The organism is Micromonospora sp. CPCC 205739, assembly GCF_036906795.1.
Taxonomy (GTDB): domain Bacteria; phylum Actinomycetota; class Actinomycetes; order Mycobacteriales; family Micromonosporaceae; genus Micromonospora.
This window is the reverse complement of sequence record NZ_JBAKHS010000003.1, coordinates 400322-455496: the sequence shown is the minus strand read 5'-3', so window position 1 is coordinate 455496 and position 55175 is coordinate 400322. Positions and strand designations below refer to the sequence as shown.

The 55175-nt window shown below is 69.1% G+C and carries 43 protein-coding genes (1 of these 43 cut by a window edge); 26 read left to right on the top strand and 17 right to left on the bottom strand.

Going from position 1 to position 55175, the window contains the following annotated elements; genetic code table 11:
• The first annotated feature begins 94 nt into the window (after window positions 1-94).
• The gene (locus V6U88_RS08165; protein WP_334451235.1) at window positions 95-1249 is read left to right on the top strand and encodes a phosphotransferase; all 1155 of its coding nucleotides are present in this window, start codon (window positions 95-97) and stop codon (window positions 1247-1249) included.
• A gap of 3 nt (window positions 1250-1252) precedes the next feature.
• On the opposite strand, the gene V6U88_RS08160 is transcribed toward V6U88_RS08165, so the two are convergent.
• The gene (locus tag V6U88_RS08160) at window positions 1253-1621 is read right to left on the bottom strand and encodes a VOC family protein (protein ID WP_334451234.1); all 369 of its coding nucleotides are present in this window, start codon (window positions 1619-1621) and stop codon (window positions 1253-1255) included.
• A gap of 383 nt (window positions 1622-2004) precedes the next feature.
• Here V6U88_RS08160 and V6U88_RS08155 point away from each other — a divergent pair, with 383 nt between their 5' ends.
• Window positions 2005-2880, top strand: a complete 876-nt coding sequence (locus V6U88_RS08155) for an SCO6745 family protein (RefSeq protein ID WP_334451233.1) — start codon at window positions 2005-2007, stop codon at window positions 2878-2880.
• Window positions 2881-3076: 196 nt separating this feature from the next.
• Window positions 3077-4417: a nicotinate phosphoribosyltransferase gene (locus V6U88_RS08150; protein WP_334451231.1), complete on the top strand. Its 1341-nt coding sequence runs from the start codon at window positions 3077-3079 to the stop codon at window positions 4415-4417.
• Window positions 4418-4502: 85 nt separating this feature from the next.
• Here V6U88_RS08150 and V6U88_RS08145 read toward each other — a convergent pair whose 3' ends face one another.
• Complete coding sequence (locus V6U88_RS08145) at window positions 4503-5462, bottom strand: endonuclease/exonuclease/phosphatase family protein (RefSeq protein ID WP_334451229.1); 960 nt, start codon at window positions 5460-5462, stop codon at window positions 4503-4505.
• A 466-nt stretch (window positions 5463-5928) separates the two neighbouring features.
• Between V6U88_RS08145 and V6U88_RS08140 the strand changes: the two genes are divergently transcribed.
• Entirely contained in the window at window positions 5929-6216 is a 288-nt protein-coding gene (locus V6U88_RS08140) for a helix-turn-helix domain-containing protein (RefSeq protein ID WP_334451227.1), read from the top strand.
• A 316-nt stretch (window positions 6217-6532) separates the two neighbouring features.
• On the opposite strand, the gene V6U88_RS08135 is transcribed toward V6U88_RS08140, so the two are convergent.
• Entirely contained in the window at window positions 6533-7195 is a 663-nt protein-coding gene (locus tag V6U88_RS08135) for an AfsR/SARP family transcriptional regulator (protein WP_334451225.1), read from the bottom strand.
• Window positions 7196-8104: 909 nt separating this feature from the next.
• Between V6U88_RS08135 and V6U88_RS08130 the strand changes: the two genes are divergently transcribed.
• Genes V6U88_RS08130 through V6U88_RS08110 form a run of 5 tightly spaced genes read left to right on the top strand, consistent with a single transcriptional unit; the run spans window position 8105 to window position 20207 of the window.
• Window positions 8105-12727, top strand: coding sequence for a DEAD/DEAH box helicase family protein (locus V6U88_RS08130; protein ID WP_334451224.1), 4623 nt, complete (start codon window positions 8105-8107; stop codon window positions 12725-12727).
• An 8-nt stretch (window positions 12728-12735) separates the two neighbouring features.
• Window positions 12736-14559 (top strand): UvrD-helicase domain-containing protein, encoded by a 1824-nt coding sequence (locus V6U88_RS08125; protein ID WP_334451222.1) that lies wholly within the window; start codon window positions 12736-12738, stop codon window positions 14557-14559.
• Window positions 14552-17737 carry a helicase-related protein gene (locus V6U88_RS08120; RefSeq protein ID WP_334451220.1) on the top strand — a complete coding sequence of 1062 codons (3186 nt, stop codon included), beginning with the start codon at window positions 14552-14554 and terminating at the stop codon, window positions 17735-17737. Before V6U88_RS08125 ends, V6U88_RS08120 begins: the two co-directional genes overlap by 8 nt.
• The gene (locus tag V6U88_RS08115) at window positions 17734-19530 is read left to right on the top strand and encodes a DUF1998 domain-containing protein (protein WP_334451219.1); all 1797 of its coding nucleotides are present in this window, start codon (window positions 17734-17736) and stop codon (window positions 19528-19530) included. Before V6U88_RS08120 ends, V6U88_RS08115 begins: the two co-directional genes overlap by 4 nt.
• Window positions 19531-19556: 26 nt before the next feature.
• On the top strand, window positions 19557-20207 hold the full coding sequence (locus tag V6U88_RS08110; RefSeq protein WP_334451218.1) for a hypothetical protein: 651 nt from the start codon (window positions 19557-19559) through the stop codon (window positions 20205-20207).
• 215 nt (window positions 20208-20422) lie between these two features.
• Here the strand turns inward: V6U88_RS08110 and V6U88_RS08105 are convergent, their stop codons facing one another.
• Window positions 20423-21517: a DNA cytosine methyltransferase gene (locus V6U88_RS08105; protein WP_334451217.1), complete on the bottom strand. Its 1095-nt coding sequence runs from the start codon at window positions 21515-21517 to the stop codon at window positions 20423-20425.
• 514 nt (window positions 21518-22031) lie between these two features.
• On the opposite strand from V6U88_RS08105, the gene V6U88_RS08100 reads away from it, so the two are divergent.
• On the top strand, window positions 22032-24155 hold the full coding sequence (locus V6U88_RS08100) for a UvrD-helicase domain-containing protein (protein WP_334451216.1): 2124 nt from the start codon (window positions 22032-22034) through the stop codon (window positions 24153-24155).
• 114 nt (window positions 24156-24269) lie between these two features.
• Here V6U88_RS08100 and V6U88_RS08095 read toward each other — a convergent pair whose 3' ends face one another.
• Window positions 24270-24701, bottom strand: coding sequence for a very short patch repair endonuclease (locus tag V6U88_RS08095; RefSeq protein ID WP_334451215.1), 432 nt, complete (start codon window positions 24699-24701; stop codon window positions 24270-24272).
• 147 nt (window positions 24702-24848) lie between these two features.
• Between V6U88_RS08095 and V6U88_RS08090 the strand changes: the two genes are divergently transcribed.
• The 5 genes from V6U88_RS08090 (at window position 24849) to V6U88_RS08070 (ending at window position 31869) form a co-directional block, all read left to right on the top strand.
• Window positions 24849-27410 (top strand): Z1 domain-containing protein, encoded by a 2562-nt coding sequence (locus tag V6U88_RS08090; RefSeq protein WP_334451214.1) that lies wholly within the window; start codon window positions 24849-24851, stop codon window positions 27408-27410.
• Window positions 27407-28393: a PD-(D/E)XK motif protein gene (locus V6U88_RS08085; protein WP_334451213.1), complete on the top strand. Its 987-nt coding sequence runs from the start codon at window positions 27407-27409 to the stop codon at window positions 28391-28393. The genes V6U88_RS08090 and V6U88_RS08085 overlap by 4 nt, the downstream gene beginning before the upstream one ends.
• Window positions 28390-30264, top strand: coding sequence for a hypothetical protein (locus V6U88_RS08080; protein WP_334451211.1), 1875 nt, complete (start codon window positions 28390-28392; stop codon window positions 30262-30264). Before V6U88_RS08085 ends, V6U88_RS08080 begins: the two co-directional genes overlap by 4 nt.
• A gap of 82 nt (window positions 30265-30346) precedes the next feature.
• Window positions 30347-31141, top strand: a complete 795-nt coding sequence (locus tag V6U88_RS08075) for a hypothetical protein (protein WP_334451210.1) — start codon at window positions 30347-30349, stop codon at window positions 31139-31141.
• The gene (locus tag V6U88_RS08070; RefSeq protein WP_334451208.1) at window positions 31138-31869 is read left to right on the top strand and encodes a hypothetical protein; all 732 of its coding nucleotides are present in this window, start codon (window positions 31138-31140) and stop codon (window positions 31867-31869) included. Before V6U88_RS08075 ends, V6U88_RS08070 begins: the two co-directional genes overlap by 4 nt.
• 11 nt (window positions 31870-31880) lie before the next feature.
• Here V6U88_RS08070 and V6U88_RS08065 read toward each other — a convergent pair whose 3' ends face one another.
• From V6U88_RS08065 to V6U88_RS08055, 3 genes are all read right to left on the bottom strand, one after another.
• On the bottom strand, window positions 31881-32648 hold the full coding sequence (locus V6U88_RS08065; RefSeq protein ID WP_334451274.1) for a hypothetical protein: 768 nt from the start codon (window positions 32646-32648) through the stop codon (window positions 31881-31883).
• Between the two features lie 197 nt (window positions 32649-32845).
• Window positions 32846-33361 (bottom strand): flavoprotein, encoded by a 516-nt coding sequence (locus V6U88_RS08060; RefSeq protein ID WP_334451207.1) that lies wholly within the window; start codon window positions 33359-33361, stop codon window positions 32846-32848.
• A gap of 11 nt (window positions 33362-33372) precedes the next feature.
• On the bottom strand, window positions 33373-34617 hold the full coding sequence (locus V6U88_RS08055; RefSeq protein WP_334451205.1) for a helix-turn-helix transcriptional regulator: 1245 nt from the start codon (window positions 34615-34617) through the stop codon (window positions 33373-33375).
• A gap of 246 nt (window positions 34618-34863) precedes the next feature.
• Here V6U88_RS08055 and V6U88_RS08050 point away from each other — a divergent pair, with 246 nt between their 5' ends.
• From V6U88_RS08050 to V6U88_RS08035, 4 genes are read left to right on the top strand one after another with little or no spacing between them, the layout of a single operon-like run.
• Window positions 34864-35076 carry a hypothetical protein gene (locus V6U88_RS08050; protein WP_334451204.1) on the top strand — a complete coding sequence of 71 codons (213 nt, stop codon included), beginning with the start codon at window positions 34864-34866 and terminating at the stop codon, window positions 35074-35076.
• Window positions 35073-36320: an FAD-binding oxidoreductase gene (locus V6U88_RS08045; RefSeq protein ID WP_334451203.1), complete on the top strand. Its 1248-nt coding sequence runs from the start codon at window positions 35073-35075 to the stop codon at window positions 36318-36320. The genes V6U88_RS08050 and V6U88_RS08045 overlap by 4 nt, the downstream gene beginning before the upstream one ends.
• Window positions 36317-36571 (top strand): hypothetical protein, encoded by a 255-nt coding sequence (locus tag V6U88_RS08040; RefSeq protein ID WP_334451202.1) that lies wholly within the window; start codon window positions 36317-36319, stop codon window positions 36569-36571. The genes V6U88_RS08045 and V6U88_RS08040 overlap by 4 nt, the downstream gene beginning before the upstream one ends.
• Before the next feature lie 50 nt (window positions 36572-36621).
• A complete protein-coding gene (locus V6U88_RS08035) occupies window positions 36622-37974 on the top strand; it encodes an AAA domain-containing protein (RefSeq protein WP_334451201.1) in 1353 nt (450 codons plus the stop codon).
• 129 nt (window positions 37975-38103) lie between these two features.
• On the opposite strand, the gene V6U88_RS08030 is transcribed toward V6U88_RS08035, so the two are convergent.
• The gene (locus V6U88_RS08030) at window positions 38104-42927 is read right to left on the bottom strand and encodes a P-loop NTPase (RefSeq protein ID WP_334451200.1); all 4824 of its coding nucleotides are present in this window, start codon (window positions 42925-42927) and stop codon (window positions 38104-38106) included.
• A 539-nt stretch (window positions 42928-43466) separates the two neighbouring features.
• Here V6U88_RS08030 and V6U88_RS08025 point away from each other — a divergent pair.
• Together V6U88_RS08025 and V6U88_RS08020 are read left to right on the top strand one after the other, a co-directional pair.
• The gene (locus V6U88_RS08025) at window positions 43467-43856 is read left to right on the top strand and encodes a GIY-YIG nuclease family protein (RefSeq protein WP_334451198.1); all 390 of its coding nucleotides are present in this window, start codon (window positions 43467-43469) and stop codon (window positions 43854-43856) included.
• A gap of 67 nt (window positions 43857-43923) precedes the next feature.
• The gene (locus V6U88_RS08020; protein WP_334451197.1) at window positions 43924-44358 is read left to right on the top strand and encodes an HNH endonuclease; all 435 of its coding nucleotides are present in this window, start codon (window positions 43924-43926) and stop codon (window positions 44356-44358) included.
• Between the two features lie 74 nt (window positions 44359-44432).
• Here V6U88_RS08020 and V6U88_RS08015 read toward each other — a convergent pair whose 3' ends face one another.
• Window positions 44433-44753: a GYD domain-containing protein gene (locus V6U88_RS08015; protein WP_334451196.1), complete on the bottom strand. Its 321-nt coding sequence runs from the start codon at window positions 44751-44753 to the stop codon at window positions 44433-44435.
• A 185-nt stretch (window positions 44754-44938) separates the two neighbouring features.
• Here V6U88_RS08015 and V6U88_RS08010 point away from each other — a divergent pair, with 185 nt between their 5' ends.
• A complete protein-coding gene (locus tag V6U88_RS08010) occupies window positions 44939-45439 on the top strand; it encodes a GNAT family N-acetyltransferase (RefSeq protein ID WP_334451195.1) in 501 nt (166 codons plus the stop codon).
• A gap of 9 nt (window positions 45440-45448) precedes the next feature.
• On the opposite strand, the gene V6U88_RS08005 is transcribed toward V6U88_RS08010, so the two are convergent.
• On the bottom strand, window positions 45449-46435 hold the full coding sequence (locus V6U88_RS08005; RefSeq protein ID WP_334451194.1) for an aldo/keto reductase: 987 nt from the start codon (window positions 46433-46435) through the stop codon (window positions 45449-45451).
• An 80-nt stretch (window positions 46436-46515) separates the two neighbouring features.
• Entirely contained in the window at window positions 46516-48051 is a 1536-nt protein-coding gene (locus V6U88_RS08000; protein WP_334451193.1) for an NAD(P)/FAD-dependent oxidoreductase, read from the bottom strand.
• A 222-nt stretch (window positions 48052-48273) separates the two neighbouring features.
• Between V6U88_RS08000 and V6U88_RS07995 the strand changes: the two genes are divergently transcribed.
• Window positions 48274-49527 (top strand): hypothetical protein, encoded by a 1254-nt coding sequence (locus tag V6U88_RS07995; RefSeq protein WP_334451192.1) that lies wholly within the window; start codon window positions 48274-48276, stop codon window positions 49525-49527.
• A gap of 49 nt (window positions 49528-49576) precedes the next feature.
• Here V6U88_RS07995 and V6U88_RS07990 read toward each other — a convergent pair whose 3' ends face one another.
• Window positions 49577-50428, bottom strand: a complete 852-nt coding sequence (locus V6U88_RS07990) for an aldo/keto reductase (protein ID WP_334451191.1) — start codon at window positions 50426-50428, stop codon at window positions 49577-49579.
• A 157-nt stretch (window positions 50429-50585) separates the two neighbouring features.
• Complete coding sequence (locus tag V6U88_RS07985; RefSeq protein WP_334451190.1) at window positions 50586-51545, bottom strand: LysR family transcriptional regulator; 960 nt, start codon at window positions 51543-51545, stop codon at window positions 50586-50588.
• Window positions 51546-51606: 61 nt separating this feature from the next.
• On the opposite strand from V6U88_RS07985, the gene V6U88_RS07980 reads away from it, so the two are divergent.
• Both V6U88_RS07980 and V6U88_RS07975 read left to right on the top strand, forming a co-directional pair.
• On the top strand, window positions 51607-52494 hold the full coding sequence (locus V6U88_RS07980) for a serine hydrolase (RefSeq protein ID WP_334451189.1): 888 nt from the start codon (window positions 51607-51609) through the stop codon (window positions 52492-52494).
• Between the two features lie 154 nt (window positions 52495-52648).
• Entirely contained in the window at window positions 52649-53617 is a 969-nt protein-coding gene (locus tag V6U88_RS07975) for an MBL fold metallo-hydrolase (RefSeq protein ID WP_334451188.1), read from the top strand.
• Window positions 53618-53676: 59 nt separating this feature from the next.
• On the opposite strand, the gene V6U88_RS07970 is transcribed toward V6U88_RS07975, so the two are convergent.
• The 3 genes from V6U88_RS07970 to V6U88_RS07960 all read right to left on the bottom strand — a co-directional run bounded on the left by V6U88_RS07970 (window position 53677) and on the right by V6U88_RS07960 (window position 54936).
• Window positions 53677-53904 carry a TM2 domain-containing protein gene (locus tag V6U88_RS07970; RefSeq protein ID WP_334451187.1) on the bottom strand — a complete coding sequence of 76 codons (228 nt, stop codon included), beginning with the start codon at window positions 53902-53904 and terminating at the stop codon, window positions 53677-53679.
• 131 nt (window positions 53905-54035) lie between these two features.
• Window positions 54036-54575 (bottom strand): DUF1697 domain-containing protein, encoded by a 540-nt coding sequence (locus V6U88_RS07965; RefSeq protein WP_334451186.1) that lies wholly within the window; start codon window positions 54573-54575, stop codon window positions 54036-54038.
• A 178-nt stretch (window positions 54576-54753) separates the two neighbouring features.
• A complete protein-coding gene (locus V6U88_RS07960) occupies window positions 54754-54936 on the bottom strand; it encodes a Rho termination factor N-terminal domain-containing protein (protein ID WP_334451185.1) in 183 nt (60 codons plus the stop codon).
• A 168-nt stretch (window positions 54937-55104) separates the two neighbouring features.
• On the opposite strand from V6U88_RS07960, the gene V6U88_RS07955 reads away from it, so the two are divergent.
• Window positions 55105-55175: the beginning of a hypothetical protein gene (locus V6U88_RS07955; RefSeq protein WP_334451183.1), read on the top strand. It continues 997 nt past the right edge of the window; only the first 71 of its 1068 coding nucleotides appear in the window; its start codon is at window positions 55105-55107; the stop codon falls past the right edge of the window.

The window sequence follows — 55175 nt, the reverse complement described above, 5'->3', positions numbered from 1 at the left end:
GAAGCAGGAATCCGCCCGGACGCCGCGTGTTCCACGCGCAGCGTGGAGGGAATCTCCGCCCTTTAGGGCGGAGAGATCGTCAACGTCGGCGACCGTGACCCGCACCGTGACCCTCGTCCTGGTCGACCCCGCCGGTCGGCCGCTCGGGGCGCTGCCCCCGTACGACGTGCCGACCCCCTGGTGGCAGGAGGTCGACGCGGTCGTCCAGGGCGCGCCCGTCGAGGTAGCGGTGCTGCGGCTGCTGGACGGTGTCGGCGAGCGGCCAGGGGTCGGCGGCGCGGTGACGTACCTGGCCGAGGTGCCCGTCGCGCCCGCCGTGCCGCTGCGTCCGGTGGACGTCGACCTGGCGCCGCACCCGCTGCGCGCCCCCTACGCCGAGCCTGGTGGGCCGGCCGCCACCGTCGCCTGGGCCACGGCCGCCCTCGACGACCTCGGCCGGCCGGTGAAGGAGGTGGCGCAGAGGCGTACCTGGAACCTGTCGGCGATCTGGCGACTCGACGGCCCGCACGGCCCGGTCTGGCTCAAGCAGGTACCCGGCTTCTTCCGGCACGAGGCGGCGGTGCTGCGCCGGCTCGGCGCGCTCACGCCCGGCCTGGTACCGACCCTGCTCGCCGCGGACGACGACGGGCGGATGCTGCTCGACCACGTGCCGGGGGAGGACCGCTACGGGGCCGAGGCCGCCGAACGCGACGCCATCGCCGCCGACCAGCACACCCTTCAGGTACGCGCGCTGCCGCTGGCCGACGATCTGGTGGCGGCCGGGGTGCCTGACCTGCGCGGCGCCGCCCTGGCCCGGTGGATCCGCGCCGCGCTCGCCCCGCACGACGCCGACGCCGTGCTGGACGGGCTGGAGGCGCGACTGGAGCAGGCCCGCGAATGCGGCGTACCGGACACGCTGGTGCACGGTGACCTGCACCCGGGCAACGTCCGGAGCGACGGAAAGCGGCGGGTGATCATCGACTGGGGTGACTCGTTCGTCGGGCACCCGGCCTTCGACATCCTGGAGTTGGCGGTCGGGCTCCCTCTCCAGGAGTCGGACGCGCTGGCGGCCGCGTGGTGCGCCCGGTGGCGGGCCGACGTACCCGACTGCGAGCCGGAACGGGCCGTGGCGCTGCTACGGCCGGTCGCGGCGTTGCGGTCGGCGGCCGTGTACGCGGCGTTCCTGGCCGGGATCGAGCCAAGCGAGCGGGTGTACCACGAGGCAGATGTGCCGCGCTGGCTGGCCCGGGCCGCCACCGAGACCGCCTGACCGCTACTCCGGGGCGTGGCAGACGGCCTCGACGTTGTTGCCGTCCGGGTCGCGGACGAACGCGCCGAAGTAGGTCGGGTGGTACTCGGGCCAGAGCCGCGGCGCGTGCAGCACCTCTGCGCCGGCGGCGACCGCGGCGTCGTGGAATGCCTGCACGGCGGCCCGGTCGGGGGCGGTGAACGCGATGTGCGCCTCCCGCGGCTCACCGCCGGTGCCCACCGGGCCGAGCCAGAAGTCGGGGCGGTCGGTGCCGTAGGCGGTGACCGCACCTAACTCCATCACCCGGCGGCCGCCGAGCGGGGCCAGGACGGCGTCGTAGAAGGTGGCGCTGGCCCCTGTGTCGCGGACCTGGATCGACAGGTGGTCGAGCATGGGTGCGGCCTCCTCGGGCGTCGCGTCCGGATCAGGTTAGAAGCCGCCTACGACAATCTGCTCGCCACGACGCGGCCGCGCGATCGTCGTTCAGCGGTCCATCGGGGACGAAGGTGCGACGCACGGTGACCTGACCAGCCGCAACGTCGCTGCCGAGCAGTTGGTCGAAGCCGCGGTGTGGTCCGCGCGTATGGGAGGCCCCGACTCGTCCAGAGGCCGGTGGCCGGCGGTGCGCTACGGTCGGGGCCCCTCTCAGCGCCGATCGGGTGCCCGGCAGCCGACGGCGCGACCGCAGCCGTGTCCGGCACCGTGCCGAGGCATACGGTCCGCGTCGACGACCACGCTGGCGTGCCCGTGACACGGCAGTGACGGAAGGAGTTGCAGTGGCCCGATCCCCCCTCGACCCCGCGGTCGCCCGCGCCGCGTGGCGCCGCGCCGAGCCGATCCACGCGATGATCTATTTCGCCCCCGAGGCGCGGCAACGGTACGGCGAGCTCGGCCTGGACGGCCTGTCGGGCTACTTCGCATCACGGTCGGCCGCGTTCGGTGCGGTACCGGCCGAACCGGTCATCGCGACGTTCTTCAACTTCAAGCCCGCGCTGGTACGCGCGGCGCTGCCCGCCGCCTGGGAACGCGCCGCCCCGGCGGCCGTGCTTCGCGCCCGCCTGGACGCCGCGGACGCGGCCCTGAGCCGGGCCTTCTCAGCAGTGGAGGACGCAGCGGTGACCGTCGCCGAGGCGGCCGAGCTGGCTCGCCGGGCCGCCGAGTCGGCGTGCGAGCAGCTGCCCGGGCGTCCGCTGTTCGCCGCCCACGCGGCGCTGCCGTGGCCGGACGAACCGCACCTCGTGCTCTGGCACGCGCAGACGCTGCTGCGCGAGTTCCGCGGCGACGGGCACGTCAGCGCCCTGCTGCTGGCCGGCGTGAACGGTCTCGACGCGCTCGTGCTGCACGCCGCGACCGGCGACGTACCGGTGGGGTTCCTGCGCCGCAGTCGTGGCTGGACCAGCGACGAATGGGCTGGGGCGGTGGACGGGCTGCGGTCTCGCGGCCTGGTGGCCGGCGGCGACGACCTGGCCCTCACCGATGCCGGCCGGGAGTTGCGGCAGTCGGTGGAGGATCGGACCGACGCGCTCGCAGAGCCGGCCTACCGGGTGCTCGGTGAGGAGGGGTGTGCCCGGCTCGGGGAACTGGCGCGGCCGCTCAGCCGCGCCGTCGTCGACGCCGGGCTGCTGGACCTGAAGGCTACGCCCACCGGGTGATGACCGCGGCCGTCGGTGCGGTGGAGCGAGTACGACCGCGGTGGCTACCTCGCCGCGCCTGAGGTGCCGGACCTGTACGTCGGCGAGGTGCCAAGGTGTCACCGCCGGTAGGTGTACCAGCGACCCGAAGGGGTACCCGCGCCCAACACATTCCGCCACACAGGGTGGGTGCGGTGCCCGTGCCGATGGAGGAACCATGACCGGGTTGCGTACCGACCTGTACGAGCTGCGGATGGCGGCCAGCTACCTGCGCCGGGACATGGTGGAGCGCGCAACGTTCAGCCTGTTCGTCCGCCGCCTACCGCCGCAGCGTGGCTTCCTGGTGGCCGCCGGGCTGGCCGAGGCGCTGGCGTTCCTGGAAAGCTTCGCCTTCGACGAGGGCGAACTCGGCTATCTGCGCGACACCGTCGGGCTCGACGAAGCGACGCTGGCAGCGCTCGCGGGGCTACGGTTCACCGGTGACGTCTGGGCCGTACCCGAGGGCCGCGTGGTGTTCGCCGACGAACCGCTGCTGGAGGTCACCGCGCCGATCGCCGAGGCGCAGCTGGTGGAGACCGGCGTGCTGAACCTGATCACCTTCCACACCACGGTGGCCAGCAAAGCCGCCCGATGCCGCCTCGCCGCCGGCGACGCACAGTTGGTCGACTTCGCGTTCCGCCGCACGCACGGCATCGAGGCCGGGGCGGCCGTGGCCCGGGCGTCCGCGATCGCCGGCTTCGCCGCGACCAGCGACGTCGAGGCCGCTCGACGCTACGGACTGCCGCCGTCCGGGACGATGGCCCACTCGTACGTCGAGGCGTTCCCCGACGAGCGTGCCGCGTTCCGCGCGTTCGCAACCGACTTCCCCACGAACCCGGTGTTCCTCGTCGACACCTACGACACGCCCGCCGGAGTACGGGCCGCCGTCGAGGTCATCGCGGAGTTGGGACTGACCGGCCCGATGGGCGTGCGGCTCGACTCCGGGGACCTCGCCGCGCTGGCCGTGCAGACCCGCGCGATCCTCGACGACGCCGGGCTGACCCAGGCCCAGATCGTGGCCAGCGGCAGCCTCGACGAGGACGCCATCGCGGCGCTCGTCGCCGCGGGCGCACCGATCGACGCGTACGGCGTCGGCACCCGTATGGGCGTCTCCTTCGACGCGCCGTCCCTGGACAGCGCCTACAAGCTGGTGGCCGTCGGCGACCGGCCGGTGCTCAAGCTGTCGCCCGGCAAGGCCACCCTGCCCGGTCCCAAGCAGGTCTTTCGTGATCCCACCGGTGCCGGCGGCGACGTGGTGGGGCTGCGCGACGAACCCCCGCCGGGCGACCGCGAGCCGCTGCTCGTGCCGGTCATGCGTGGCGGCCGTCGCCTGGCCGCCGCCGACCCGGCCGGTGAGGTACGCGCTGCGCGCGCCCGGTTCGACGCGGACCTCGCCTGGCTACCGGAGCCGGCGCGCCGGCTGGCGGGCCCGGTGCCGGTCACCGCCACCGTCAGCCCGGCCCTCGCCGCGCTGCACGAGCGGGTGGCCGCGCAGGTGGCGCGGGGCGGGACCTACTGACAGCCGGGCCGCTCACGCTGTGGCGCTCTGCGCCAGGGTCAACTCCGGGCTGGCGCGTCGGCGCCAGCCCGGAGCAACGATCGCCTTACCGCAGGGCCAGGACAGCCAGGTAGCCGAGGTGGTCCGACGCCCACCGGCCGTCGGCGGTCTGCCGCTCGTTGCCGAAGATGAGGCTCGACACGGGCACGAGCGTCCCCCGGAACAGGACCATGTCGATGCGGTGCTCGACGGCGTCGGCGGGTTGGTTCAGGTCGTCGCCCAGACCCGCGGTGTAGCCGGGTTCATCCGGGTGCAGGATCTCCCACGTGTCCCGCATCCCGCCGGCCACCAGCGCCGCATAGGCGAGCCGGTTCTCGGCGACGGGCAGGTCGGGGCCCGTGTTGAGGTCACCGGCGAGGATGACGTCACCCGGCGCGGAGGCCAGCGGCCCGGCCAGCAGTTCGCGCGCCTGCAGCACCCGGACACCGGGGTGGAAGGCCTCCAGGTGGGTGTTCACGAACCGGAACGGGCGTTGTCCGTGCACCACGTCCACCGCGGTCCAACCACGGGTGCTGGTCACGGTCCCGTTCGTGGCCGCGAGGGTGAAGGTGAGGTTGTTGGCGAAGGTGCCGGACGAGGAGTCGGTCACCTTCACCCGGCCGCCGTGGCGTACCAGGATCACGTCGCGCATCGTGAGCCGTACGTCCAGAAAGTGCGGCGCACCCGCCGGCGCCTCCAGATCGGCCTCGGCCTGCACGACCGCGACGTCATACGCGTGACCGGAACGGCTCAGCTCGCCCATGAGCAGCGCCAGGTAGTCGTACCGGATCTCGGTGGCCGGTGCGGGGTCACCGAACGTGCCGGTGCGCCACAGGGCGACCTCCTGCAGGCCGACCAGATCCGGCTTGTTCTCGGTGATCTCCCGAGCGAGCAGCTTCGCCCGGGCGGGAAAGTTGACCAGGCCGACGTGGCTGAACAGCGCGGAGTTCGCGGCCAGGAACGCTCCCGTCGTCGGCGCGCCGATGGACGGCGTCAGATCGCCGCCCAGATACAGGTTGCGGGTCATCACGGTGACTTTGGACTGTCCCTCGGCGTGCACGGGTGCGCCGAAAATGCCGAGGCTGACCAGTGCGATGGCGGCTGCGAGGGTCACTCTCGCCGCTCGCCAGCGGGAGGTGGTGGGTGTCGGAAGCATCCTCTTCGATCCTCTCTCCCGGCGACTACGCCGGCGTCGGACGTGAGATCGATCCGGTGGTGCGGATGGGGACGCGTAAGGCGGCGTCGCGGCCTGTCGGCGGGGCGCGGCCCGAGGCGGTGGGTGCACGGTATCGCCGGGCGGCGGTCGGGGATAGGCGCGGATATCGGCGGTTCGGTCGCACCCGCCAACCGGTATGGGCACACCCCTTCGCGATGGGAGGCTCGGCTCGTCAGTCGGGCAGGCAGGTCCCGTCTGGCCCACCGGCGACCTGCCGCTCGCCTCGGCAGATGCGGCGTTGGCGCAGATCCGGGGTCGAGCCTCGAGCCCTGGCGATTTGGCCCGACTGGGTGCCGCTGGCTGGACCGGCGACGAGTGGGCCGAGGCGGTGGACGGGCTGCGGTCTCGCGGCCTGCTGGCCGACGGCGACGACCTGGCCCTCACCGATGCCGGCCGGGAGTTGCGCCAGTCGGTGGAGGATCGGACGGACGCTCTCGCGGAGCCGGCCTACCGGATGCTCGGCGAGGACGGGTGTGTACGGCTCGCGGAACTGGCGCAGCCGCTCAGCTGCGCCGTCGTCGACGCCGGGCTGCTGAACCTGAGGGCCACGCCGACCGCAGGCTGACCGGGCCCGCCGGCGAGGGTCCGCTGGCGGAAAGCCAGTTCCAGACCGAGGTACGCGCCAGCGGCCGCCTTCGGTCATTCAACCGCCCGCGCCAGGATCCCGAGCACCGGCGGTGACCTGTTGTGCTCTCGCCGGGAGCGCCATCGGATTAAACGCCTCGGCAGGCGCTCGGTTTACACCCTCCTTCCACGGTGCTTCCACGCCCGACCGGGACAGTCGACGTCATCGATTCAGGCCGTCGCCCCGGCCAGGGGTGACCGGTCACGACGGGAGGCCCGTGCCGCCCAGCGTGGCCAGACGAGCGGGAAAGGACTGATCACCCTGCCTCGTCCACCCGCTGCTCGGCATAGAGCGCCACGGCGAGCATCCGCCGGATGGCCTCGTCGTAGGGGTCGTCGACCAGCGCGCCGGAGAGTTGGGCGATCGCCTCGGCGTGGCGGTCGAGCGCGGTGAGAGCCTGCGCGTAGTCGCGCCGCGCCGCACGACGCATCGCGTCGAGTTGGGCGACCCTTTGCAGCACGAACGGGCGCTCGGCCACGTCGGCGAAGGCCGGACCGCGCCACAACGCCAGCGCGCGCTCAAGCAGGGCCGCGCCCCGCTCGGCGAGGTCAATCTCGCCCGCCGAAACCAGGCGACGGCCCTCCGCACACCGACTCTCGAAGCGGTACGCGTCGACCGCGTCCGGCGGCACGTCGAGCCGGTACGCGGCGCTGCCATTGCCCGCCCCGACCGTCACCAGAACGTCGTCCGCTCGGGTCTTCAGCGCACGGCGGAGATGGGAGACGTGGCTGCGCAGGGTGGTGCGGGCGCTGGCCGGAGGCGCATCGCCCCAGATCAGGTCGACAATCCGGGCCGCCGATACGGCCGAGCCGACCTCGATGAGCAGGATCGACAGGAGCTCGATGAGCTTCGGGCCGAGCCGTACGGGTTGGTCGCTCACGGTCGCCCGGACGGGGCCGAGCACGTCGATGCGCAACACCCAGGCTCACGCTCCCCATCCGCCGAGTGGTCCTGACTACCGTAGTGGTTCGATCGGTGACGGTCTGTACGTCGGGTGTGGCCGTCTCGGATATCGGTCCGCACGCGGCCCAACCTGCGCCTGCTGCCGAGCACGTCGCCGTACCCGAGGTTCCGCCGACTGCCGGCCCGTCCGAGTAGGACATGGCTCTCTACGACCTATGCCCTGACCTGAGGAGAATTCGTCGCCTTGGCAAGTAGTTGCCTTGGAAAATATCGACTTCGTAGGTTATTGACAGCGCAAAGAGGTCAGGGGAGACCGGCTGAACAGGTGAATACTCGGGGTCCCGCTGGTAGGACCCCTGCCGGTAAGGTCCCCGGCACACCTTGTGGGGAGGTGAGGGGCGATGCTTGCTGGGCTGGAGGTACCACCGGCGGTCGAAGTGGAACGGTTCATCACACCCGTGCAGGCCGACCTGCTTGAACCACCAACGAGGCGTCGTCGTCGAATCGTCGCCCGGGGCAGGCAAGCCGATCCCGGTGCTGCGCGTCGCCGTCGAGCTGCCCCCTGCTGGCTAGCCGCTGATCTTCAGTACGCAGGCCAACGAGCGGGTCGACTACCTTGTCGACCGCCTTGCGCAGACGGTGCCGGAGCTGCATCCGCTTTCGGGCAATGCGCCTTCACTGCCGCTCACATCGAGTCGGGACTGCTCGGCGTGCTCACGTCACGCCACCGGCAAGCCCGCAGACATCCCGGAACCGGTTCCCGCTCCTCCCTCCACGGAGCCGATCTACCTCTCGACGTCCCAGCCAAGCTCCCGATGGCTGGGAAGCGAGCCACGCGGTCCTGACCCCCCTGTCCATTCACAGAATCCTATGTAGGCGGAACATGAGCCCCTCACACTTCGATGCGGACGTATCAGACAAATCGGTGCGACAGGTTGTCGAGGAGCAGTCTCGACGCGTCCTGGAGACGTACCGCATCGATCCGGGCCTGATTCAGGAGCACGCCAACGGTGAGCGGCGCATCAATCAGGGCGGCTACGGCGAGCGCCAGGTCTACGAGCTGGTCCAGAACGGCGCCGACGAGATGCGTGGCCTGCAGAACGGCGAAATCCACGTCATTCTCACCAACCGGTTCCTCTACTGTGCCAACACCGGCAACCCGATGACCCCAGAGGGCGCGGACACGATCCTGCGGATGAGCGTCTCTCGCAAGCGAGGTGGTCAGATCGGCCGCTTCGGCGTAGGTGTCAAATCCGTCCTCAGCGTCAGCGACGCGCCCCAGTTCTTCAGCACCACCGGTTCCTTCGAATTCGACCGGGAGTGGGCGGAGCAGGCCATCCGCGCGGTCGTACCCAGCGCGATCGACATTCCCGTACTCAGGATGGGCCGCCCCGTCGACACCGAGCAGGCGGCGGCGGAGGACCCGCTGCTCGCCGAGCTGCTCGATTGGGCGGTCACCGTAGTGCGGCTGCCCCTCTTGCCCGGCAGCGTGGCGAGACTGAGCCAGGACCTCAGGAACTTTCCCTCGCAGTTCCAGTTGTTCTCGTCCCACGTCGCTTCGCTGACGCTTGAGGACCGGACCGGCCAGCGACCGGTGGTCCGCCAGCTGTTCGTCAAGTTCGCGGGCACGTTGCACATCCTGCAGGCTCTCAGCGCCGACGGCAGGGAGACGACGACGGAGTGGAATGTCTTCCGTCGCACGTTCTCCCCATCGGCGGCGGCCTTGGCCAGCGCCGGAGAGCTGCACGACCGACCCGAGATCGACATCGCTTGGGCGGTGCCGACCCGAGGTTTCGGCGATCGCGGCACGTTCTGGGCCTACTTTCCCACCAACTACGCCACCACGTTGCGTGGCTTACTCAACGCGCCGTGGAAGACCAGCGAGGACCGGCAGAACCTCTTCGATCACAACGGCTTCAATGACGAACTGATCGAGCAGGCTGCCCGACTCGTCGTGGAGTCCCTACCGAAGCTCGTCGATCCGACGGACCCGGGCTCGTACCTGATGCTGCTTCCCGGCCGCGGCCGAGAAGCGCCACAGTGGGCGGACGAGCGGTTGACCAAGGCGGTGTGGAAGGCCGCCGCGTCGCTGCCCTCGCTGCCCGACCAGAACGGGAAGCTCCGTCGGCCCGCCGAGCTGCACATGCCGCCGGAGAACATGACGGACGCGTGGCTGCAGCTGTGGGCGGACCACCCCGGCAGGCCGGTCGACTGGACGCATAAATCGATCGAGAACAGGGAGCGACGGGCGAAGGCCCGCCTCATCTTCGACGGTGCCGATCGTCGCGAGGTGACCGCTCGGGAGTGGCTGGAGGCACTGGTGTCGGACGGCACCGCTGAGGCGTCCGCCCGTGCCGTCCAGATCGCCGCTGCCATGGTCCGTTCCCAGCACGAGCAGGCGGACAGCGCCCGTGAGGCACAAATCCTGCTCACCGAGTCGTACGGCATGGTGTCCAGCCGCGGCACCGACGTCTTCCAGCGCAGCGGGCAGGAGGAGCTGAGTGACGACCTGATCTACGTCGACCCACGGGTGACGGACGTGATCGGCGTGCGCAGCGCGCTGGACACGTTGGGTGTTCACGAGGCCACTCCCGTCGGGCGGCTCACCGCCGTCCTGGAGAAGGGCTTCGCCGGGTACACCGAGCAGGAATGGGAGGCCTTCTGGAAGCTGTGTCGCCGGGTGACACCACGGGAGGCGGCCGAGGCTATCGCGCAGTCGATTCCGGAGTGGCGGTATGAACTGCGCCTCCGCACGGTCGGGGGAAGCTATCGCCGACCGATCGGGTGCCTGCTTCCCGGTAGAGTCGTGCCGGCTGACGGCAGTCGTGACCAGCACGTCGTCGTGGACCTACGAGTGCACTCCGCCGACCGACCGGTGCTCGAGGCGCTTGGTATGTCGGACGTGCCGGTGGCGGACGTCGACCCGCGCGGCGAGGAGTGGTTCGAGAAGTACCGCGCCGGTGCCCTCGATGCGCTGTGCGCGAAGCTTCCGGCGGGGGTCGCCCATCCCAGGCTGAGCAGCCTCGTCGTCGACGGCACCAACCCGCCCGGACCGCTCGGCATCCTTGCTGCCCTCAGCGACGAAGCCAAGCATCTGTTCATCAAGAACCTCCCGGCCGGTCGGCTGGTACGCGACTGGAACGCCCGCGCCGGCCGGCATGCGCAGCAGGTCGCCTCCCCCCTGGTGTGGATGGTCCGCTGGTGCGGAATGTTGCAGACCAGCAGGGGACTCGTCCCGATGAAGCTCGCGGTCGGTCCCTCGTTGAACGAGTACCGAGAGGCGCTTCCCGTAGCGCTGATCGACCGTGGCGTCGCCGACGTGCTCGGGTTGCCCGCGACTGTCGACCAGATACCCGACCGAATCTGGCGACACTTGGTGCAGGCTGTCGACACCACCCAGGAGGACGCCGTACCCGGCATGGTCTACGCGCTGGTGTTGCGATCGGGGGCCGACTGGCCCGGTGGTGACACCCGCTGCCGGATCGGAACCACCTGGGGCGCCCGGCCCGACGAGGAAATCTGCGTCACGTCGAGTCGGGAAGAATACGACTCGCTGGTGTTGGAGACCGTCCCCGCGCTGTTGGCCCCGACTGCGGCCGACGCCGACGCGATGGTGGAGCACTGGGGCATGCGGCGGTACGCCACGACGATCAGCACCGAGCTGCGCAAGGTCGAGGAGACCGAACCTGTCGCGGTCGTTGCGGAGTACCCCCACCTCCGAATCCTGCGGGGCTCGAAAGCTAACGGGTGGTCCTTCGTCCAGTGCAGCGAGCTGGAGGTGGTGAAGCGCACCCCGAACGGCATGCGGACCAGCCCGTTGGAGGCCGCGGCACGCGACGGCGTCGTCTACGTTCACCATGCCACGGACAAGCGTTCGGTTCTTCACGCCATTTCGCGAGAACTCGACCTGCACCTGTCCCCGCACGAGATCGAGAGCGTCCTCACCCGCAGCGAAGAGGCCAAGAACCAGGAGGTGCTCAAGCAAGTCCGCGCCGTCAAGAACACCGCGGACAAGATCCTCCTGCTGATCGGCTCGGAGCGGCTGCGTCGCGGGCTGCCGGAGGGGCTGCTCGGCTGGGAGGAGGCACGAACGGGTGCCCCCGTCGGCGATCGGCGCATCGCCGAGTTGGCGCTGCATGCGCACGGTGAAGGGATCCTGCGGCACCACCGGGAGGATCTCGGAAAGACCCACGAGTCGCTTGCGGTCGGCTTCACCGGCGACCGGAAGTCCGTGAGCGTCGTCGCCGATTTGGGCCTGCCGAGCCCACTGGCGGGCGTGCGGGAGGAGCAGCCGTTGGAGACCGAGCACGTCGCCGGTCCCACGCCCCATTTCCCGCTCCACGACTACCAGGAAAAGCTGGCCGGCCGGATGCATCGACTGCTGATGCAGGACACACCGGGGCGGGCGATGCTCAGCCTCCCCACCGGTGCAGGCAAGACCCGCATCGCCGTCGAAGCGGTCATCCGATACCTCAAGGAATATGGAGCAGAGGGACCCGGAGGACCGATCCTGTGGATCGCCCAGTCCGAAGAGCTGTGTGAACAGGCGGTACAGAGCTGGCGTTACGTCTGGGAGAAGGCCGGCGTGGGCAAGACCCGGCTGACCATCAGCAGATTCTGGAGCACTCGCGACGCCAGTCCGGTCACGGATAATCCCCACCTCGTCATCGCCACCGATGACAAGTTGACCTACAACCTTGACAAGCCGGCGTACGCCTGGCTGCGCGAGCCGGCACTGGTCATCGTCGATGAGGCGCACGCGTCCATCACGAAGAGCTACACCCGGTTGTTGGAGCAACTCGGGCTGACCCAGTACCGCACTGCCCGTTCGCTCATCGGGCTGACCGCGACGCCGTTCCGGGGAAAGAACGTTGCGGAGACGACCCGCCTGGTCAGCAGGTACGGCAACAGGCGGCTGGACAAGGACGTGTTCGGCGAGGACGCGTACCGGACGCTGCAGAACATGGGCGTACTCGCTCGCGTCGACCACCGCGTCCTGGAAGGGGGCGAGCTGACGCTCACCGACGCCGAGGTGTCTCGGATGTCCCAGCTGGGCAGCGGCACGCTGCCACCGGAGGCGGAACGACGGCTGGCCGATGACCACGTGCGAAACGAGGCCCTGCTCAAGGCGCTGCTCGACCTGGATCCGGACTGGCCCATCCTGGTTTTCGCGACCTCGGTCAACCACGCGCGGTTTCTCGCCGCTGTCCTCGACGACCAGGGCGTGCGGGCCGCCGCCGTCGACTCGCAGACACCACCGGCACGTCGGCGGCGCATCGTCGAACAGTTCGGCCGGGGGCGGATCCGGATTCTCACCAACTACGGGGTGCTGCACCAGGGCTTCGACGCGCCCGCCACACGCGCCGTGGTGGTCGCTCGACCGACGTACAGCCCCAACGTCTACCAGCAGATGATCGGGCGTGGTCTGCGCGGCCCCGCCAACGGTGGGACCGACCGGTGCCTGATCCTCAACGTACGAGACAACATCGTCAATTACGGGGAGGAGCTCGCCTTTACCGAGTTCGAGAGGATGTGGACCGAGCCATGAGTGCACAGGTGGCCGTCGACGACCGGCCGACCGCGGAACAGACCCTCGCCGCGACCCGTCCCGCCGACTCGTGCACCCTCATCATCGCGCCGGCCGGCACGGGGAAGACGTACACGTTGGTACGTCGCCTCGACCACTTGCTCGAAGACGAGTTGTCCGCCGACGAGGTCTTGATGCTCTCGTTCTCGCGGGCGGCGGTGCGCGAACTGGCGGCGAGGACCGCGGCCTCCACCGGGCGCAGCAGGTTCGTGGCCGCCCGTACGTTCGACGCGTGGGCGCTGGATCTGCTGAACCAGACCTACGCGGACCAGGATTGGCACCAGTTGTCCTTCGACCAACGGATCCGCGAGGCGACCGCCGCTATCCGCGACGGGCATGCCGACGCGTACATCGGCTCGCTCCGGCACGTGCTCCTCGACGAGGTGCAGGACCTTGTCGGCGACCGCCGAGAGTTGGTGGAGGCGCTGCTGACGTCGCTGGATTGCGGCTTCACCTTGGTCGGCGACCCAGCTCAGGCCATCTATGGATTCCAGCTTCGCGGCCGCGGCGGTGAGCGCGACATCTTCTCGTGGGTACGCGAAAGTTCGGGGGACCGCCTGGTCGAACTGGCGCTGACCCGGGATTTCAGGGCACGTACGCCACGCCCGCCTGGACTCCTCGCATGCGGCGAGGCGCTTCGCGCGCCGATCGCGGCGTCCAAGACCGACATCGCGCGGCGGATACGGGACGAGTTCCTCGACGTGCCGACCGCAGGGCATCTGGACGACATCGTCGGTGGCTTCACGCACCTGGACGGCACCTGCGCGATCCTGTGCCGGGACAACGGCCAGGCCTTGGAGGTGTCGGCCGTCCTCCATCGGGCCGGCGTAGACCATCGGCTGCAGCGCCGCGCTGGTGACGACGTCAGTCCTCGGTGGCTGGCGAGCCTGTTCCGCCGGCACGACGGCCTCAAGGTCGACCTCACGGCGTTCATGGAGCACACCGGCCTGACCGGGGAGCCACTGGATGCAGCGTGGAAGGCTCTGGTGTCGGCGACGGGGACCGGTTCTGACCGGATCGATCTCGGCCGGCTCCGTTCAGCGCTCGCAGCCGGGCGTCTTGCGCGGCTCGCCATCGCATCGACGTCGGAGCCGGTAACGGTCTCCTCGATGCATCGAGCCAAGGGCCTCGAATACGACCGCGTGTTCGTACTCGACGGCAGGCGCCGGGACGACGACGACCCGATGGAGGAGGCGCGCCTGCTGTACATGGCGATGACCCGGTGCCGGGACGACCTGTTCCGTCTTGAGCCGCCGGCTCAGTCTGGCGGGGTGTACGTCAAGCGCCCGAAGTACTCAGACCGCTGGGGTCGCTATCACTTCCGGAACCGGGGGCGTCGGTACGGGATGGCGCTGGAGAGTGGCGACGTCAGCAAGGACTTCCCCGCCGGGACGGTCGTCTTCACCGCAGACCCGATCGAGTTGCAGGGCTATCTGGCGGCGAAGGTGCGGTCGGGCGATCCTGTGACGCTCACCCGCAGCGCGGAACTCCCCGAGGATGACCTGGCCGTGCCGCAATACACCGTCGACCACAACGGCCGCCCCATCGGGGTCGTCTCCCGGCTGTTCCGAGAAGCCCTCGCCCGGTACATGTACGGCCAAAAGACGATCGACGTGGGCTTGAGCTGGCCCAAGTCGATCACCGACTGCTGGATCGACGACGTCGAGACGGTCGCCGGCAGCACCGCCGCGGGGCGGCGTGCCGGTCTGGGAGAGCACGGAGTCTGGCTGGCACCCCGGCTGAGCGGGCTGAGCCGGTTCCAATATGCGAAGGCGGAGTCCGACGATGAGTGAATTCGACGCCCACTTCCGGTTCAGGGACGGCCTGACCGAGCGGCTCGTCCTCGATGTCTTCGGCCCGGCGGGCGGAGCCGACGAGATCCTGACCGACGAGCCGGTGAACACCTACCTGACCGGAGTGCTGTTTCCTCAGCGCGAGGCTGCCGAGGACGCTGCCGAGGACGCCGCCGAGTCCGACCTTGACCTCGCGGGTGCACGGCTGGACACGGATGAACAGCCGGACGTCGGCGTGTCGATGGCCAATGTACAGAGCCCTTCCACCATGGGCCTGACCTTCGGTGTTGACCAGCGTTGCCGCAGCCTCACCATCTCGGTGGAAGCGGCGGTCTACGAACCGGTCGACCAGGCGGGTAATACGGTCGAAGCCGAGGTGGAGACCGCCCGCTCCACCGACGAATCACCGATCAGGTGGCGACGCCGTACGGTCGACGCCACGCCCGTCACCATCGACGTGACGCAGACCGGCCGACACGAGAAGCTTCTCGTCCCCGGGCTGGAGCTCCGTGCGCTGGTCCGAAATCCGGACTTGGCTCGCGGTACCGTCACTATCACGGTGACGTTGGTCAACGTTCACACTGTCAATGCGCCGTCTCTACGAGACGCCTGGTGTTTCTTCCAGTGCGGTCTCACCGTCAGAGCCGACGCCGGCAAGCCGGCCATCGTCGAACAGCTCGCCCCGGCCGTCGGCGACGACGACGAGACGCTGGTCTCGGCGATGCTTTATCGCCACGCACCGACGTTCGCCACCGGTCACGGTTGCGCTGCCGAGTGGAGCGTACCCACGACTCAAGGAGCGTCTGACGGTCGGCGAGCCGTCGCCGAAGTATGGTCCTCCTTCACCCCGACCTTCGATGTGCTGCTCTCCGAGTCCAATACCGAGATCGACGTCTCCGGCCTGAGGATGAGCGACCTCGCCGACGGCGACAGCGACGAGGTGGTGGAGACGCTCCGCAGGCTGACCGATGGCTACCGGAGGTGGGTCGACGATCGCGAGGCGGAGGCCGCCGGCATGTCGGCGTCGCCGTACGCGGAGGTCGCCATGGAACAGGTACGGCAATGCCGGATCGCCTGCGATCGGATGACCGCCGGCATCGATCTGCTCGCCCGCGATCCCGAAGTGATGCGCGCCTTCAGGCTGGCCAACAGAGCGATGGCGATCCAACGGGGCCGCACCGTCATGATGCGCGACAAGACGCCTGACGCCGACCTGAGCATCGGCCGCTGGTACCCGTTCCAGCTCGGGTTCATCCTGCTCTGCCTGGAGGGTATCGCCGAACCGGACCACGCGGACCGGCAGATCGCCGACCTGCTGTGGTTCCCCACCGGTGGTGGCAAGACCGAGGCATACCTCGGCCTCATCGCCTTCACGGTGTTCCTGCGCAGGATCCGCCGGGGCGAGCTCGGCGGCGGGGTGACCGTGTTGATGCGCTACACGCTGCGCCTACTGACGCTGCAGCAGTTCGAACGCGCCGCCACGCTGATCTGCGCCATGGAGCGCGTCCGTCAGGACCAGTCGGATCTGCCGGGCGAGGAGATCTCGATCGGCATGTGGGTGGGCTCCAGCGCGACCCCGAACAAGTTGAAGGAGGCTGAGGCCTCGCTCAAGAAACTCCGCGCAGGGGAGACGCTGCAGGAAAATAATCCCGTGCAGCTGCGTCGGTGTCCGTGGTGCGGCATCCCCATCGACGAGTTCAGGTATCGCGTCGATCTCGGTGCGCAGCGGCTCGTGGTCGCGTGCGGAAACGCGGACTGTGAGTTCCGCGACGGGCTCCCCGTCCACCTCGTGGACGATTCGGTCTACGAGCACCGGCCCACTTTGATCATCGCCACGGTGGACAAGTTCGCCCAGATGACCTGGAAGGCCGAGCCGGCCTCGCTGTTCAATCGGCGCAACGCGCCGGACGGCATGCCGCCACCCGATCTCGTCATCCAGGACGAGCTGCACCTCATCTCGGGTCCACTCGGCACGCTCGTCGGCCTCTATGAGACGGCCCTCGACATCGCCGCGGACGGGCCCAAGGTGATTGCCTCCACGGCGACGATCCGCCGTGCCCGGGAACAGGGCAAGGCGCTGTTCGACCGGGACGTCCACCAGTTCCCCCCGTCCGGGGTCGACGCCCGCGACTCCTGGTTCGCGGTGGAGGCCAGTCCGGAGCGCAAACCCTCGCGACGGTACGTCGGCCTGTTCGCCCCCGGCACCAGCCAGGCGACATTGTTGGTGCGGGCGTATGCCGCTCTGCTACATCACGCCGTGACCATCGATGGCGAAGACGACGTCCGCGACGCCTACTGGACGCTCATCGGCTACTTCAACAGTCTGCGACTGCTGGCCGCAGCCGAACTTCAGGTCAACGACGACGTCGCCGGACGGCTGAAGTTGCTCGCCGGTGACGGCAGCCCTCGCGAGGTGGAGACCACGGAGCTGACCAGTCGAGTCGCCGCGAGCGACATCCCCTCCCGGCTCCGCCAACTCGACGTGCGCCACCCTGACAAGTACGCGCTCGACGTCGTCTTGGCGACCAACATGATCTCCGTCGGCGTGGACGTCGATCGCCTCGGTCTCATGACGGTGACCGGCCAACCGCAAACGACCGCCGAGTACATCCAGGCGACCAGTCGGGTAGGCCGTCGCTACCCGGGCCTGGTCGTCATGCTGTACAACGCCGCGCGATCGCGAGACCGCTCGCACTACGAGAACTTCCGCGCCTACCACTCGGCGCTGTACCGCCAGGTCGAGTCCACCAGCGTCACGCCGTTCTCCGCCCGCGCCCGTGACCGTGCGCTGCACGCCGCCCTGATCGGGGCCGCCCGGCTGATGATTCCGGACGCCCGCGAGAATGACGGAGCTGGTCGCCTCGATGACTTCATATCAGAGCTACAGGATCTCGTAACACGCATCCTGGACCGGGTGAAGCGGACCGCGCCCGACGAGCTGGAATCGACCGAAGAGCATCTCAAAGAGATCATCGGCGGTTGGACGGATCTCGTCGACTGGAACAACGACCTCGTGTACCACAAGCCCAAGTGGTCGGGCGACTCCAAGCGTCGGCCGGACTCGGCCGCGCTCCTGCGCACCTTCGAGGACGACGATCTGCCGTACTCGTTCCCGACAATGAACAGCCTTCGAGACGTCGATGTCGAGACCAACCTGCTGAACCGGGAGGGACGATGACCAGGTCGGGAGGATTCCGGAGTCAGCGGCCGACGCGACGACCTGCCGCTCCCGCCCCTACCGCGACGGGGAAGGTACGTCGCGCGCAAATGATCACCACGTACGGCGTGGGCTCGATGATCGCCATCGACGAGGCCTCCTACATCGTCGCGGGACTCGAGGACTGGAAGGTGAACCGGGCGGAGCAAACCCATGAGCCCAGGCTCCAACGCGCCCTGGGCGTCTCCCAGTTGTACCTGCCGCCTGCTGAGAGTCCGTACTACGGAGCCGCGCTGCGACGGTTCCCCAACTTCTACTCGTGCCAGCGCTGCACGCTGTTGCAGCCCTACGGTCGGTTCGGCGGCAAGGGTTCCACCTGCGCCTGCGGCGGCTCGCTGATCCCCTCCCGATTTGTGCTGGCCTGCGAGGACGGCCATCTGGGCGATTTCCCGTACTGGGCGTGGGTGCACCGCGGCGCACAGGACGTCGATCCCTGCAAGAAGGACCTTCGGATGATCACCACGGGCCGGACGGCGTCGCTGCGATCGATCGAGATCGTCTGCGGCTGCGGCCGGAAGGCGTCGATGCAGGGTGCGTTTCGGCGAAACGAGCTGCGCAGGTTGCACATCCGATGCTCCGGCGGACGTCCCTGGTTGCGCGGTGACCAAGGGGTGGCCAGCTGCACCAAGGCCCCTCGAACGATGCAGCGAGGTTCGTCGGCCGCCTGGTTCGGCGTGGTGCGGTCCTCCCTGGCCATTCCGCCATGGTCCACGAAGGTGCAGAAGCTGATCGATCTCCACTACGCCATGTGGCGGGGCGAGAGCGACGACGTCATCGAGCGCCAGGCCAAGAATGCCAATTTGATCAGCGGCAATGTCACCGCCCAGCACATCATTGAGGCGGTGCGGCGACGCGAGAAGATCGAGGCCCCTGAACCATCCGACGAAGCCGATCTCGACTTGGACCTCAAGACGGAAGAGTACGAGCAGCTCTGTGCTCCTACCAATACCAACGAGGTCGACGAGGGGGACGACTTCGAGTGCCGGCCCATCGACGGTGACGTGCCCTTCCCCGAGATCGGTCAGGTCATGTTGGTGACACGACTGCGCGAGGTACGGGTGCTGCAGTCCTTCACCCGGGTCGAGCCCCCGAGCGCAGCCGATGCGGCCACCCGAAGGGCCCCGCTGTCTACGAGTGAACTCGACTGGTTGCCCGCCATGGAGGTGGCGGGCGAGGGTGTGTTCGTCCGGCTGTCGGACGAAAGGCTGCGTGCCTGGGAGTCTCAGCCGGAGGTGGGCGTACGCGTCAAGCAGATCAACCGCAACGACGAGAAACTGCTCGCCCGACGTGCCGAGGCGTCAGGACGCCCGGCGGCACCCTCTCGGGTGAGCGCCCGCTCGATTCTGATCCACACACTCGCCCACCTGCTCATCAATGAGTGGAGTCTTGACTCCGGATACTCCGCCTCGGCTATGCGCGAACGCCTCTACACCGGAGAAGGTATGGCCGGCCTGCTCATCTACACGGCGACCAGCGACTCCGCGGGAAGCCTGGGTGGCATCGTCCGCCAAGGCGAGCCCGAACGGCTCCGTCGGACGCTGACCTCGGCGCTGAAAAGGGCGACGTGGTGTTCGGCGGACCCCTTGTGCATGGAGTCCGGGGCCGGCGGATCGGATGGCCTCAACCTCGCCGCATGCCACGTCTGCTGCCTGCTGCCTGAGACGAGCTGCGAACTCAACAACACGTTACTCGACCGTGGACTTCTCATCGGCTGGCCTGAGCAGCCCCAGTTGGGCTTCTTCAGCCCTTCCTAAGACCCAGGACGAGAACGAGAAAGACGATGACATTGACTGATACGCCCGGCCACCACCTGGACGACCTTGAGCAGAGGCTGGAGGAGGCCCTTCGACTGGTACGGAACACCCCGCGCACGGATTTGACCGCCATCAGATGGCTCGAGACCGCCGCCAAACTCGGCGATCTGCTCGCAGGCGTGCGCGAAGCGTCCGCCGAGATCCGCCAGGATCTTCTCGGCGGCGCCCGCACGGCGCTGCTGGCCTATCTGCGACAGCACGTGGGTGAGACGGTGCCGGCGCACGAGCTGGAGGGAGTCTCGGGGATCCGGGAGTGGGCCCGGCGGGTCCGCGAACTGAGGGCAATGGGCTGGGCGATCGACTGTCTTGGCGCCGGCCAGGAGGCTCCGTATCGCTTAAGCGACGATCACTTGGACGAGACGGTCGCGCTGAGCGACGAACTGATCTCCGGCATCAAGGGGGCCAAGCCCAGGGAGCGGCTCATCGAGTACCTGCTTCACCTGAGCCCGTGGCCGGTTGCCGCCTCGCAGCTGGAACGCGTGGCGGGCGTGCCCACCTGGCGCGACGACCTTCGTGCACTTGTCAGGGAGGGCTGGCTGATCCAGTCGAGAGACGACGATCCGAGCATTCCCCCGGGCTTCTATCGCCTGGCCCGAATCGAGGACTTGCCAGGCTGATCGTCTGAGGAGTCCGTGGTGGCAGACAGCCGGACGCGGTTGGGGGCAAACGCGGCCCGGCGTCAGTTCAAGCAATCTGCCGCCAGTCCCCGAACCGTTCGGCGCAACCTTCCGAATCCTAAACCCAACCGTTTAGGGAGGTTGCGCCGAACGGTCGGGCCACCGAACCTCGACCAGGTGCTCCTCGTGGGAGAAAGGCCGGGAGGTTCGGCCTACTACGACAAATGGCCGGCGAGGTGGTGGGCGATCGATCGTGCGAGGCCGACGGGGACGGCGTTGCCGATCTGCTTCGCTATCTCGATCTTGCTACCGCACCACTGGTAGTCCTCGGGGAAGTCCTGCAGCAGTGCTGCCTCGTAGTGCGTGATCACCCGGTTTACGCGGTGCCTTCCCTCCTCGTCCCATTGCGGATGCAGGTACTGGCCCTTCTCCGGTTTGAAGAACTCCGTGCGGATGGTGAGCGAGGGGGCGTCCCATCGCATGCGGCCCATGACGTCGGTAGTGCCGGTCGGCTTGTTTCGCCAGCACTGGGGCAACAGTTCGTCGGGGAGATCGAAGCGACCGCCACCGGGCGGCACGCAGTCGTACCGCTGGAGGGAGAACTCCCGAGGCTGCCGGCCGAAGTGCAGGTCAAGCCCCTTGAAGGTGCCGGGTATGTCCTGCCCGAAGAACCTCGTGGTGGCTTTCGGCAGGTCGGTGGTGTCGGGCCGTTCAGGAAGTCCGAAGATCCTGTCCCGCACCGTGCGCCACTGATCTTGGCCGAGCCCAGCGACCTTTGCATGCGTCGGACCGGGAAGTGGGATGCGGCCGATCCGGGAGCCGATCACGATCGTCCGAGGCCGCCGCTGCGCCACACCGTAGTCCGCCGCGAGCAGGACCCCGTGGCTGAGCTCATAGTCCTTAATCATGCCGTGGTCGGCCTCGTCGAGGAGCAGCTGGAACTCACTGCTCTTGCGGAAACGCTCGACGTTCTCGATCACGAACACCTTCGGTCGGGCCGTGACCACGAACCGTAGGTATTCCTTCCACAGCTTGTTACGCGGGTCGTCCACATCCTTGCTGCCGAGATTGGAGAAGCCTTGGCACGGCGGCCCGCCGATCACCACGTCCACCTCGGGGATCCGGTCTTCAGTGACCTCCGCGATGTCACCGCAGATCGTGTGAGCTTCACCGAAGTTGGCCGCGTAGGTGGCGGCGGCGTGCAGGTTCCACTCGACGGCGAGCTTGGACTCGAACCCCTCGTCCCTGAACCCGGCCGTCATGCCGCCACAGCCCGCGAACAGATCAATCATTGACAGCGCTGAAGTCACGCGGCCATCCTAAGGACCGGCCCGGACATTGCGGCGCGGCGCGCCACCCGTCGGCACAGCCGCGGCCGAGCTCTCCTCGGGGCAAATGCCGGCATCGAACCCAGCAGACCATGTTCAGCTGGGGCTTCCGCTCCGGTACCGACCGCACCTCTACCAGTCGACAGCATCCGCTCCCCTCCCTGCCCGTGATGACCGGCGTCCGAGTTGCTGCGTCTCCATCAACCGCATCGCCTCGCCGACGTCAGCCGACGCCTGGTCCAAGGACGGTGGATACGGTGCCACACCCACCAATCGGCTCGCTGACCGGCCTCGCCCTCAACGCAGCCGTACGTCGCAGCTTCGAATCCATGCGTCAAGTGCACAACTTTGTGGCTGTTCAGCGCCGCCGGTTCCGCCGCTGAACACGGCGCTGAACTCCATCTGATCCTGTCCGGCCTGCCCACGGCATCGCCGACGGACCAAGCAGGCGGCGGGTGGCACACTCGATCACGACAGCTCGCGGGGAGGAAGATCGGTGAACGCAGGGGCGCGGCTGCTTGTTCTTATGAGCGCCGAGAAAGAGATCATGAAGCTCACGCGAGCTGACAAGGGCGCCGTCTACGAGTTCCAACACAAGTTCCGCACCAACCCGCACAGTGCGGGACTACGGCTCAAACAGCTCAAGGGCGGCGAGAAGCTGTGGTCCGCGCGGGTGAACGCCGAGCTGCGCGCTGTCCTGCTGCACATCGCCGAGCGCGAGTACCTGCTCATCGACGTCAAGCACCGGGGGGAGGTGTACGACGACCTGTCCCGCTACGCCTACAGGGTCAACCGCGTCACCGGTGGGCTGGAAGTCATCGACCTCGAACCCGTGGATGACCGCGTCCTCGGGCGGATGGTTCCCCCGGAGGCGGCGCCGCTTTTCGCCGGCTACGACGACGACGTCCTGATGGCGCTTGGAGTGGCGGAGCCGTTGCTGCCTCACATTCGCGCGCTGACCACGGAAGACGAGCTCCTCACGCTCATCGATCACGCGCCGCAACTGACAGTTGACGTTCTGCTGGCCCTCTACGACGGCAAAACTGTCAAGCAGGTCCGTGAACAGGTCACCGAACCGGTGCGGGCAGACGATGTCATCGACCCCGAGGACCTGGCGGCCGCCGTCATCCGCCCGGGGACCCAGGCCACGTCCGACGACGAGGTTCTGCAGGCGATGCTGGGCGAGTCGTTCGAGCGCTGGCAGATCTTCCTGCACCCGACTCAGCGCAAGCTGGTGGAGAAGAGCACTACCGGTGCCACCCGTGTCAGCGGCGGTCCCGGCACGGGCAAGACGATCGTCGCACTGCACCGGGTGGCACATCTGGCCGCCGCCCTCGATCCGGGCGACGACAGCCGCATTCTGTTGACGACGTTCAATCGAAACCTCGCTGCAGATCTGCGCACTCGCCTCCTCGCTCTCGGCGGGCAGGAGCTGCTGCGCCGCGTCGACGTCGTCAACATTGATCGGCTCGCCATGAGGCTCGCACGAGAAGCAGGCGGCGGCGCCGGCAAAGAGTTGGTCGACGAGTACCGAATCATCGAGTATTGGCAGTCGTTCCTCTCTGAGCTCGGCGAGGTCAGGTGGAGTGCGGAGTTCCTGGCCGCCGAATGGGCTCAGATCATCCTTGGGCAAATGATCGACTCCCCGGCGGACTACTTCAAGGCCCGCCGTCCCGGACGCGGCAGACCCCTCAGCCGCGAGGCGCGCGGCGAGATCTGGAACCTCACCGAGCGGTTCACCAGCTGGTTGGACGATCGGATGGTCTGGACCTGGCGCCAGGTCGCAGCGCACGCGGCTCGTCTGGAAGCGAATCGCGGGACTGGCACACCACCACGTCACCGATATCAGCACGTCGTCGTCGACGAGGCTCAGGATCTGAGCTTCGCGCACTGGAAGATGCTGCGCGCCATGGTGCCCGAAGGACCTGACGACATCTTCCTGGTCGGGGACACCCATCAGCGCATCTACGACAACCACGTCATGCTGTCGAACCTCGGCATCAACATTCGCGGCCGCTCGCACCGGCTGACCCTGAGCTACCGCACGACGCGGCAGATCCTCGCCACCGCACTGGAGCTGTTGAGCGGCGAGGTGTATGACGACCTCGACGGCGGCAAGGACACCCTTGCCGGATACCGGTCCCTGCTGCGCGGCGGCAAGCCGACATTCCACGGCGCCTCGACGTGGGAGCAGGAGAAGGATCTCGTCGCCGTCCACGTCCAAGCATGGCGAGATATGCGCGGCGGTTCTGTGGCAGTCTGCCTGCCGACCCGAGAGCTCGCCGCCGACATCGCTGCACGTCTGCGGGCCGACGGCGTGGACGTGGTGGAGATCGGGACTGACGGGCCGCTCAGGCCGGACGGCGTGCACATCGGCACCATGCACCGGTTCAAGGGCCTGGAGTATCTGCGGATGATCATCGCTGGGGTCAGCGACGGACTCGTGCCGCATCAGATGATCAACTCGTTGCGGGACGGCGATCCCAAGCGCTATCAGCGGGAGCGCCAACGCTACCGGTCGATGCTCTTCGTGGCGGCGACGCGCGCTCGTGATGAGCTGGCTGTCTTCTGGCACGGAACGCCCAGCCCGTTCCTGACCCACCGTCTGGTGCGGCAATAGTCGAGACGACGGGCATCGCGGGTGACTGGCAGGGTCGAGGGGTTTCGGTCGACCCGGGACAAACATTGATATGGATGTATAGAAGGTCGGGTTGACCAGGTAGTCGAATCCCTGTTACGTGATGTCCCGGGTGTTGCTCCCGATGGCAGCATCGGGCGGCGGAGTGCCTGACGCCCGCATGCCCCTCACCACACCGAGGATGCGATCTGCGGCATCTTCCGCCGGCTCGTGCTCCCAGATCCGTATCACGGTCCAGCCCTGGTCCTCGAGCTGGCGAGTGGTCTCGCGATCCCGCTCGCGATTCTTCAAGATCTTGGCCTCCCACCAGGCCGCGTTGGCCCTTGGCCAGGTCGCGTGCTGCGGACAGCCGTGCCAGAAGCAACCGTCGACGAACACGGCCAACTTGATCCCGGTGAAGGCGATGTCGATCGTGCGCCGACGCAAGCCCGTGACCGGCACGCCGATCCGGTACCGAACCCCTGCGCGGTGCAGGGCGCGACGGATCGCCAGCTCAGGTTCGGTGTCCTTCCGGCGCTGTCGTTGCATGCGACCACTGACGCCAGCTGAGCTCGGCACGGGTCCGTCGGGCACAACCCCACGGTAGTGGGGCGATCTAAGCTCTGGTCGCCGGGGTGTTTCTTCGGCTCCTCCTCCGCTAAGTTCCTGCGTGGGGATACTAAAAGGTGGTGGATCTTGGGCCTGTACACCGTCTTCGCGGACTGGGCCAGGCGCAACGGCGTCGAGGCCGCGGTGCTCAGCTTTTCCGAGTCGTTGCCGGAAGGTGACGTCGACAAGTTTCGACGGCAGTTCGAGGCCGACAAGGCGAAGGTGCAGGCCGGCGGCCCGCCGATCATCACGGCCGGATCGGACGACTGGTACAGCGGTCCCGGAGATGCCGACCGCTATTGGCTTGCGTTGAAGGATCGCTTCGAGGCCGAGGGATGGCCGGCTGAACGGATTCTTTCCGTGGACCATTCGTCCAGCACGGTCGTGGCCCACACGCCCCGGCCGGAGCGCCCCAAGTGGGACTCGAAGGGTCTCGTGGTCGGCTACGTGCAGAGCGGCAAGACCACGAACTTTACCGCCGTCGTGGCGAAATTGGCGGACGTGCAGTACCGCCTGGTCATCGTTCTCTCCGGCATCCACAATGGGCTGCGTCGGCAGACTCAGGTGCGTCTGGATCAGTATCTGAAGGACCTAAACCCGGATCGTTGGGTGACGCTGACGGAGGAGTCGCGAGACTTCGTAAGGCCGTCGCACGACGCGTCGGCCGCTCTTAGCCCGGAGAAGACGGTTCTAGCTGTCGTCAAGAAGAATGCCGCCGTCCTCGGCAAGCTCATCAAGTGGCTCGACACGCCCAACGGAAGAAAGGCCCTCGAGTCCGCGCCGGTATTGATCATCGATGACGAGGCCGATCAGGCCTCGGTGGCCACCGGACGCATCAACCCGCTCATCCGCAGGCTGTTGAGCCTCATGCCGCGGTGCACCTACGTCGGGTACACCGCAACGCCCTTCGCCAATGTCTTCGTGGATCCCGCCCAGGACGACCTGTATCCGAAGTCCTTCATCCTCAATCTGCCACGTCCAGACGGCTATTTCGGGCCCGAAAAGATCTTCGGTCGGGATGCCGTCGAATGGGAAGCGGCTGACGAGCAGGGTCCGCCGGACGGCTACGACATGGTCCGTCTCGTGGCCGAGGAGGACGTCCCCCTGTTGCGTCCGGGCAGCAAGGAGCCTGCGGACGGGTTCACCCCCACCATGATCGAAGAGCTGGTGACGGCCGTTCACTGGTTCTGGCTGGCCACGGCCGCTCGCCGGGCCCGGGGCGACAACGGCCACAGCACCATGCTCATCCACACGTCCGTCAAGATCGCGGTCCACGAGAGCTATCAGGCGCCCCTCGAGGCGCTCCAACGAAAGGCCAGGGCCGGACTGGCCTCCGGCCGGCCCGAGGTCCTTGACGATTGGCGAAATCTGTGGGAGAAGGAGTCGTCACGAGTGCCGGGCGAGGACTTCGACCGGAAGCAGAACTCGTTCGACGAAGTGCTGCCGCACCTGGGCGACGTCATCGCCTCGACACGAGTGGTTCTCGACAACTACCGGAGTCAGGACCGGCTCGACTACTCAGAGCCCTCGGTGGTGGCAATCGCCGTGGGCGGCAACACCCTTTCCCGAGGGTTGACCCTGGAAGGGCTCGTCGTCAGCTTCTTCGTCAGGGGAGCGACGGCGTACGACACCCTGCTCCAGATGGGCCGCTGGTTCGGGTACCGCACGGGGTTCGAGGACCTGCCCCGAATCTGGATGACGCCGAGTCTCGCAGCGGCGTTCCGACACCTGGCGACTGTCGAACACGAGATGCGTGACGACATCGACCGCTACCAGCGGGAGAACCTGACGCCGACCCAGGTGGCGGTCAGGATCCGCACGCACCCGGCTCTGCGGATCACGGCCAAGATGGGTGCCGCCCAGCCGGCTTTCATCTCGTACGCCGGACGTCGACTGCAGACGCGGTACTTCCGGCACAGGGACGCCGACTGGCTTGAGAGCAACCGCCAGGCCGCGGAGGGCTTCGTTCAGGAGGCGGTCCTGCGCGGTCGGCTCGACGAGAATGTGAAGGGCGCCCAGCTGATCCGAGACGTCCCCGTGTCGCTCGTGAAGACCTTCCTCTCGCGTTATCAGGTGCACGAGGACTCGCCGGACTTGGACCCGGACCTGATGGTCAGGTACATCGACCGACAGCTCACGAGCGACCCGCCGAGTCTGGCCACGTGGTCGGTCGCCGTCGTCATCGGCGAGGGGCCAGAGACGACGCTGGGCGGCCTGGACATCACGTACTCGATCCGGTCCCGGCTGAACGACGGTCAGGCTGAGCGTGCCGACATCAAGACGCTAATGAGCAAACAGGACCGAGCGCTCGATCTCGGTCTGACACCAGCGGAAGCGCGGGCGAAGAGCGAGACCGAACTGGTTGCGCTCCGCAACAACGACCCGGTCTGTCGAGACCGAGGCCTGATCGTCCTCTATCTGATCGAGCCGACGAGCGAGCCCGTGAATCCGAAGCAGAGCGCCGACGGGAAGCCCTCGCTGCGTACCGCGCTCGGCGCGGCGGAGCCGGTGGTCGGCATGGGCATCACCTTCCCGGGAGACGTCCGGACGAAGAGCATCCAGGCCACCCACGTCGCCGTGGACCTCACCGACGTCGAAAGCGAAAACGTCGACGAGGCGCTCGACGTCGACACTGAGGAGATGACGTGACGGAGATCGAACCGACCACGCTCGAGCGGGCGTGGGCGGTTCTGGTGCCGCCGCGCGCGAAGGAGCTGGCATCCTTCCCGCTCGAGGTCGTGAGCGGTGCGGACCCGTGCCGCGTGGCGCTGGACGGCGCGGGCACCCGTCACCTTCTCGTTCCTGCGGGCGACGAGGCCGTGTCCGTCGACACCAAACCGGCGGTGCTCGGAATGGCAATTCGCAAGCTCAGCTTCGGGGGTCCTGCCGTGACCTACGTCGACGTGTCGTGCGGCGAGTCCGACCTCTTCCCCGAGTTCGACGAAATCGTGACGGACGTGCTGGAGGCCGTGTCGGACGCCGAGCGGCCTGCGTCGGCCGCGATCGCGGCGGTGACACGCTGGCGGAGACTTTTCCGGAGCCGGCTCCTCCGTGGCCTGTCGCGTCAGGCCAAGCTGGGGCTGTTCGCGGAGCTCGCCGTGCTCTCCTCCCTCGTCGAAGCGGATCCCGGGTTCCCGGTGGAAGCATGGCGGGGCCCGCTCAACGAGCCGCACGACTTCGAGGCAACCGCCCGGTGTCTTGAGGTAAAGGGTCTGAGCGCCGCGAGCGACGGGATCGTCGTACACGGACTGGAGCAGTTGAACACCCATGACGACCGTCCGTTGGACCTTGTCCTACTGCGAGTGGTGGAAGACCCCGACGGGCGGAGTGTGAGCGACCTCGTCGACCATCTCCGCGGCGCCGTAGCGTCACGGGCCGGCCTCCGTACACGCCTGTCGGCGGCAGGGTGGTCCGAACAGCCCGATCGACCCGACCTCGACACGTTCGCGATCGAGGAAGTGCTCAGGCTCGTGGTAGGCGTTGGCACACCTCGCGTCGTCTCCTCGTCCCTCGTCGCCGGCGCTCTTCCGCACGGCGTCGGAGACCTGAGCTATCAGGTCGGCCTCGCCGCGTTGCTGCCGTTCAGTGCCGGGGCATCGCTGGCCGAGATCGCCGAGGAGGCCGTTCGTTGAGCGTCCGCTGGTGGTCACAGCCGTTCGCGCCGGAAGGATCGGCCGCCGCGGAAGGCATCGTCAAGCAGTTGGGCCGCCCTGCGCTCGACCCGCTCACCGTCCTGGTGCGAGAGGCGGCGCAGAACAGTTGGGACGCCCATTTGCCGGACAGCGTGGTGGACTTCAGTGTCGACGTTCGTGTGCTGGGCGAGAACGTCGACACCTGGCGCCAACTGCTGTTGCCGGGGCCACCGAGCGATTCGAACGTCGACCTCGACAAGGCTCTGCGGCCCGAGGCCGTCGTGCTGGTCGTCTCCGACCGGAACACCGTCGGCCTGGGCGGTCCGCTCCGTGCCGGTGAGCGGGCGCGCGACCAGGAGACACCGGACTTCGTGCAGTTCCTCCGAAACGTCGGGGAACCGAGCGATCATCAGTTCGGCGGTGGCACGTACGGCTTCGGGAAAGGGATCTTCTACCGACTCAGTCGGGTCGGCGCGATCCTGGTCGACACCAACACGGCCGCGGGCGGCCCGGCTGGTCGGCGGCTGATGGGGGCCGCGCTCGGACACAGCTGGTACCTGGGCGACCGGCGGTTCACCGGCCGGCACTGGTGGGGGCAGGTGGCGGCGGACGACGTACCGGACCCGGTCCTGGCCGAGCAGGCGGATTCAGTAGCGAGGGCCCTGGGCCTACCGGGATTCGCCGACGGCCGCACCGGCACCGACATCGTGGTTCTCGCCGCCGACTTGGGCTCCACCGGGTCGGAGTCGTACTCACGGGAGCGCACGCCCGCGGAGGCCGCAACCTTCATTGCCTCCTCGATTCTGTGGAACCTGTGGCCGAAGATGATTCCGGACGAGCGCGGGCGCTACATGCGCTTCGTCGTGGGCGTCGACAGCTCACGAGTTCCTGTCCCCGAACCTGACAGCTTCGACGAGCTGGCACCCTTCGTCGAGGCGCTGCATGACGTTCGGGCGGGTAAGGGCGTCTCGTACTCGCGTACCGTCCCGCCGAGAACCGCGGGCTCGCTGGCGTTGGCCCTGGGAGCCGCCGACGGGGGAGACACCCGCCTTCTGATCGGGGCGGCGAAGCCCTTCGAGGGACCGTCCCACCACGTCGCCCGGATGCGTGTTGCTGAACTCGTCGTGGATTACCTGCCAGGTCCGCTCCACCCTGACACACGCCTGTCCTACGGTGGTGTGTTCAAGGCTTCCGAGGACGCCGATGCACTCTTCGCGTCCGCAGAGCCGCCCACACACGATGACTGGGTCGCCAAGGGACTGAGCGGGTCCGCGCGAGGCGTTGTGCTCGGAGCGCGCACCTTCGTGCAGAAGCAGTTGGACGAGAAACTCGGCTTCGAAGCCCAGGCGGGTGGCTCAGGCGGGCAGGGCCTGGGAGAACTGTCAGCTCTGCTCGCTGGAATTGTTCCCGCTCCTATCCGCGCTGGCCAGGACTCCGATGGGTCTGGCGGAAGGGGTAGTTCTTCGGGTGGTGGAGGGGCAGGTCCGATGGCGGGCGGCGGCTCGGGCGGTGGTTCGACGCCGCGGCGAGGGGGGAAGCCTCGCGTGACCAGCGCACCGTCTCTGCAGATTCATCACGGACATCCGTACCTCGTCGCTTCCGTCAAGGTGCCTGCGGATGTCAGCGCGAGGATCGTGTCCGCGGACGTCGAGGTCGTCGTGGAAGGGGGCGGCCGGGAGAGTGAGCCCCCGTTGGGTGCCGCGCTGCCGCAGGTCATGCAATGGCAGTCCGTTTCCGGGAATGTCGTCGTGCAGGGAAGGAGCATCGATGTACCCGCCGGTGAGGAATCGGACTGGTACGTCTATGCCACGCACGTGCCCGACGCCGTCGTACGGTTCAGAGTGAGCCAGGTGACGTCCAATGCCGGCTGACGTCCGTCCCTATCTCGTACCGCAACCCGGCACTGTCGTGTGGCAACCATGGATGTTGCTCGACGCACAAGAGTGGTCCCCCTTGCCCGACGCGGTCGACGGCTGGGATCCGTGCACGGACCTGCGTGTCGCGCGGCGAGTGCAGATTGACGCAGGAAGGTTCTTCCAGGAGACGGGAGTGGGGCTCGAGGACCTTGCGCTGACCGTCTCGTGGACCAGTTCCACGACCGACATGACGCAGGCCTCGTCTCCGGTGCGGTTCGATCCGAGTGGCGCTGCCGTCGCCGACACGATCCTCGTCGGGGAGCGCTTGTCCGGGATCCTGACGCTCCGCACTACTGTCAGCCTGGTTCGCCCCCCGGCCAGGTCAGCGGTCGGGGTGGCCGCCGTTCCCGGCTCCGTGCTTGCCGAACACGTCCAGCGAGTAGTGCTGGAGAACGTGTCCTCCATGTTCCCTGTGCATGAGATCGACTTCTCGCACACGCGCCTCTCGCCGACTGCCAGCTGGCACCTCGAGACCAGCACAGAGCTCACCGCTCCGTTCTACGGAACGTTCCGCGTGCTCATTAACAAGCGTGACCGCGAGTTGAGTGCAGCCGTCGCCCGTGGCGCCAAGGACAAGAGGCAACAGGTTCTGCTCGACGAACTACAGGCGGGTGTTGCCGCGCTGCTGCTGGAGCTTGCGCTGCATCTTCGTGACGAGCTTGCCGAACGCGAGGAATGGCCACCGGACACCGTCGGCGATGTCCTCGCGAGAACCGTAGCGGCTTCGCCGCTGCCAGCTGCTGCTCCACCGCCGCCAGTCGAACTGGCCGACTTTAGGACCCAGATCTCAGGCGCGATCAGGCATCTCGGAAGGGGGCGGATCTTCCAGTGAGCGAACTGTGGCCGCATCTTCCGGCGGTCGTAAGTGCGGCGATGTATGTCCAGCTCGGTGAAGGGAGGGCTCCTGTTCCGTGTGAGAACCATCCGGACCAGACCTGGGCCCCTGTCGGCGGTCGCGTGTCCGTGAAGCGGGTACGGGAGCTGATCGATGCCGTGTCGATGCTCGCCGAGAAGTACGGCTTTCCCGAGTCGGCCGGCCCGGATGCGCGAATCGCCTTCGACCGGGATGCTGCCGGGCTGATTCGCAGCCACATGGATCTGTCCTGGGCCGAAGCGGGCAACCGGGATGTGTGGTCCTTCATTTCTCTCGTCGCCCTTCCGCACGTGACCAAGTGGCGCTTCGGCCCGGACAACAGGGAAAGGTGGGTGGCTACCGATCTGACCAGGCACACGTGGGCACGGCTGTGGTGGCAGGCAGTGGTCTTCGCCGGCCATGAGCAGATCCTCGCCGCCCTCACTGAGAGCGATCTCAACCAGCTTCTGGAGCGCCGCAGCATCGGCGGCGACCCACGCCTCGTACGTGAGACCGCGCGCGCCGTCACAGAGTTTTCTGGGGATGCTCCACGGAGAAGAGTGATTCGCGACGTCACGCTCCGGTTACTGCGATACCTGGCATTCCTCGACGTTCGATCTCTCAGCGACCAGCAGGTCCGAGACTTGTGTTCTGCGCTGACGACCGAGACAATCACGCGCCTGCCGAGAGAAGCACCTTATCGTTAATGCCGGTCCTATCAGGCGCCTGTTCGGGTTGGGGGGATGACGGAGCGTCGGACCTGCGGAAGTGCTCGCCGACCCTCCCTGACCCAGCGACTCCACGGGAGCGGGGCATGCCGATTCGCTTGAAGGGCGTCCAGAGCGGGATTGCGCCGATCGTCGATCCACCGCATGTCGATCGCGCCCTCGTGGTCGGACGCGTCAATGACTGCGATCTCCAGCGCAAGGTTCGGGAAGCTGCTGCCAGTCGACGTGTCCTGCTGTACGACGTGCTCGAGACGCTCGATGATTCCGACACCGCAGAACTCGACGTGGCCTTTCACCAGAGTCTGCCCGTGCCGTTCCACGGTTTTCGAGCGGAACAGCAAGAGCGGCGGGGCGAGTAACCGTTCCTCAATACTGTTGCCTGCGTAGAGGTGCCACGCCTCGAGCAGGGCCTTGTTGCCGGCGGTGGCACCGGGAGAGCCGGGGGTGTCCACCTTGTGGTCCCCGTAGTAGCGAACGTGGCCGTCGTCCAGGTCGAACTCGTCGTGCCAAGGATTAGTCGCGTGCCCAGCCTTCCAGGGACTGGATCGAAGGGCAACGACCGGGCGTCGCACACCGTCGGGGCCGTGGACGTTTGCCGGGGCGTTGATTCCTCTCTCCAGCATGATGCGGGGGAGACTGCTGTCTGGGGACGACATCACGAAGTAGTAGTTGAGGTAGCCGTCCAGCATCTCCTCAACTGGGTTGGCATCGCGCGCGTAGCGAAGGATGTCATGCGTTCGGAGGATGCCTCGTTTCATGATCACATAGTGCCACCTTCACCGGCAGGTGAACAGCTCCATCCTGTGGCCACCCTCAGGGAGGAGGACAGCCCGCACCTCCGCCACCGTCTCTGGTGCGACGAGAGATTGTTGTCTGACCGAGGTGGCTAAGTGCGCTGCGAGGCCCAGCGGCATACCGGATAGGTCAGCCAAGCCGACTCGCTGCCCGACAGAGATCAGCCGTCCAGCAATCTTGAAATGCCAAACGCCCGCTGCGCGGGGGCATGGAGCCGCTCCGCGACCCCCGGCCAGTTGAGCTCGGCGTGCAGTGGCGTCACGATGACGCCCGTCTTCCGGAGTAGCCGGAGGTGCCGGGCGTAACTCGGGTGGGCGGCAAGCTGTGCCTTGACGTTCGGGAACGCGTAGACCGGGATGTCAGCGCCAAGCGCTTCGTTGAGGATGCCGAGCGCGAGCGTGTCGTTGATCCCTTGAGCCCACTTGTTGATGACGTTGAACGTGGCTGGTAGGACGGCAACGGCGGTCGCCAGAGGATGCGGCTCCGGGTCGCCGGGCATCCGCCACTCGACCCGGACCGGATAGCCGGTCTGCCGCTCCAGAACTTCCCGGTCGATCCAGGTTGCAGCGGTCGGAGTAGCGGTGAGGCAGACAGTCCACCCGTCTTCCTGTAGCAGCTCGATCAGCTCACCGATGCGCAGCACAGGAGGAGCGGCGCAGACGACGAGGGCCAGCACCCCTCGGCGAGTCATGCCAGCAGCCCGGCCCGCTCGGCCAGTGGCCGCAGCCCCGGCGTCGCCGCTCGTCGCTCCTTTGCCAAGAGGTCGAGCAGGAGCGTGCGTGCTTGGACGTTGGCGTGGACCATCTCGGCGGCTATCCGCTCGGCTTCGAGCAGGTGCAGCACCGATACCGATTTGTCGCCGCCCGACCTCATCGTCGCTGCCGCCAGGTCGACGTGCACCTGTGCCCTCCGGCCAACCAACGCCGTCGGGAGCCGCGAGGTGTCGAGCCGCGCTCCGATCTCCAGCGCCCGGTCCGCGTTGCCCGCCCGAACCGCAGCGGAGACCGCGTGGATAACGACGTTCGTCGGGCCGAAGCCTGTCCACAACCGGTTGCGGTCAGAGCCCAGCGTCGTTGCCAGCCCTTCGGCCTGCGCCAGGAACTGACCTGCTTCCTTCGGGTTGCCCTGTCCGGCCGTCATCACGGCAGCAAGAAGCAGCAATGCGCCCTGAGCGGAGAGCAGGTCGACATCCTTTGCAGGGGCAGTGGTTGTCAGCCGAGCGATGCTGGTCCGCACGACCTGCTCAGCTTCGGTTGCTCGTCCGGGCAGCCGCATGAGACCGCAGGCCGCCTGGTAAGCCGCAACGGCCGCAAGCGCTTGGTCGTCGGCGAGCCGCGCCGCCGTAGCAGCCCGGTCGGCAGTCAGTAGACCTGTTTCGCCGTCACCCACCTTGGCGGCCAGCTTTGACGCCGCGATGTATGCCGCGGCGAGCAGCCGAAAAGCATTGCTGCGATGCATCCCGGTGGACTTGCTGGAGAGGTCCGCTTGACTGAGCACGTCCGGCAGTAAGCGGGCGGCGGATGTGTAGCTCGCCCGCTGGTAGAGGTTGTGCACTCGGCCAACGCTTCGCCGCACCTCCACGAGCGATTGAACTGGCCCAGCGGGTGCTGGGAGGTAGTTGGTGAGGAAGGCTCGAAGACCGTTCAGCAGCTCAGGCCGGGCAGCGCCAGAAGCGGGATTACGGGTCTCATCTCCCATGGCCTGCCCTCGATATGTTGCCACCGACACGTCGACGAGCATGTCGTCGAGTTGTTCGAGCGTAACTCCCAACGCGGAGGCGATGCGGTTTCGATGCCAGGGCTGAGGATCCGTCTCGGCGTTCTCCCAGCGGACCACCGTCGACCGCTCCACGCCGAGAATCTCGGCCAGGCGCTCCTGGCTGTACCCGAGGGCTTTACGCCGCTGGCAGAGCCGATGTCGCTTCACGGCCACGACCCGATCTCCCTCCATCTGCCGCCACTGTAGTGACAGTCCGTCGATCAGGCGGGTACGGAGACGCCTCATTTCTGCGTCACCGAGGCCTCTCGGACGCTGTAGTTCCTGGTCAGCTTTCTGCTGAGGCTGGATGCATGGCCCGGGGCGGGTGCCGGGCTCCGGCCGCGTCGACCCGAACGACGACGGCCGTCCCCGTCCGCCCCGGCGCCACTCAACGCACCACGACGCCGGAGGCGCCCACCCATGTCCGCCGCACTCGCCGATCTCCCCGCCCTCACCCCGGTCACCGACCAGGATCGTGTCCTCGCCGCACGCGCGGTCCGTGCCCATGTCCCGGAGAACTGGCCGCACGGCTTGCTCTGCCGCGGCGAGCGCGCCCCGTACCCGTGCCGCCTGGCCCGCTGTGGCCGCGCCAGCCTCGCCGCCGCCGGCCTCAGCGAGGGTGAGATGGCGTGACCGAGCCGGAGGCACGCGAGGCGGTCGCCCACTGGCTGAGCCTGCTGGCGGCCGACGTGGAGCTCTCTCCGTACCTGATCGGGGTGGATCGCGACCGGCCGATGGCTCTCCTGGCGCGGTCGCTCACCACCGCGCCCAGCGGCGGAGCCCTGCTCGACGGGTGGGGCGGCCTGGGCTGGTCCGAGGCGCAGCACCGGCGGGCAGTCAACTACCTGGCCCGGGTGTGGGAAACGCGTGGTGAGCCGACGGCCGCAACCCCGGCCGCGAGCGCCGACCAGTTCTGGTCGGCGGTGGAGGACCGCTGTCCGGGCCTGCTGCCGGAGCGGGAGGCACCCGTGATCCACGCCGCGCTGGACCGTCTCATGACCGGTGGCGACGACCCGGCTGGGCGGTTGGCGCTGCTGGCTGTGCTCGGCCGCGCGTACCGTCGTTACGGCCTGCGTCCGACGCACGCCGCCACCCTTCAGAAGGCGTTGGGCATCAGCAAAGGGTGGAAGAGGGCGTGGCGGCTGGTCGATTGGGCCGCCGGGCGGATGGGGGACGGCCCGGCCTGGTGGCCGGTCGAGGTGCTCGATCACGACCGGCCCGCCGATGGCGTCGCCATCCTCACCGTACGGCCGTGGCGGCGGCTGCCGCACCGGCCCGGCCAGGCGGTGCCGGTGTGCACGCCGCGCCGGCCCGGCCGGTGGCGCTGGTACTGCCCGGCGAACGCGCCCCGCCCGGACGGCACGGTCGAGCTGCACGTCCGCGCGGTCGGCGGCGGCGCCGTCTCCACCACCCTGGTCCAGGAGGTACGCCCCGGCGAGCTGCTCCACCTCGGCCCGCCCATGGATACCGGGTTGCACCTGGGCGACAAGCGGGACCTGCTGCTGATGGCCGGCGGCACCGGCCTGGCACCGCTGCGTGCCCTGGTCGAGCAGGTGGCCGCCGCCCCGGACGGCCGGCGGGTGACCCTGGTCGTCGGGGCCCGCACGGTCGCCGATTTGTACGACGCGGTCAGCCTCGACAAGCTCCAGTGCGCCCACGACTGGCTGCGGATCGTGCCGGCGTTCTCCCACGATCCCCTCGCCGAGCCGGTGGAGCGGGGCGACGCGCTCACCGTCGCCCTCGACCACCTGCGTCCCGACCAGGACGTGTTCGTGTGTGGGCCGCCGGCGATGCTGGCCGGGTCACGGCTGCGGCTACTCGCCGCCGGGGTGCCCGCCGTGCGCATCCACCTGCCGGAGCGGATCCCGTGGCGATGACCGTTTACCGGAGCCGCAACGCCCTCACCGGTCGGCTCACCCCGGAGCGGATCGTGGGCCTGTCGTTGCCGCTGACCGGGCGCGGCCGGCGCGGCTACCGGGTGGACGACGTCGACCTGCTACTCCACCGGCTCGCCTACGAGCTGGGGGAGCGGAACCGCCAGCTTGAGGTCGCCCGGGAGGAGAACCGGCGGGTCAAGAACGCGCTGCGAAGCTGGCAGTCCGATCGGGCGGCGCGGCGCGGGGAGTGACGGTGGCCGGAGGTAGGGTCCCGGGGACGCCGTTTCGGGAGGTGACGTCGATGCTCGCCGGTTTGGAGCTGCCGCCCGCCGTCGAGGCGGAGCGGGTGATCGCGGCCGTACTCGCCGACCTGCGCTCCGGCAACCACCGCGGGGTGGTGGTGGACTCCCCGCCCGGCGCCGGCAAGTCCACCCTCGTCGTCCGCGCCGCCGTCGACCTGGCAACCACCGGCGAGCCGCTGATCATCATCGCGCAGACCAACGAGCAGGTCGACGACCTCATCGACCGCCTCGCCCGTAAGGCTCCCGAGCTGCGTATCGGCCGCCTCTCCGCCGCCGACTACCAGCCCTCCGAGCGGGTGAAGGGCCACGAAACGGTCAAGGTCGCCGCCAAGATCGCCGACCTCGGCGGTCCGGCCGTCATCGTCGGTACGGCCGCCAAGTGGGCCACGGTCACCGACGGCTCCTGGCCGTGGGCGATCGTCGACGAGGCGTACCAGATGCGGTCGGACGCCCTGCTGCGCGTGGCCGGGCGGTTCGAGCGGGCGCTGTTCGTGGGCGATCCCGGGCAGCTCGACCCGTTCTCCACCGTCGAGACCGCGCGCTGGACCGGCCTGACCTGGGACCCGATGCAGTCGGCGGTGGCGGTGCTGCTGCGCCACAACCCCGAGCTGCCGGTACACCGCCTGCCCGTGTCGTGGCGGCTGCCCGCCTCCGCGGCGCCGGTGGTCGCGGCGGCCTTCTACCCGTTCACCGGGTTCCGCGCCGGCAGCGGCCCCGGCGATCGAGCGCTGACGTTCACCGAGGCCGGACCGGGCGATGCTCTCGACACGGCGGTGGAGCTTGCCGCGACGACCGGGTGGGCGCTGCATGAGCTGCCGGCCCGGCATACCCTGCGCACCGACGCGGAGGCGGCGTCGGCGTGCGCCGCGCTGGCGCTGCGGGTGTTGCAGCGGGGAGCGGTCGCGGTCTCCGAGCACGCGCCGTCGGGCACGCCGGTCACCGCGGACCGGATCGCCGTCGGGGCCGCGCACCGCGACCAGGTCGCGGCCATCCGCGCGCACCTCGGCGAGGCCGCAGCGGGCATCACCGTCGACACCGCCAACCGGCTCCAGGGCCGCGAGTACGACGTGACGATCGTGCTGCACCCGCTCTCCGGGCGGCGGGACGCCACCGCCTTCCACCTGGAGTCGGGGCGGCTCTGCGTGCTGGCGTCCCGGCACCGGCACGCCTGCATCGTGGTGGCCCGGGCCGGCATCGGCGAGCTGCTGGACGCCCACCCGTCGACCGAGTCGGTGCACCTCGACGTGCCCGTCAAGTTCCCCGACGGCTGGGCCGCGAACCAGGCGATGCTCGCCCACCTGGGCGCCATAGCGCGAACGGTCGGTGCCGACCGAACTGGTGACGGTCGATGACCCCTACCTGTAGGTGTGCGGACGACAGAGTTGGTCACCTACCTCCGGACTATGTACGACACATGTGCAGCGCGAGGTGGGCGCGTGACCGCGTGCGAGTCGGTTCGTGGCGGCCGGCCGTGCATCGGATCAGGGGTCCTGCCGGCTCACCATCCAGTCGCCCGCCACCTGTTCCGTGCGCAGCCCGAGCGCCTGGATGGCCGGGCGCAGCTTCCGGCCCGCCTTGAACTCGTCGTACCAGCGCTGGCCGAACCGCGCGATGATCGTCTCGCCGAGGTCGATCAGTCGCATCTCACCACTTGCCTCGTCGAGCAGGCCGCCGATGAGCGCTGCAGGGTCCGCTGTCGTGGGGATCGGACCGGGGCGCAGCCTCTGCGGGATGGCCCGCCGCACCGGCGCGGGCGCGGCGGGGGCCACCGGCGGACTCTTCACCGCCGAAACGCGAGGAGCCGGTGCCACGGACGTAGGTGAGCTCTCCGGTCTGCGCCGGGCGGCGGGGATGGCTGACGGGTGCGTCTTTGGGGGCGCCCACTGCCCGCCTACCTCGACCTCCCATGCCCGCAGGCCCTCATAGCTGAAACCGAGGAAGAAGTCGACGTAGGCGTACTCGTCTCGGCCGCGCCGGAACTTGTCGCGCGGCCGGAAAAGCGCCCGCAGACGGCCGTCGCCGATGCGGACCCAGCCCCGCTCCGGGCCCTCAATCTCTTGGATCACGCCGGCCACCCGGTCTAACGGCTGCGGGTGGTTCCAGAAGCCGTTGGCCCACTCGCCGAGCTCACTGAAGTGGGCCAAGGGGCACCAGTCCGGGCTCCGCCCGACCCACTCGTAGCTCCATTGTCGGTTGGCGTAGCGGGCACGCTTGTCTGTGGTGTCCATGTGGGCGCGAATGCGGTCCTGGTTGAACTCTTCGCCTCGTCGCCACCGCATGAAGTGCAGCACGTAGAGGTAGTAGCTTGCCTCCAGGCTGTCCGTCACCTCCGCGATGGAACTGAACCGTTCGAGCGCGCGCAGCTCGTTGTACTCCGGGAGCCGCCGGTACGCCTGAAACCAGTTCCGCAGCTCCGCTTCGGACGGGGTACGTACCCGGATTGCGGCGTCCAGGCACTCGGCGATTGTCCGCAGGGTGCTCTCGTCCATACTTGACCAGTCCCGGTTGCCCTGTCGGATGTACGCCCGGGCGAGCGCCCGCCCGATGGCCGCCTTCTCCTCGGTGTCGCCCAACTGCGCGCGCCACTGCGTGATCAGGTGGTCGATGTTGCTGTATAGCTGCTTGATCTTCTCCTCGCACCCACGAAAGTGGTCGCTGTCCGGCGGCCCGTACTGATTGGCGCGCAGCGACCGGTACTGATCCAGCAGGTCCTCAGCCTGGGCGAGTTCCGCCGCCACCCATTCGCTCGCTACCTCCTTGGAGTTGATTAGGTCAGGCAGGCTCTCGTGTCCGGACACCCGGACGAGTCGCTCCAGGACCTCTAGGGTCAGCTGCACCGGGGTGATGTAGGCGTACTCGCTGTTGGGGGCGGCCCTCCTGGCCAGGTCGAAGGCTTCCATCGCCGACCGGAACCGCACCAGCACCTCATCGAGCAGCGCCTGCGCGCTGACCGAGTGGTCCTGCAACAGCTTGTTCATCGAGTGTTCGATCCACAGCCGCCGCACCATGCCCAGAGTGTGCAGGTGCAGGCTGTCGCGGCCCTCCGACAGCTCGACTGCGCGGAGCAGACACTTCTCGGCGTTCTCGAAGCTCGACCTCATCCGGTAGATCTGGTGGCGGCCAAGATGGTTCCAGAAGTGGGGTTCGTTCGGGCAGTGCTCGGTCAGCTGCTGGAGTACCCACTGCGCCGACTCCTGCGGCATCTCCTCGACGAGCTCGGAGAAATTGCCGCTCGGCCGGCGTTGGTCGCCCACCCTGGTACGGCGGACGAAGAGGTTCTCCAGCAGCCGCCGGGCGAGCACGTTCTCCGCGCCCAGGTGGTGGACGACGTTGGCGATGAGGTCGACGGAGAGCTGTGGCAGGTTGCGCCGCCAGGTGCCCTCTCCACCCAGCAGCTCCTGCAGCACCTGCTCGGCGATTTGAGGGTGCATCAGGCGCAGTTCCCCGCTGTGCGACACGGTCAGATGGCGTAGGTCATCACCGAGCAGGCTGCGCAGGTAGTCCTCGTCGCTCTCGTAGACCGTCTCGAGTGTCCACCGGCCGGTGATCCAGAACCGCACGAGGTGGGTCGGGATGCCCGATTGGGCATAGCGGGTGACCAGGGCGAGGAACTGGGCCACCAACCGCAGCTCCGAGGGAATGCGGACGAGGTGGTTGCGGACGAAGGTCTCGATCCCGGCGAAGTTCTGCTCGTAAGCGCAGAGCCCGAAGAAGAACGGGGACAGTTGCTGCGAATGGACGGGAGTCACTGCGGTGTCGACCGAGCCGAGCCTCGTGATCATTTGGCGGCCGGCGTCGGTCTCCGCCTGCGGCCTGAAGAGGCGGGCGAACTCGCGGCGCTCGTCGTTGCGCATCGGATCGACCAGGCGGTGCGGCTCCCGGCCTGACCGGTGGGACGTTCTCCTCCCCCGGGTCGTCCGTGACACCCAGAGGACGACGACCGGGATGCCTCGCGCGTCGAGGCCGGTGAGCAGGTCTTCCCGCTCGGCCTCGGTGAGGTCACCCGCCTCCACGACGAGCAGCAGGGGGCGGCCGACTCGCCGGTGGAGCTCGTCTATCCGATCGATGCTGCCCGAACTGTACTGCTTGAGCAGCGCTGTCGGATGGCCGGCGCTCAGGTCCCAGGCGACCCGGCGGGCCAGGGTGGTGCCGCCGGCGCCGGGGGAGTGGACGAGCTCGACGCGGTAGGGCCGAGTCGCCTTGCTCAGCGCGGCGCCCAGGTCCGCCACGACTTCCCCGTGCAGTTCGCGCGGCACGTCCAGGCCCGCTGCGAGGTCGACCCAGGTAGGCGGTCGCCCCCGCCAGAACTCGTCGGTCTCGGGATGCCGCCGGGCTGCCGCCGAGAGCACCGCAGAGTGCAGCACCTCCAGGTCCACGCCCAGCCACAGGAGGTCCTTCGGCGACAGCGGCACCGACCCCTGCACACCCGGTACGGTGGCGGAAGCCGTGTCGGCACCCAGCGGCAGGGCTGGGGTGAGGGCGTCGAGCAGCCCCACCATGCCGGGCATCCCGTCGACGGACTCGATCGCCAGGTCGAGTGAGCGGACCTCGCCGCCGTAGCACTCGTCGAGGTACTCCAGCACTCGGGAAATCTTGTCGTCGTTGCGGCCCGAGCGCAGCACGAGCACGGCGGCGGCCCGGTGCGCGGTCAACCGAATGGTGCGGTCGATGACCCGGCGCAGCAGGGGGAGGTAGGTCCGGCGCCAGTCCGGCAGCGTCTCGGGACGCGGCTCGGACCGCGCTACCCAGCCGTTTGCGTAGAGCCACACGGTGGCCTCGGGCGAATGGTCGTGGGGCAGGGTCCGCCCGGCGTACACGACCGAACGCCGAGCCCGCAGCGTCTGCAGGAGCGCGGCGGATAGTCCTTCCGCGTCGCTGCCCGGGTCCAGGTCCACCACCACCGACCAGCGCGTACCCGCCAGCGCGGTCAGTTGCGGGAAGCGCAGGCCCTCATCCGCGACGAGGAACAGGTCCACGCCGCTGTCCTCGGTGCTCAGAAACGGTTCGAACAGCTGCTGCGCCTCCGCGACGGGCACCGCCGGGCGTGGCTGCGTCGGCAGGGCCACCCCCGGCCCCCGCCGTTCGTGCTCCTGGACCAGCGACGCCCACTGGTTGGAGAAGTGTGTGGTCAGCATCATCTTGCTGGCCCAGGCCGCATAGAGGAAGGCTGCGATTCGCAGCTCAATGTCCTGTGGCTGGTCGATCGGCTTGGCTGCCCAGTTGAGGCCGGCGGCCACCCGGGCGAGGGGATACTGCGGTCGCCATACGTCCTGCCGACGTGGCTGCCGGGTGGCCAGCATGGCCTCCGTACGCTGCCGGATCACCTGGATCAGCTCGAACACGGTGTGGTCGGTCGGCAGCATTCGCGGCCTCGAGGTCAACTGGACGTCGTCCACCGCGGAGAAGACCGCCAACGGAGACCGCGAGCCCAGCTGGCGGATACCGTTGAGGAACGCGGAAACCTCCAGGTACGCCTGGTCGTACAGCAACGGCCCATCCGTGTCCCAGCTGAGGTCGATCAGCCAGTAGGTCAGGTCCTTCGACTGCAACGCCCCACCGAGCAGAATATTCTTCAGGTGCAGGTCGCCGTGGCTGCGACCACGGAAGACGTCGATCGGCTGGTCGTACAACGCCCGGTCCGGCCCCCAGACCAGGTGCGGGTTGGGCAGGTGCTCGCCACAATGCACGAACAGCAGGCCGTCCCCGGCCCCGACCTCGCCGGCCACCCGGCGCAGGGCCGAACGGCGGCGCCCGTCGGTGTACATGTTCGGCACCCATTCCTCGAGCACGGCACCGAGCGCGACGCGGTAGGCCGGCTGTGCGGTCGCGGCAAGCTGCGCCTCCAGCAGATCGCCAGCCACTTGGCCGCAGGCGTGTCGCAGGTCCCGGTAGTCGGCGAGGTCGGCCGTGCGGATGGTACGCAGGCTGTTCCCCGCGATCTCGTACAGCTCCGCGCGCACGTCGTCGTTGTCGGCGGCCACCACCAGGCGGGGCACCCGAGCCTGGGCGAACTGTGGCAGGGCGTCCCAGAACGCCTGGTGGGCTGCGCCCTGGTCGACGTCCTTGGCGCGGGAGACCTTTAGCACGTACTGGCCGTCCACCTCACCGTCAGCGCCCGGGCGACCCGCGACGTCGCACACCAGGACCGACGCGTCCGTGAAGCCGCCGCTGAGGGACTTGATCGGGGTTATGTTCATGATGGTCGGTTGGCGGTCGAGGATCAGGGCCAGCGCCGCATCCTCCCGCGAAATCGCGCCGCCGGATGGCGCCAGTTCGTCGGTTACGGTGCGTGGAGTGTCGATCACGTGATGAGGTTATGCCCATCACCGTCGCGAGTGGAACCACTGCCCAGGCCCGGACTGCAGGTGAACGGACGATGAACAGGTCACCCGACCGCACCTTCACCGACCCGATTCTCGACCCTGACGGGCGGCACGATCCTCCTGCCCGCCACGATCGAGTTGCCGACGTCACCACCACGCCGGGTGAACTGCGCGCGGCGACGTACCCATGGGCTTGTGGACAAAAGGGCCTCGAGGCGGAGCCGGTAGGCAGTGGCGGGAAGTCGTGCTGTAGCGCCGCCGATCGAGCAGCACGTACTGGGATCTCAATTCTGTAGCAGACGGCGCATGATCGTCTCGTCCGCCCTCAACGGCTGCCCCCGCCAACGATCGCGCAGTCATCGGCGTCACAGATATGGGCCGTCCAACCAAGGGTGGGGCGGCAATTTCTCTGTGGCGGTTGCCGCTTCATCAGGCGGTCGCCCTCCCGCCTTGCTGTCGGGTAAGCCGCGCTCCGCGGTCAGGGGCTGCCAAACGGCAACGGTGATCGGTAGCGTCCGGGGATGACCGAGATCGCCCATGAGGATCTGCTAGCGGGCTTCACCGTCTCCCGCCCGTACACGATGGATGTTGTCGCGGACGCGCCCCGTGCGGCTGGGGTGCACCTGGTCGTAGCTGGCGACACCGTCATCTATGTGGGTCGCGCCAGCAACCTCCGCGACCGCCTGCGTCAGCACCTGACCGGCAGCCGGGCCTCTTCGGTGCTGCACGACCAGGTCGGGCAACTGCTCGACCGATCCGGGCCCGCCGCCTCAGCGAGCGACATCGCCAGCTGGCTCGGCCGATGCATTGTTCGGTGGAGAGAGAGCGACAACCCGCAGGCGGACAAGGAGGCGCTGGTGCTCGCACTGCAGCCTCGTTTCAACCGACAGGTCCCCAAGCCGCGCGGCTGAGGACGGAAGCATCCGGGGCTGCCTCGTTTGCCGTTCCCCGGTAGCGTCCCAGTTGTCAGCGGAGGAGTTGGATGCCCTGACGGCGGCACTGGATACCTCGGCCGCGCTGAACCCTGCGGAGTCGTCCGAGGGGCGACGACGCCGGCTCGCAGAGATGACCGCGCGGCTGGGCCAAGCTGACTTCCGACAACGGCTGATGGCGGCGTGCGACAGTCGATGCGTCGTCACGGGCTGCGACGCCGAGGCCGCAACCGAGGCCGCACACATCGACTCGTACGAGGGACGTACCAGCAACTGGGCGGGCAACGGCCTCCTGCTCCGCGCTGACCTGCACAGCCTCTTCGATCGGGGCGTTATCTGGATCGACGATTGCTGTGCGCTGCACGTGCATCCCGGCATTGGGCATTACGCCAAAATGAGGGGCAGCAGCTCTTGCCTCCGGCGAACTAGGAGGATCTGCCGGACCGCGCCGCCCTACGGCGACACCGCGAGCGGTATTTGAGGGGTTGAGCGGGCGATGGCCGGATCGCCGACTCTCCGCCCGCGCCGACCGGTGGTTACCGTCGGGGCAGGGGATCATGCACCCGGGGGCTGGTAGTTGGCCTTCACCCGGGTCGCCTCATCGACCTCCTCGGCGGTCAGTACCGGAGTGACCCGCACGTGCAGGCCGCCCGCCGCCCGGATGGCGATGGCCAGTGCGGCCGCCGTCTTGTGGTCCGGCAGTTCACACAACACGTAGGTGTCGTCGTCGTCGAACGAGAAGTGCATCGACTCCATCCGACCGCCGCTGGCCTCGATCGTGCTTCGGACGGCCTCCGCGCGCTTGGTGCCACCGTCGCTGACCAGCCCCTTGAGCCCGTCGAGGGTGTAGGTCGACTTCAGCAGGAATCTGGGCATGTCGGTACCACCTCCGGCTCCGGCAGACAGGTTCACGCCGCCACTGGCGCTGGGCCGACGCGCTCGGCTTCGGTCAGGCCGTGGTGCGCGTACCCGCCACGTGGGCGGCTAGTCATGGTCGACTGCGCGCAGTGCGTCGGTGGGGACTGCTTGAATGGGCGCCCACGAGCGGGCGGGGGAGACGGATGATCGAGGTGCACATCGCGCGGTGGGACGAGGACGACCTGGAGCTGCTGCGTCGCCTCAACACGCCGGAGGTCCGGCACCACACCGGCGGCCCGGAGACCGACGAGCAGGTGCTCGCTCGGCACGAGCGCTATCTGCGGGGGCCCGGTCCCCGCAGCGGCTGGATGTTCACCGTGGCGCTGCCTGACGGCGTGAAGGTGGGCAGCGTCGGCTACTGGGAGCGGGTCTGGCACGACGAGCCGGTCTACGAGATGGGCTGGGCGATCCTCCCTGAGCACCAGGGGCGGGGCCTGGCCACCGCCGCGGTCCGCGCCGTGGTGGCCGAGGCCCGCGCCGAGCGCCACCACCGGTACGCCCACGCCTATCCGTCGGTGGACCATCCGGCCTCGAACGCGGTCTGCCGCAAGGCTGGGTTCACCCTGCTCGGCGAGACCGAGTTCGAGTACCCGCCGGGCCGCCTGATGCGCTCCAACGACTGGCGGCTCGACCTGCGGGCCTGACGAGGCCCGTCAGCGCGCGGCGTCCAGCCGTTCCCGCTGCGCGGCGGTCAGCTCCAGCTCCACCGCTTCGAGGCTCTCGTCGAGCTGAGCCACCGACGAGGCGCCGACCAGCGGGATCGACGGCCTCTCGCCGCCCATCAGCCAGGCCAGCACCACCTGGTTGACCGTCGCGCCCGTCTCGGCGGCCACCTCCCGCAGCGCGGCCAGCCGGCCGGGCGCGCTCGGCAGGTCGTACGCCGGGCCCAGCGGCTTGTCCGACCGGGTGTAACCACCCTTCACCAGCGGCGAGTACGCGACCAGCGTCAGCGCCGGCTCCGCCCGCAGGTAGCTGGCCAGGTCTCCGCCGACCGAGCCGGGGTCGCCGTCCGGGTCCAGCTCGCTGGGCAGGTCGGTACGCCGCTGAAGGTAGGTGTGGTGGTACTGGAGCACCTCGTACGCGGGCAGGCCGGCGGCGGCGGCCAGCGCGCGGGCCCGCTCCACCCGCCACACCCGGTGGTTGCTCGCCCCCAGCAGACCCACGGTGCCCTCGGCGACCAGTTCGCCGAAGGCCGCCACGGTCTCCTCCAGCGGCACGGTGCGGTCCTCGATGTGCGCGTACAGCAGGTCCAGCTTCGCCATGCCCAGCCGTTCGCGGCTGCGCTCCGCCGACTCCCGGATCACCTTCGCCGACAGCCCTTCCGGGTTGTCGGTGAAGCTGGTGCCCGGGGCGAGCGGACGCGCCCCCAGCTTGGTGGCGACGACGATCTCGTCCCCGACACCTCGGCTGCGCCGCCACCGGCCGAGCAGTTCCTCGCTCTCCCCGCCCTGCCCACCGTTCATCCAGAACGCGTAGTTGTCCGAGGTGTCGACGAAGGTGCCCCCGGCCTCGGCGTACCGGTCGAGGATGGCGTACGAGGTGGCCTCGTCGGTGGCTGTGCCGAAGAGCATCGCACCGAGGCTGAGCACGCTCACCTCGCGCCGGGTCGACGGGTCCGTGCCGATCGTGCGGTACCGCATGAGGTCTCCCATCTCACGACGTGGAGCCCTCACCCTGAACCTTCGAGCGCACTCGAAGTCAAGGCATTCGGTACGCCGGCTCAGTTGACCCCGGTGGGTCGACGCTTCGCCGCCGGCTGCGCGGTGGTCGTCGCGGCGACGTTGCGGGCCGGCACGGTCGGCGCGTCCCGTCCGGTGCCCCGCCGGCCGTCGCCCTTGCTGCTGCTCTGCTCGTGGTAGTCCTGTTCCACGTTGACCGTCCAGACGTCGTGGCCGGAGCCGTGGGCGATGTTCTCGGCGGTCAGCATCGCGGTCAGCATCGAGTGGTCCTGGTTGTTGTAGCGGTGCATCCCGTTACGCCCGACGGGGTGCACGTTCGGCAGCTCCCGGGCCAGCCAGTCCCGGATGGTGTCGACGTTGTGCTGGTAGCGCTCGTCGTACACCGGGTAGGCCTTCGGCATCCGCACCACGTACCCGCTCTCCACCGCGCCCGGCCGCACCAGGCCGAGCTGCTCCAGCTCGGCGGTGGCCCGCGCGACGAGGTCGGCGTCGGAGGTCCGCCAGGTCTCGTCGTCCTCGAAGACGAAGTACTCCAGCCCCAGGCAGGTACGCCCGTCCTTGACCAGGTACGGCGACCAGGAGCCGAAGTTCTGGATCCGGCCCACGTTCACCGCCGGGTCGTGCACGTAGATCCAGTTGTCGGGGAAGGAGAACTCCTCCGGCACCACCAGCGCCACGGTCAGGAAGTCGCGGTAGCGCAGGTCGGCGGCGCAGGCGAGCACCTCGGGCGGCGCGGCCGGGCGCACCGCGGCCACCAGTTCCGAGATCGGCATGGACGAGATGACGTGGTCGGCGGGGACTCGGCGCTCGCCGCCCGCCCCGTCGACGGTGACCGCCACGGCCCGCCCGTCCTCCCGGTGCACCGCCCGCACCCAGGTGCCCAGGCTGACCTCGCCGCCGCGCTTGCGGACCTCCTCCGTGCAGCGCTCCCACATCATGCCGGGGCCGAACTTCGGGTACTGGAACTCCTCGATCAGGCTGGTCACGTCCTTGCGGTTGCGACGCGGCAGCACCGCGTTGAGCACCGCCCGGGCCAGCGACAGGTTCTTGATCCGCTGGGCGGCCCAGTCGGCCTGCAACTGGTCGGCCGGCATCCCCCAGACCTTCTCGGTGTAGGTCTTGAAGAAGATCGAGTAGAGCCGCCAGCCGAAGCGCGCCGACACCCAGCCCTCGAAGTGCGACTGGTCCTTCGGCGGGCGTAGCCGCGCCCGGGCGTACGAGCCCATGCAGCGGGCCGCCTCCCGTATACCGAGGTTGCGCAGGGCGTTGCCGGCGTTGAGCGGATAGTCGTAGAGCGCCCCCCGGTAGAAGATCCGGCTCATCCGGGGCCGGAGCAGGAACTCTTCGTCGGGCAGGATCTCGTGCCAGAAATCCTCGACCCGGCTCACCTTGGTGAAGAACCGGTGCCCGCCGATGTCGAAGCGCCAGCCGTCCCGCTCGACGGTGCGGCTGATCCCGCCGACCACCTCGTCGGCCTCGAAGACGCGCACCGTCTCGCCGTGCCTGAGCAGCTCGTACGCGGCGGTCAGCCCCGCCGGGCCCGCGCCGATGACCACCGTGCCGTGACGCTCGTCCATCCTCACGCCGCTCCCTGCCCTCGGTTCCCGTCGGACAGGCGCGGTTACCCGTTCCCTGCGCTGTCTCACGTCCGCTGGCCGCAAGCTCCGATGATGCCGGGTTCGGCGGCGCCTGGGAACCGGCAGGTGTCATCGGGCGCAGGCCGGGGATGACCGGCCGGCAGGTCCCGCGACCGCCGTGGGCGGGGCGCGGGTCGGACCGGACCGGTGAGGAAGCGCTGCATGAGCGACGGGCCGCGGGACGCCGCGACGGACGCCCGCGCGCCCGCGACCGGCCTCCCGGCACGCTGGAACCGCCTGCTCGGCCACGCTGGTGACCTCCTGGTCCGGGTGCCGGAGCGCTGGCGGTACGTGCTCGCCCTCTTCCTCGGCGCGAAGGTCGTCCTCAGCCTGGTCGGGGTGATCGCCCTGGCCGCCTGGGAGGGGGCCCCTGCCGCGCCCCCGTTGGACGAGATCAACACGCGCCTCGACCAGGTGGAGATCTCGCCGCACCGCTGGATCGGCATGTGGTTCGCCTGGGACGCGCTGATCTACGACGGCCTGAGCCGGCAGCCGCTCACCGGCGAGTGGAAGGGGGGCTTCGGTTTCCCGCTGCTCTACCCGTTCCTGGCCCGGGTGGTGGCGGTGCCGCTGGGCGGCAACACCGCCCTGGCGCTGCTGCTGATCAGCAACGTGGCTTTCGTGCTGCTGCTCTACTACGCCCTGCGGCTGGGGGAGACGCTGCTCGGCGACGATGCCGCGGCGCGCCGGTTCGCCCGCTACCTGGTGCTGCTGCCGACCGCGTTCCTGTTCCAGGCGGCGCTGACCGAGTCGCTGTTCCTCTGCCTGGCGCTGGCCACCTTCCACTACGCCGAGCGGGGGCGGTGGGTGACGGTGGGCGTGCTGGGCTACTTCCTCGGGCTCAGCCGCTCGGTGGGGTTCCTGGTGGCCGTCCCGCTCGCCCTGGTTTTGCTCCGCCGGCACCGCTACCGGCTCGACCCGCGCAGCCTCTGGACGTACGTCCGGACCGGCTGGCCGCTGCTGCTCATCCCGGCCGGCTGGCTCACCTTCATGGCGTTCTGCCGGTGGAAGGGCGGGGACTGGTTCGCCTACAAGCACGCCCAGGAGAAGGGCTGGGGCATCCGGGTGCAGAATCCGCTACCGGTGATCTGGAACGGCCTCACCGGCGACACCCGCGACGCCGTACGGGTTTGGTTCGCCGTCGCCGTGCTGGTGATCGTGATCGCCGGCATCCGCCGGATCGGGCTGCCCTACGTCACCTACGCCGCATTGATGGTGCTGGCGCCGCTGTCGATGGGGCCGCCGGTGTACAAGAGCCTGCTGCGCTACCTGCTCGCCGCGTTCCCGGTCGGCCTGGTGCTGGCCCGCTGGGCCCGTAACGTCACGGCCGACGCCTGGCTGAGCGCCGCGCTGGGCCTGGTGCAGGGCGCGCTGTTCGTGGTCTGGCTCGCCTACTGGACGCACTTCATCATCTGACCGGAGAAGGACCCCGACCCCCGGGGCCCTCCTCCGGTGCGTATGTGCGTCAGCTCGGGACGTAGTCGAACTCGTCCGGGTTCGGGCCTTGGCGGCCGGCCTCGCCCCGGTCCAACCCGGTGATCCGCTCCATCGCCGCGTCGTCCAGCTCGAAGTCGAAGATCCGGAAGTTCTCCTCGATCCGCTGCGGGGTGATCGACTTCGGGAAGACGATGTCGCCGCGCTGCACGTGCCAGCGCAGCACCACCTGGGCCGGGGTGCGGCCGACCTGCTCGGCGACGTCGACCACGGTCGGATCGTCGAGCACCTTGCCCTGGGCGATCGGCGACCACGCCTGGGTGAGGATGTTGTACTGCCGGTCGTAGGAGCGGACCTCCTCGTTGCCGAAGTACGGGTGCACCTCGATCTGGTTGACCGCGGGCACCACCTCCGCCTCGGCGCCGAGCCGCTCCAGGTGCGCCACCTGGAAGTTCGACACGCCGATCGAGGTGGCCCGGCCCTCGCGCTGGAACTCCTCCAGCACCTTCCAGGTGGAAACGAAGTCGCCGTCGTAGAGGGTGGGTAGCGGCCAGTGGATCAGGAACAGGTCGATGTGGTCCATCTTCAGCGCGGACAGCGTCGACTCGAACGCCTTGCGGGCGTCGTCCGGCCGGTGGAAGGCGTTGTTGAGCTTGCTGGTCACGAAGACCTCGTCGCGGTCCAGGCCGGAGGTGCGCACCGCCTCGCCGACCTCGGCCTCGTTGCCGTACATCTCGGCGGTGTCGATGTGCCGGTAGCCGATCTCCAGCGCCCGGCGCACGGCCTCGACGGTGTCCTTCGGCTCGATCTGGAAGACCCCGAAGCCGAGCTGCGGGATGGTGTTGCCGTCGTTGAGGGGGATGTCGGGAATCGTGTTCGCCATCCGGCTCTCTCTCCCATCGTCAGGGGCACCCGGCCGGGCGCCGGAAGCGCTTCCACGGTGTCCGCCGCAGCGGTGCCACCCGCCTGTCCTACCCGGTCGGGCCGCGCCCTCACTCCGCCCGTCCGGGTGATCTGCGCCAACCCCCGAGCCGCACCGCTCAGTCGGCCGTGGCGTCGAACAGCACCGGCCAGGGCCGGGCCGACGGCACCACGGCGGCCGGCGGCGCGGGCTCGACAGTGGCCAGCACCTCGGCCGCGAGCTGCCCGAACATCGGTGCCGCCGGGTGCGCCGAGCGGTCCGGCCAGGCCGCTGCGGTCCGCTTCACCAGCGGCCGCCCGGCCAGCGGGCGCCAGGCGATCCGGGGTTCTCGGCGGGCCAGCGACTCCGGCTCCAGCGCCACCGCGCCCCCGGCGAGCAGCAGACCGAAGATGAACTCCGGATTACGGGCCGGCCGCACCCGGCCCGGCGTGAAGCCGTGCCGGCGGCAGACGTTTAGGACGTGGTCGTACCAGCCGGGAGCGGTGGAGCGGGGCGCGGCGACCAGGTCCAGCCCGGCCAGATCGGCCAGGGCCACCTCGCGCGGGCGGGCCAACGGCGCGGCCCGGGGCAGCAGCACCCCCACCGGTACGTCCACCGACGGGCCGAAGCGCAACCCGGCCGCCCCCTCCGGATGGTGCAGCAGCCCGGCGTCCAGCCGTCCCTCGGCGAGCATCCGCACCTGCTCGGCGCTGGTCAGCTCGTGCAGGTCCAAGTCGAGCCCGGGCGCGGTGGCGGCGAGCCGGTCCAGCAGGGCGCGCAACGTCACCGCCGGCGTCTCCGGCGGCACCCCGGCCCGGAACACGCCCAGTACGCCCTCGCGGACCTGGCGCATCAGGTGGCGTACCCGCTGCTCCCCGGCCAGCAGCTCCTCGGCCTCGCCGAGCAGCAGCTGCCCGGCGGTGGTCAGCCGCACCTGCCGCCGGGACCGGTCGAACAGTTCCACCGCCAGCTCCCGCTCCAGGCGCTGGATCGACTGGCTCAACGGCGGCTGCGCCATGCCCAGCATCTCGGCCGCCCGGCCGAAGTGCAGCTCACGGGCGACCACCACGAAGTGCCGCAGGTGGCGGAGCAGGTCCACGCCCGGGACCCTACGGCAGCCACGCCCGGACCCTACGGCAGCCGCCGGTTACCGTGCCGGGGTGGCAGCGGAGCAGCACGTCGAGGAGATCTTCGCCCGGGCCGGCATCACCGGCAGCCTGCACGTCGTACCCGTGGACGGTCCGGCCGGGTGCGAGGTCGCGGTGCGGGCGGACGAGCAGATCGTCATCGCCTCGGTGTTCAAGATCCTGCTGGTGCTGGAGTTCGCCCGGCAGGTCGCCGCCGGGCAGCTCGACCCGGGCGAGCGGGTGCTGGTCCGGGCCGGGGACCGGCTCGGCGGATGGGGGGTCGCCGGCTGCGCCGACGACGTCGAGGTGTCGCTGCGCGACCTGGCGTACTTCGCCATGTCGGTCAGCGACAACACCGCCGCCGACCTGCTGCTGCGCCGGGTGGGCGCGGACGTGCTGCCGATGCTCGCCGCCGAGCTGGACCTGCCGCGTACCCGGATCCTCGGTGGGCCGCGGCAGCTGGTGGAGCTGATGCTGGCCGACGTGGGCGCCCGCACCGAGGCCGACTTCGCCCGGATCTTCCCGACCCTGCCCGAGGACCGGGTCCGGGCGATGCGGGTCTTCGACCCGGCGCACACCACGTCGAGCACCGCCCGGGACATCACCCGGCTGCTCGGCCTGATCTGGCGGGACGAGGCGGGCCCGGCCTCGGCCTGCTCCACCGTCCGGGAGCTGATGTCCCGGCAGCTCTTCTGGACCCGGCTGGCCTCCGGCTTCCCGCCGGGGGTACGCGTCGCCGCGAAGACCGGCACACTGCCCGGGCTGCACCTGGAGGCCGGGGTGGCCGAGTACCCGGACGGCGCCCGGTACGCGATGGCGGTCTTCGTCCGCACCCACCGCCTCGCCACCCGCCGGATCGACGTCGACCTGGCCATGGGGGAGGCCGCCCGGACGGCGGTGGAGGCGCTGCGGCAGGGCTGACTTTTCCGCCCGCCCGCCCCGGACCAAGCGGCGGTGAGCTGGACCGATATCGGTGCGCATATCGACGCCCCCGACCTTTGATCTTGGACGTGGCGTCGGGCGCGGTGGTGGGGTGGGAACCGATCGCGCACATCGCCGACGGGGAGGATCCACCATGTCCGCACACCAGCTCGACCGCCGCCGCTTCCTGCGCAGCACCGCCGCCGGGGCCGCCGCGGTGACCGCCGGAGGACTCGCCACCGGCGCTCCGGCCCAGGCCGCGCCGACCGCCGCCACCGGCCTCCGCCGCTCCGGCGCGCTCAGCTTCCGCTGGTGGGGCACCTCCGGCTGGCGGATCGACATCGGCGACCGCACCGTGCTGGTCGACCCGTACCTGAGCCGCTACGACACCGGGCTGTTCCGGGGCGCCTTCGACCCGGCCACCCCGCTGACCGTCGACGCCGCCGTCGTCGACTCCCTCGTAGACCGGGCCAGCACCGTGCTGGTCACCCACACCCACTGGGACCACTACAACGACGTGCCGCACATCGCGAAGAGAACCGGCGCCCGGGTCTTCGGCACGCTGACCGCGTACCACCTCGGGCTGGCGTACGGGCTGCCGGCGAGCCAGCTCAGCCCGGTCCGGGGCGGGGAGGTGCTCGACTTCGGCGACCACACGGTCGAGGTGGTCGGCTCCCTGCACAGCCGCAACGCCGGGTACTCGATGGCCTTCCCCGGCGTACGGGTCAGCCCGCCCACCCGGCCTGCCACCATCGCCGACCTGCCGGAGGGGGACACCCTGGCGTACCAGGTGCGCATCGACGGCGGGCCGTCGGTGTTCTTCATGGGGGCCAGCGACTTCGCCGAGCGCAACCTCACCGGGCTGGCCCCGGACGTGGCGATGGTGGCGTTGCAGTCCACCACCGCGACCGCCGACTACGTGCCCCGGCTGATGGCCGCCCTGGAGCACCCGAAGGTCGTGGTGCCGGTGCACTGGGACAACTTCGAGACCCCGCTGACCAACCCGCCGGTCGTGAACCCCGCCGACCGGCGGCGCCTGGACGACCTGATCGCCGCCGTCCACCGGGCCTCACCCGGCACCCGGGTGCTGGTGCCGGAGTACGGGACGGCGTACCACTTCTGAGCGGACGCGCGGCGGGGCCGGGATCACCAGGATCCCGGCCCCGCCGGTGCACGCCCGGGTCACTTGGCGAGCGGCTGGCCCTGCTTGTCCTTGAAGGAGCCGACCAGGATCAGGATGAAGTCGATCAGGGTCCAGATCCCGAGGCCACCGAAGGTGACCAGCTGGAGGACGCCGGTGCCGACCTTGCCGACGTAGAAGCGGTGCACGCCGAGGAAACCGACGAAGAAGCAGAGCAGCAGGGCGACGACCCAGGACTTCTGGGTGCCGACCGTAACGGGAGCGGTCACTGCGGTCCTTTCTCAGGTGGAATAGCCGCGGGAGCGTATCGAGGGGCACCGACCGGAAGCAAGATCGAAAAAGTCCTGATCAGCCGGACGGACGGCCAGGTCCCGGCCGTTGCGCCGCGCCGGACGCTCCGTCAGGACGCGGTCAGGTCCCGCAGCGCCCGCACCGACTTCCAGTTGCGGGTCGTGGCCACCACGCCGAGCTGCTTCTCCAGGTACGCGTTGGTGAACCTCGATCGGCCGTACCCGCCGTCCGGGTAGTGCAGGTGGACCTCCCGACCGGCCACCGTGAACTCGACGTTTTCGTCACCGGGCACGCTCAGCGCCGCGACCTTCGCCTTCGTCGGCGCCGTCGCCAGGAACGCCACCAGCAGTTTCGTCGGGTCGTCCTGCCGCCCGGCGTACGGGCTGGCGTCGACCACCGCCGTCAGTTCCGCGCCGCTGCGCACCAGCACCGGCACGGCCAACCCCAGCTCGTCGGCGAGCGCCTGCTGGATGCCCCCGGCCAGCCGGTCGGCGTCGGTGGCGGTGCTGCCGAACACGACGTTGCCGGACTGGAGGTAGGTCTGCACATCGGAGTGCCCCAGGTCGGCGACCAGGCGGCGCAGGTCGGCCATCGCCAGCCGGGTGGTGCCGACGTTGACGCCGCGCAGCAGCCCCGCGTACCGGATCATGCCGCCTCCCCGCCGGGCCGTGGCCGGTCGCCCTCCGAATCATTCGGGTACGCGGACAGCGTCCCCCCAGCGGGCGGGGTTCCCACGTCGGCCATGGAGCCTCCTCGGCTGTAGACGTCCGGCAACGCCCAGCCTAGGCAGTCCGAAGTCGAGCGAGCCCCTTCGCGCGCACGTCGTCTCAGAGTTGGCGGATAGCGGCGGAGTCCAGCCGGAAGCCGACCGTGCGGTCGACCAGCCGGTCCACCAGTTCGGCCTTGCGCAGCCCGGCCACCCCGCGCAGCCCGAGCCGAGCCGCCAGCGCCCGCAGGTCCCTCGCCGGCCAGGGCGTCAGGTACGCCGTACCGTCCGCTCGGCTGGTCATCGCGGCGAGCGCGGCGACCGCTTCGTCGGGGTCGACGGTCGACGGTGCCGGCGGTGGGGCGGCGTCGGCGGTGACCGGGGCGGGAGTCCGGGAAGCGCCTTGGGTGTGAGGTGCGTGGCCCGGCCCGGGCGGGGACGGCGATCAGGCGGCAGGGACTACCGTGCCAGGATGCGCGCCCTCCGCCCCGCCGCCGGCCTGCTCCTCGCGGCCGCCGCCGTGGTGCTCTGGGCGGTCGGCAT

Coding starts and splice junctions, on each gene's coding strand:
- V6U88_RS08160 (WP_334451234.1), bottom strand. CDS start 1,621: ATGCTCGACCACCTGTCGATCCAGGTCCGCGACACAGGGGCCAGCGCC.
- V6U88_RS08150 (WP_334451231.1), top strand. CDS start 3,077: ATGACCGGGTTGCGTACCGACCTGTACGAGCTGCGGATGGCGGCCAGC.
- V6U88_RS08145 (WP_334451229.1), bottom strand. CDS start 5,462: ATGACCCGCAACCTGTATCTGGGCGGCGATCTGACGCCGTCCATCGGC.
- V6U88_RS08120 (WP_334451220.1), top strand. CDS start 14,552: ATGAGTGAATTCGACGCCCACTTCCGGTTCAGGGACGGCCTGACCGAG.
- V6U88_RS08115 (WP_334451219.1), top strand. CDS start 17,734: ATGACCAGGTCGGGAGGATTCCGGAGTCAGCGGCCGACGCGACGACCT.
- V6U88_RS08110 (WP_334451218.1), top strand. CDS start 19,557: ATGACATTGACTGATACGCCCGGCCACCACCTGGACGACCTTGAGCAG.
- V6U88_RS08095 (WP_334451215.1), bottom strand. CDS start 24,701: ATGCAACGACAGCGCCGGAAGGACACCGAACCTGAGCTGGCGATCCGT.
- V6U88_RS08065 (WP_334451274.1), bottom strand. CDS start 32,648: ATGAAACGAGGCATCCTCCGAACGCATGACATCCTTCGCTACGCGCGC.
- V6U88_RS08050 (WP_334451204.1), top strand. CDS start 34,864: ATGTCCGCCGCACTCGCCGATCTCCCCGCCCTCACCCCGGTCACCGAC.
- V6U88_RS08040 (WP_334451202.1), top strand. CDS start 36,317: ATGACCGTTTACCGGAGCCGCAACGCCCTCACCGGTCGGCTCACCCCG.
- V6U88_RS08035 (WP_334451201.1), top strand. CDS start 36,622: ATGCTCGCCGGTTTGGAGCTGCCGCCCGCCGTCGAGGCGGAGCGGGTG.
- V6U88_RS08025 (WP_334451198.1), top strand. CDS start 43,467: ATGACCGAGATCGCCCATGAGGATCTGCTAGCGGGCTTCACCGTCTCC.
- V6U88_RS08015 (WP_334451196.1), bottom strand. CDS start 44,753: ATGCCCAGATTCCTGCTGAAGTCGACCTACACCCTCGACGGGCTCAAG.
- V6U88_RS08010 (WP_334451195.1), top strand. CDS start 44,939: ATGATCGAGGTGCACATCGCGCGGTGGGACGAGGACGACCTGGAGCTG.
- V6U88_RS08005 (WP_334451194.1), bottom strand. CDS start 46,435: ATGCGGTACCGCACGATCGGCACGGACCCGTCGACCCGGCGCGAGGTG.
- V6U88_RS08000 (WP_334451193.1), bottom strand. CDS start 48,051: ATGGACGAGCGTCACGGCACGGTGGTCATCGGCGCGGGCCCGGCGGGG.
- V6U88_RS07995 (WP_334451192.1), top strand. CDS start 48,274: ATGAGCGACGGGCCGCGGGACGCCGCGACGGACGCCCGCGCGCCCGCG.
- V6U88_RS07990 (WP_334451191.1), bottom strand. CDS start 50,428: ATGGCGAACACGATTCCCGACATCCCCCTCAACGACGGCAACACCATC.
- V6U88_RS07975 (WP_334451188.1), top strand. CDS start 52,649: ATGTCCGCACACCAGCTCGACCGCCGCCGCTTCCTGCGCAGCACCGCC.
- V6U88_RS07965 (WP_334451186.1), bottom strand. CDS start 54,575: ATGATCCGGTACGCGGGGCTGCTGCGCGGCGTCAACGTCGGCACCACC.
- V6U88_RS07960 (WP_334451185.1), bottom strand. CDS start 54,936: ATGACCAGCCGAGCGGACGGTACGGCGTACCTGACGCCCTGGCCGGCG.